General features: G+C 68.9%; 47 protein-coding genes and 1 pseudogene (2 of these 48 only partly in view). 31 read left to right on the top strand and 17 right to left on the bottom strand.

The window, feature by feature from the left end:
• Positions 1-1828, top strand: partial view of a bifunctional acetate--CoA ligase family protein/GNAT family N-acetyltransferase gene (locus WJ12_RS33480; protein ID WP_034187658.1) — the 3' portion only. Its footprint begins 530 nt before the window's first position; 1828 of the gene's 2358 nt are visible here — the last part of the coding sequence; its start codon lies off the left edge, out of view; its stop codon occupies positions 1826-1828.
• 639 nt (positions 1829-2467) lie between these two features.
• Here WJ12_RS33480 and WJ12_RS33475 read toward each other — a convergent pair.
• Together WJ12_RS33475 and WJ12_RS33470 are read right to left on the bottom strand one after the other, a co-directional pair.
• On the bottom strand, positions 2468-3019 hold the full coding sequence (locus WJ12_RS33475; RefSeq protein ID WP_034187659.1) for a hypothetical protein: 552 nt from the start codon (positions 3017-3019) through the stop codon (positions 2468-2470).
• A gap of 191 nt (positions 3020-3210) precedes the next feature.
• The gene (locus WJ12_RS33470; RefSeq protein WP_034187660.1) at positions 3211-4032 is read right to left on the bottom strand and encodes an IclR family transcriptional regulator; all 822 of its coding nucleotides are present in this window, start codon (positions 4030-4032) and stop codon (positions 3211-3213) included.
• 661 nt (positions 4033-4693) lie between these two features.
• On the opposite strand from WJ12_RS33470, the gene WJ12_RS33465 reads away from it, so the two are divergent.
• On the top strand, positions 4694-5542 hold the full coding sequence (locus WJ12_RS33465; RefSeq protein ID WP_034187661.1) for an ureidoglycolate lyase: 849 nt from the start codon (positions 4694-4696) through the stop codon (positions 5540-5542).
• Positions 5543-5634: 92 nt separating this feature from the next.
• On the opposite strand, the gene WJ12_RS33460 is transcribed toward WJ12_RS33465, so the two are convergent.
• Positions 5635-6018, bottom strand: coding sequence for a VOC family protein (locus WJ12_RS33460; protein ID WP_034187662.1), 384 nt, complete (start codon positions 6016-6018; stop codon positions 5635-5637).
• Between the two features lie 247 nt (positions 6019-6265).
• Here WJ12_RS33460 and WJ12_RS33455 point away from each other — a divergent pair, with 247 nt between their 5' ends.
• On the top strand, positions 6266-6910 hold the full coding sequence (locus tag WJ12_RS33455; RefSeq protein WP_049028345.1) for a CGNR zinc finger domain-containing protein: 645 nt from the start codon (positions 6266-6268) through the stop codon (positions 6908-6910).
• Between the two features lie 21 nt (positions 6911-6931).
• Here WJ12_RS33455 and prpR read toward each other — a convergent pair whose 3' ends face one another.
• Complete coding sequence (prpR, locus tag WJ12_RS33450) at positions 6932-8914, bottom strand: propionate catabolism operon regulatory protein PrpR (RefSeq protein ID WP_059559134.1); 1983 nt, start codon at positions 8912-8914, stop codon at positions 6932-6934.
• A gap of 170 nt (positions 8915-9084) precedes the next feature.
• On the opposite strand from prpR, the gene prpB reads away from it, so the two are divergent.
• The 7 genes from prpB (at position 9085) to WJ12_RS35645 (ending at position 16958) form a co-directional block, all read left to right on the top strand.
• Positions 9085-9978 (top strand): methylisocitrate lyase, encoded by an 894-nt coding sequence (gene prpB / locus WJ12_RS33445; RefSeq protein WP_059559132.1) that lies wholly within the window; start codon positions 9085-9087, stop codon positions 9976-9978.
• 49 nt (positions 9979-10027) lie between these two features.
• Positions 10028-11200 carry a bifunctional 2-methylcitrate synthase/citrate synthase gene (prpC, locus tag WJ12_RS33440; protein WP_059559129.1) on the top strand — a complete coding sequence of 391 codons (1173 nt, stop codon included), beginning with the start codon at positions 10028-10030 and terminating at the stop codon, positions 11198-11200.
• Between the two features lie 82 nt (positions 11201-11282).
• Positions 11283-13877 carry a Fe/S-dependent 2-methylisocitrate dehydratase AcnD gene (gene acnD, locus WJ12_RS33435; RefSeq protein WP_034187667.1) on the top strand — a complete coding sequence of 865 codons (2595 nt, stop codon included), beginning with the start codon at positions 11283-11285 and terminating at the stop codon, positions 13875-13877.
• 24 nt (positions 13878-13901) lie between these two features.
• The gene (gene prpF / locus WJ12_RS33430) at positions 13902-15092 is read left to right on the top strand and encodes a 2-methylaconitate cis-trans isomerase PrpF (protein ID WP_034187668.1); all 1191 of its coding nucleotides are present in this window, start codon (positions 13902-13904) and stop codon (positions 15090-15092) included.
• 159 nt (positions 15093-15251) lie between these two features.
• A complete protein-coding gene (locus WJ12_RS33425; protein ID WP_059559300.1) occupies positions 15252-16310 on the top strand; it encodes a CaiB/BaiF CoA transferase family protein in 1059 nt (352 codons plus the stop codon).
• 137 nt (positions 16311-16447) lie between these two features.
• Complete coding sequence (locus WJ12_RS33420) at positions 16448-16687, top strand: type II toxin-antitoxin system Phd/YefM family antitoxin (protein ID WP_059559126.1); 240 nt, start codon at positions 16448-16450, stop codon at positions 16685-16687.
• The gene (locus WJ12_RS35645) at positions 16677-16958 is read left to right on the top strand and encodes a type II toxin-antitoxin system RelE family toxin (RefSeq protein WP_082744724.1); all 282 of its coding nucleotides are present in this window, start codon (positions 16677-16679) and stop codon (positions 16956-16958) included. The genes WJ12_RS33420 and WJ12_RS35645 overlap by 11 nt, the downstream gene beginning before the upstream one ends.
• A gap of 120 nt (positions 16959-17078) precedes the next feature.
• On the opposite strand, the gene WJ12_RS33415 is transcribed toward WJ12_RS35645, so the two are convergent.
• Positions 17079-17522, bottom strand: coding sequence for a PaaI family thioesterase (locus WJ12_RS33415; RefSeq protein ID WP_034187670.1), 444 nt, complete (start codon positions 17520-17522; stop codon positions 17079-17081).
• 271 nt (positions 17523-17793) lie between these two features.
• Here WJ12_RS33415 and WJ12_RS33410 point away from each other — a divergent pair, with 271 nt between their 5' ends.
• Positions 17794-19413, top strand: a complete 1620-nt coding sequence (locus tag WJ12_RS33410) for a methyl-accepting chemotaxis protein (RefSeq protein ID WP_059559122.1) — start codon at positions 17794-17796, stop codon at positions 19411-19413.
• Here WJ12_RS33410 and WJ12_RS33405 read toward each other — a convergent pair.
• Entirely contained in the window at positions 19386-20495 is a 1110-nt protein-coding gene (locus WJ12_RS33405) for an AGE family epimerase/isomerase (RefSeq protein ID WP_059559119.1), read from the bottom strand. The two genes, WJ12_RS33410 and WJ12_RS33405, sit on opposite strands and share 28 nt — an antisense overlap.
• A gap of 115 nt (positions 20496-20610) precedes the next feature.
• Here WJ12_RS33405 and WJ12_RS33400 point away from each other — a divergent pair, with 115 nt between their 5' ends.
• The gene (locus WJ12_RS33400; RefSeq protein ID WP_034187673.1) at positions 20611-21309 is read left to right on the top strand and encodes an MgtC/SapB family protein; all 699 of its coding nucleotides are present in this window, start codon (positions 20611-20613) and stop codon (positions 21307-21309) included.
• A 346-nt stretch (positions 21310-21655) separates the two neighbouring features.
• Here the strand turns inward: WJ12_RS33400 and WJ12_RS33395 are convergent, their stop codons facing one another.
• Complete coding sequence (locus tag WJ12_RS33395) at positions 21656-25084, bottom strand: GLUG motif-containing protein (protein WP_226103992.1); 3429 nt, start codon at positions 25082-25084, stop codon at positions 21656-21658.
• 122 nt (positions 25085-25206) lie between these two features.
• On the bottom strand, positions 25207-26841 hold the full coding sequence (locus WJ12_RS33390) for a ShlB/FhaC/HecB family hemolysin secretion/activation protein (protein WP_059559113.1): 1635 nt from the start codon (positions 26839-26841) through the stop codon (positions 25207-25209).
• Between the two features lie 295 nt (positions 26842-27136).
• Here WJ12_RS33390 and WJ12_RS37230 point away from each other — a divergent pair, with 295 nt between their 5' ends.
• The 4 genes from WJ12_RS37230 (at position 27137) to WJ12_RS33375 (ending at position 29885) form a co-directional block, all read left to right on the top strand.
• Positions 27137-27583, top strand: a complete 447-nt coding sequence (locus WJ12_RS37230; RefSeq protein WP_059559110.1) for a hypothetical protein — start codon at positions 27137-27139, stop codon at positions 27581-27583.
• On the top strand, positions 27580-28941 hold the full coding sequence (locus WJ12_RS33380; protein WP_059559107.1) for a hypothetical protein: 1362 nt from the start codon (positions 27580-27582) through the stop codon (positions 28939-28941). Before WJ12_RS37230 ends, WJ12_RS33380 begins: the two co-directional genes overlap by 4 nt.
• 173 nt (positions 28942-29114) lie before the next feature.
• Entirely contained in the window at positions 29115-29270 is a 156-nt protein-coding gene (locus WJ12_RS36570) for a hypothetical protein (RefSeq protein ID WP_167361908.1), read from the top strand.
• Positions 29271-29405: 135 nt separating this feature from the next.
• Entirely contained in the window at positions 29406-29885 is a 480-nt protein-coding gene (locus WJ12_RS33375) for a GNAT family N-acetyltransferase (protein ID WP_059559104.1), read from the top strand.
• Between the two features lie 130 nt (positions 29886-30015).
• Here the strand turns inward: WJ12_RS33375 and WJ12_RS33370 are convergent, their stop codons facing one another.
• Positions 30016-33075 carry a heavy metal translocating P-type ATPase gene (locus tag WJ12_RS33370; RefSeq protein ID WP_082744723.1) on the bottom strand — a complete coding sequence of 1020 codons (3060 nt, stop codon included), beginning with the start codon at positions 33073-33075 and terminating at the stop codon, positions 30016-30018.
• Between the two features lie 343 nt (positions 33076-33418).
• Here WJ12_RS33370 and WJ12_RS33365 point away from each other — a divergent pair, with 343 nt between their 5' ends.
• Positions 33419-34855, top strand: coding sequence for a DUF1254 domain-containing protein (locus WJ12_RS33365; protein ID WP_059559101.1), 1437 nt, complete (start codon positions 33419-33421; stop codon positions 34853-34855).
• A gap of 151 nt (positions 34856-35006) precedes the next feature.
• Entirely contained in the window at positions 35007-38822 is a 3816-nt protein-coding gene (locus WJ12_RS33360) for a DUF748 domain-containing protein (RefSeq protein ID WP_059559099.1), read from the top strand.
• 56 nt (positions 38823-38878) lie between these two features.
• Here the strand turns inward: WJ12_RS33360 and WJ12_RS33355 are convergent, their stop codons facing one another.
• Positions 38879-39100: a hypothetical protein gene (locus WJ12_RS33355; RefSeq protein ID WP_034187681.1), complete on the bottom strand. Its 222-nt coding sequence runs from the start codon at positions 39098-39100 to the stop codon at positions 38879-38881.
• A 252-nt stretch (positions 39101-39352) separates the two neighbouring features.
• On the opposite strand from WJ12_RS33355, the pseudogene WJ12_RS33350 reads away from it, so the two are divergent.
• A pseudogene (locus tag WJ12_RS33350) lies at positions 39353-41030 on the top strand (alkaline phosphatase family protein).
• 97 nt (positions 41031-41127) lie between these two features.
• On the opposite strand, the gene WJ12_RS33345 reads toward WJ12_RS33350, so the two are convergent.
• On the bottom strand, positions 41128-42024 hold the full coding sequence (locus WJ12_RS33345; RefSeq protein WP_059559096.1) for a LysR substrate-binding domain-containing protein: 897 nt from the start codon (positions 42022-42024) through the stop codon (positions 41128-41130).
• A 162-nt stretch (positions 42025-42186) separates the two neighbouring features.
• On the opposite strand from WJ12_RS33345, the gene WJ12_RS33340 reads away from it, so the two are divergent.
• The 6 genes from WJ12_RS33340 (at position 42187) to WJ12_RS33315 (ending at position 46869) form a co-directional block, all read left to right on the top strand.
• Positions 42187-43038 carry an ABC transporter permease gene (locus WJ12_RS33340; RefSeq protein WP_059559093.1) on the top strand — a complete coding sequence of 284 codons (852 nt, stop codon included), beginning with the start codon at positions 42187-42189 and terminating at the stop codon, positions 43036-43038.
• Between the two features lie 7 nt (positions 43039-43045).
• Positions 43046-44089 carry an ABC transporter ATP-binding protein gene (locus WJ12_RS33335; RefSeq protein ID WP_059559091.1) on the top strand — a complete coding sequence of 348 codons (1044 nt, stop codon included), beginning with the start codon at positions 43046-43048 and terminating at the stop codon, positions 44087-44089.
• Positions 44090-44115: 26 nt separating this feature from the next.
• Positions 44116-45204 (top strand): extracellular solute-binding protein, encoded by a 1089-nt coding sequence (locus WJ12_RS33330; RefSeq protein WP_059559089.1) that lies wholly within the window; start codon positions 44116-44118, stop codon positions 45202-45204.
• Positions 45205-45214: 10 nt separating this feature from the next.
• A complete protein-coding gene (locus WJ12_RS33325; protein ID WP_059559086.1) occupies positions 45215-46045 on the top strand; it encodes an ABC transporter permease in 831 nt (276 codons plus the stop codon).
• A gap of 76 nt (positions 46046-46121) precedes the next feature.
• Entirely contained in the window at positions 46122-46577 is a 456-nt protein-coding gene (locus tag WJ12_RS33320; RefSeq protein ID WP_124608557.1) for a TIGR00725 family protein, read from the top strand.
• Positions 46578-46674: 97 nt separating this feature from the next.
• Positions 46675-46869 carry a YqaE/Pmp3 family membrane protein gene (locus tag WJ12_RS33315; protein WP_034187689.1) on the top strand — a complete coding sequence of 65 codons (195 nt, stop codon included), beginning with the start codon at positions 46675-46677 and terminating at the stop codon, positions 46867-46869.
• 18 nt (positions 46870-46887) lie between these two features.
• Here the strand turns inward: WJ12_RS33315 and WJ12_RS33310 are convergent, their stop codons facing one another.
• Positions 46888-47793: a LysR substrate-binding domain-containing protein gene (locus WJ12_RS33310; RefSeq protein ID WP_034187690.1), complete on the bottom strand. Its 906-nt coding sequence runs from the start codon at positions 47791-47793 to the stop codon at positions 46888-46890.
• A 203-nt stretch (positions 47794-47996) separates the two neighbouring features.
• Between WJ12_RS33310 and WJ12_RS33305 the strand changes: the two genes are divergently transcribed.
• Positions 47997-48572, top strand: a complete 576-nt coding sequence (locus tag WJ12_RS33305) for a hypothetical protein (RefSeq protein WP_226103991.1) — start codon at positions 47997-47999, stop codon at positions 48570-48572.
• A 79-nt stretch (positions 48573-48651) separates the two neighbouring features.
• Here WJ12_RS33305 and WJ12_RS33300 read toward each other — a convergent pair whose 3' ends face one another.
• The 3 genes from WJ12_RS33300 to WJ12_RS33290 are packed head-to-tail and all read right to left on the bottom strand — an operon-like array spanning position 48652 to position 51252.
• Positions 48652-48831, bottom strand: a complete 180-nt coding sequence (locus tag WJ12_RS33300; RefSeq protein ID WP_034187692.1) for a hypothetical protein — start codon at positions 48829-48831, stop codon at positions 48652-48654.
• A complete protein-coding gene (gene cydB, locus WJ12_RS33295; protein WP_034187693.1) occupies positions 48803-49810 on the bottom strand; it encodes a cytochrome d ubiquinol oxidase subunit II in 1008 nt (335 codons plus the stop codon). Before cydB ends, WJ12_RS33300 begins: the two co-directional genes overlap by 29 nt.
• Positions 49811-49839: 29 nt before the next feature.
• On the bottom strand, positions 49840-51252 hold the full coding sequence (locus tag WJ12_RS33290) for a cytochrome ubiquinol oxidase subunit I (protein WP_059559079.1): 1413 nt from the start codon (positions 51250-51252) through the stop codon (positions 49840-49842).
• 503 nt (positions 51253-51755) lie between these two features.
• Between WJ12_RS33290 and WJ12_RS33285 the strand changes: the two genes are divergently transcribed.
• The 3 genes from WJ12_RS33285 to ltaE all read left to right on the top strand — a co-directional run bounded on the left by WJ12_RS33285 (position 51756) and on the right by ltaE (position 53783).
• Entirely contained in the window at positions 51756-52088 is a 333-nt protein-coding gene (locus WJ12_RS33285; protein WP_049033456.1) for a hypothetical protein, read from the top strand.
• 13 nt (positions 52089-52101) lie between these two features.
• Entirely contained in the window at positions 52102-52653 is a 552-nt protein-coding gene (locus tag WJ12_RS33280; protein ID WP_059559076.1) for a YMGG-like glycine zipper-containing protein, read from the top strand.
• A gap of 116 nt (positions 52654-52769) precedes the next feature.
• Positions 52770-53783 carry a low-specificity L-threonine aldolase gene (gene ltaE / locus WJ12_RS33275; protein WP_059559074.1) on the top strand — a complete coding sequence of 338 codons (1014 nt, stop codon included), beginning with the start codon at positions 52770-52772 and terminating at the stop codon, positions 53781-53783.
• 40 nt (positions 53784-53823) lie between these two features.
• On the opposite strand, the gene WJ12_RS33270 is transcribed toward ltaE, so the two are convergent.
• On the bottom strand, positions 53824-54732 hold the full coding sequence (locus WJ12_RS33270; RefSeq protein WP_049028996.1) for an HTH-type transcriptional regulator ArgP: 909 nt from the start codon (positions 54730-54732) through the stop codon (positions 53824-53826).
• Positions 54733-55034: 302 nt separating this feature from the next.
• Here WJ12_RS33270 and WJ12_RS33265 point away from each other — a divergent pair, with 302 nt between their 5' ends.
• Entirely contained in the window at positions 55035-56105 is a 1071-nt protein-coding gene (locus WJ12_RS33265; RefSeq protein ID WP_059559073.1) for an MBL fold metallo-hydrolase, read from the top strand.
• A 121-nt stretch (positions 56106-56226) separates the two neighbouring features.
• Positions 56227-56886, top strand: a complete 660-nt coding sequence (locus WJ12_RS33260) for a glutathione S-transferase family protein (protein ID WP_034187855.1) — start codon at positions 56227-56229, stop codon at positions 56884-56886.
• Positions 56887-56989: 103 nt separating this feature from the next.
• Here the strand turns inward: WJ12_RS33260 and WJ12_RS33255 are convergent, their stop codons facing one another.
• Positions 56990-57671 carry the 3' portion of a phosphatase PAP2 family protein gene (locus WJ12_RS33255; RefSeq protein WP_034187701.1) on the bottom strand. The gene runs 11 nt beyond the window's last position, so the window shows 682 of its 693 coding nt (coding positions 12-693); its start codon lies beyond the right edge, outside the window — the gene reads right to left on this strand; it ends in the stop codon at positions 56990-56992.

The raw sequence follows: 57671 nt of genomic DNA, 5'->3' as shown, positions 1-57671 counted from the left end.
CGGCTTTTCGCATGTCGTCGCGCTCGGCAGCGAGTCCGACGTCGATGCAGGCGACGTACTCGATTATCTGGCGAGCGATCCCGGCACGCGCGCGATCCTGCTCGAACTCGATACCGTGCGCGCGGCGCGCAAGTTCATGTCGGCCGCGCGCGCGGCCGCCCGCAACAAGCCGGTCCTCGCGTTGCGCACCGGGCGTGCCGATCCCGGCGACGCACTCTATACGGCGGCGTTCCAGCGCGCGGGCATGGTGCGTGTCGATGCGCTCGACGATCTGCTCGACGAGATCGAGACGCTCGGCGTCGGCCGCGTCACCGCGCGCGGCGCGGCGACGCTCGTCACCAGCGACGCGGGTGTCGCGAAGCTGGCGGTCGATGCGGTCGCGGAAGTACGCGTCGCGCTGGCCGACTGGCCGCCGGCGGCAACCTCGGCCGTATCGGCCGCGCTGCCGCATCTGGCCGCGCCCGGCAATCCGCTGACGCTGGGCGACGATGCACGCCCCGAGCACTTTGCCGCGGCGATCCAGGCGCTTGCGCCGTTCCCGCAAACGGGCACGCTGTTCGTCGTCCATTCGACGTCCCACAGCGCGCCGGCCGATTCGGTTGCACGCACGTTGATCGACTCGCGGCAATACGCGCATCGCGGCATCCTCGCGTGTTTCTTCGGCGCGGTCGATGCGGCGACGCGCGATGCGCTGCACGCGAACGGCATTCCGGTCCATACGACACCGCAGCGGCTCGCGCGCGCGTATGCGCGTCTCGTCGACTACAACCTCGGGCGACAATTGCTGATGCAGACGCCCGAAGGCACGCCGCCGCAGCCGGCCGAATGCGTCGCGTCGGCGCAGGCGGAAGCGCGCCGGATGGTCGAAACCGGCCAGCATGAACTGGCCGGCGATGCCGCGTTGCGCTGGCTGTCCCATTTCGGCTTGCATGGCGAGCAGGCTGACGAGCCGGCGGGCAGGAAAGTCGTCGATATCACGGTCGACATGTACGACGATTCGAACTTCGGTCCGGTGTTCCGCTATGCCGTGCCGCCCGCGGACGGTGTCTCGGCGCCATTCGTCGTCTACGGCCTGCCGCCGCTGAATACCGTGCTTGCGCGTGCGGTGATGGAGCGTTCGCCGTATGCGCGCAGTACGCCCGTCGAGCCGACGCTCGACGCGGTGACGGCGTTGTCGCAGGTCGTCTGCGACGTCCGCGAAGTTGTCGCGCTGTCGGTCACGCTGCGCGTGCTGTCCGACGGCGCGCGCGTGATCGCGCCGCGCATCACGCTGGCCACGGGGCGCAGCCGGCTCGCGATCATGCCGTATCCGCGGCACCTCGAACAGACGCTCGAGTGGCGCGGCGAGACGGTGACGATCCGCCCGATCCGTCCGGAAGACGAAGCCGCGCACAACGAACTGCTCGGCGCGATGACGCCGGACGATCTGCGGATGCGTTTCTTCGGCGCGGTGCGCAGCTTCGATCATTCGCAGGTGGCGCGCATGACGCAGATCGATTACGACCGCGAGATGGCTTTCATCGTGTCGTTCACCGACGCGTCGGGGCGCGACCACACGCTCGCGGTGGTGCGCGCGGTCGCCGACCCCGACAACGAGACGGCGGAGTTCGCGATCGCGGTACGTCCCGATCAGAAGGGCAAAGGGCTCGGCAGGCTGATGATGGCCCGCATCATCGACTACGCGCGTTCGCGCGGAACCGCCTGGATGGTTGGCGAGGCACTGCGCGAGAATTCGGCGATGATCTCGCTCGCGAAGTCGTGCGGCTTCACGGTGTCGACCACGGAGGAGCCTGGCGTCGTGGGCTTCAGGATGAAGCTGCAGCCGTAGCGGTGGTCGGCTGCGTGAAGCGAGGAGGCACCGTATGCAAGTGGACGGCTCCGGCATTCACCATGTTGCGCATTCATTCACTCAGGAATGCAAAGTATTGGTATGCGCTTTCGGAAGAAGCGCCTGAATGTACCGAGCCGTTGCCAGGTCGATGCCGGCGGCGTCTGAAGGCGCTTGCCGAGCATCGCGTTGCCTGCTCCGCATGGCCTTTACGCGAGGTATTCAAGCGCTTTGCGCACCGTATGCCGGCGTCGCCAATTCGGATCGACCGTAAAGGTGAGATTTTTCGGGAGCGGCCAGTGAGCGTTTCCGGGAATGTGTGGTGAGCCGATACGGGAGCGTTCGGTGAGCCTTCCCGGGGGCGACCGGTGAGCCCTTGCGGGAGCCGCCGGTGAGCCTTTCCAGGACGTCTCGGTGAGGGCTTGCGGGAGCATCCGGTGAGGATATTCGGGAGACCTTGGTGAGCGTCTTCGGGAGCCTTCGGTGAGCGTGTTCGGGAGGTGTCGGTGAGCGCCTGCGGGAGGCTGAGGTGAGACTTTTCGGGAGCGGGTGGATGCACCGCTCCCGTGAGCGCGGCGCCGGTCAATGCGGGCGCCGCGCCGGGGTTCGGGCACGCATGAACCGTGCCCGAGGCCGCATTTACGCGGCGAGTTTCGACGCCGCGTCGTTCACCTGGTCGCGCGAAATCGCGAGTTCCTCGAGGTGCGGATCGGCATAGACGGCGCCGGTTTCGCGCTCGAGGCGGGCGATCGTCAATGCACAGCGCGCGGTGTCTTTCGGCATCGCGATGAAGCGCTTGACCGATTCGCCGGACGTGAATGCGTCGAACAGCGCGCCGCGCACGTCGTCCGGAAGCGTCTTGGTCCACTGGTACGGCTTGCCGTTGAACGTGATCGACGGCGGCAGCGTGCGTTCCTTCTTGGTCGCCGTGATGAGCCCGTAGGTGCGGGCCGCGTCGCCGATCTGCTCGGGCGAGAAGAGTTCGTCGGGTGTGATGTCGAACTGCTCGATGTAGTTTTCGATCGCCTGCATTGCGGCGGCGCGATCGTCGCGCTTCTGCTGCGCGCGCGCGACGATATCGCGCAGCTCGTCCGCTTCGTCGGGCGTGATCGTGAAGCTTGCCTGCTTCTGCTGAAGTTCGGAGAAACGCTGGAATTCTTGATCGTTCAGAAGTTTGGCCATGACATCCATCGGACACGACGGCCGCGACAACCGGCCATCGTAGTTTTTGAGAGGGCCGCTATTTTAGCGTAGCGCCGCGAGCGCACGATATGGCACCGCAAATCGTGCATCGCATATCGCGCACCGCACCGGCGTCGCGCGCAACCGGGGGGCGGTGCCGCTGCGCCGTCCCCCGGTGTGCATCGGGAAGCATCCGCGTGTCAGCAGATCTCGATGCGTCCCATCGACAGATGGGAGGCCGTGTCGCGCAACCCTTCGACGACGAGGTCGACGGACGGGGCCGCATGCGCATCGATCCGGCGCATGTACGGGCAGGTCAGCACCGCGATCGCATGGCCGGACGGCCCGAGGATCGGCGCGCTCAGGTCGGTCACGCCATAGGCCTGGCGGCTGTCCTGGCGCAGGTAGCCATCCTGCCGGATGGACTGGCACGCGTACGCGAGTTCCTGCTCGTTCAGCGGCGCCTCGCCCTTGACCTGGCGATGCTCGGCCAGCATGTGCGCGCGTTGCTCGGGGCCCTGGAACGACAGCATCACGCGTCCCGACGCCGTATCGGCGAGCCCGATGCGCGAGCCGAGCCGGACCGACACGCCCCACGGGCCGGGCCCGTCGACCTGTGCGATCACCAGCAGGTTGCCGCGATCGTAGACCGACAGGTGGCACGACTGTTCGGCCGCATCGGCGAAGCGCTGCATCGGCGGCAGGGCTTCGGCGATCAGCCGGCTCATCGGCGGATGCCGGTGCGCGAGCGCGAACAGCTTGAGGCTGAGCGTGTAGCGATCGCCGCCGGTCGAGCGCATCACGTAGCGGCGAGCGACGAGGCGTTCGAGCATCCGGTAGATCTCGCTCGCGTTGCGGCCGAGTTCCTTCGTGATTTCGGTGCGGGTGAGTCCTTCTTTCTGCTCGGACAGGAGTTCGAGAATGTCGAGCCCCTTGTCGAGCGCGGGGGCGCGATAGCGGTCGATAGCGGCCATCGATTCCCGTGCGTCGCAGCCGGGAAGCGGGTCGTTGGTTGTCTGCATTGTCAATGTGAGGTTGGGGGATTACCGTCAGTCGGTTGGCGACGCACGCTGGCCGGTTCTGCACGCGCATAGGGTGGGCCCGCGAATGGCGATGAAAGCCATCTGTTCGAGCTTAGCAATAAACATGCAGTGTGCAATGCAGCGTCTTTTTACCGATCATTACCGAACAAGAACGGATTGGCAAACGTTCTCGATGACAGGGGCACCCCGAATATCCAGTATTCATGGTCTGATGGCAGGCGATGCCGGCCAGCCCGACCGGTCGGTCGAGGGATGCGTATCCCATGCTGCGCCGCAATGTCCGCAGGCACGCCAATAGTCGGTATCCGTTGCGCGCCATTTCACGGTGCGCGGCCGATGGTACAAAGTCGGGCGGGCCAGCGACGGCGCGGCCGCGCGTGAAGCCGGCCGGCATGGTCCGGCACGCGTCGCGGGTGCCGGGCCGTCGTCGCCGATGCGCAGACCGGCGGCCGCCCGCTCGATGCGCGCCGTACTGTTCGTACGACGCCGCGATCGCTGCGCCCGCGCGACCTTCGCGCGTCGACGGCCCGCCGGGTGCGGTGTCGACGCGCGCAATCGACGATCGACAATCCGTCCGGTGCGCGGCCACGAAGGGCCGCGTCGCCGGTATCCTGTCCCATTCGACAACAGAGGTAGCACGATGAAACTGCTTCGCTATGGCCCGTCCGGCCAGGAAAAGCCCGGTATCCTCGACGCGGCCGGCCGGATTCGCGACCTGTCCGCACACGTGCCGGATCTTGCCGGCGACGTGCTGTCCGACGCGGGTCTCGCGCGGCTGCGCGCGATCGATCCGGCCACGCTGCCGCTCGTAGCCGGCGAGCCGCGCATCGGCGCGTGCGTCGGGCACGTCCGCAAGTTCATCGGCATTGGTCTGAACTATGCCGATCACGCGGCGGAAGCCGGCATGCCGGTCCCGAAGGAGCCGGTCGTGTTCGGCAAATGGACGAGTTCGATCTGCGGTCCGAACGACGGCATCGACATTCCGAAGGGTTCGGTCAAGACCGACTGGGAAGTCGAACTCGGCGTCGTGATCGGCACGACCTGCAAGGACGTCGCCGAAGCGAACGCGCTCGATTACGTCGCGGGCTATTGCGTCGTCAACGACGTGTCCGAGCGCGAATGGCAGATCGAGCGCGGTGGCCAGTGGGACAAGGGCAAGGGTTTCGACACGTTCGGCCCGATCGGCCCGTGGCTCGTCACGCGCGACGAAGTGCCCGATCCGCAGCGTCTCGACCTGTGGCTCGAAGTCGACGGCCACCGATATCAGAACGGCAACACGCGCACGATGGTGTTCACGGTCGCACAGTTGATCGCGTATCTGTCGACCTGCATGACGCTGCAGCCGGGCGACGTGATCACGACCGGCACGCCGCCGGGCGTCGGCATGGGCATCAAGCCGTCACCGGTGTTCCTGAAGGCCGGCCAGACGGTGCGCCTCGGGATCGACGGGCTCGGCGAGCAGTTGCAGCCTGCGCGCGACGCGCGGTAACCGGCGCCGGCGTGCCAACACCCGAAAGGGCCCGATTCCGCAGGATGCGGAATCGGGCCCTTCGCATTTGTCTACGGTGAATCCACGCGGCGTCACACGATGTTGTCGAGTTCGCAATGCGCTTCCAGCCGATATCCGTCGGGATCGACGACGAACGCCGCGTAATAGCCGGGACCGTAGTGTTCGCGCTTGCCCGGCCCGCCGTTGTCCTGGCCGCCGTGCGCGAGCGCGGCGCGGTAGAACGCGTCGACCTCGACCGGCGACGCGGCCTTGAACGACAGGTGCAACCCCGAGTCGGGATCGGCGACGACGGGGCGTGCCGCGTGCTGCAACCACAGCTCCGGCTCGGTCGTGCCGTACCCGATGGAACCGTCGTCGCTATACAGCCGCTTGTAGCCGAGTGCGCCGAGCGCATGGTCGTAGAAGGTGCGGCTGCGGCCGATGTGTGCAACGCCGAACGAAAGGTGATCGATCATCTGTGGCTCCTTGGACTGAAAGGGGACGTCGGTGCGGCAAACCTGCTCATAACCGCCATGCAAGCCGCTTGTAGCGGAGTGTGCCGAGCGTGCTGTCGTGGAACGTGCGGCCGTTGTGGATAACGCCATACGAAAGACGATCGATCGACTGTGACTCCCTGGACCGAGGCGGTTGTCCGTGCAGCAGACCTATTTATAACTACCATGCCGGTTATGTTAGAAAGTGCCCGGAGGCTTGTCAACCGGCATGGTGGTTAGATACGATCGCGTCATGAGCAAAACGCAACCTTCCGTCGCGACGGACTGCCTGATTCCATCGCCGCCCGAGACGCTGGGCATCGATTTCATGAACACGCTGTACTGGCGCGGCAGCGATCCGCCGACGGAAACCTTCGGCACGCTGGACGACCTGCTGGCGTGGTGCCGCGAGCACGCCGGCGTGCCGGCCGGCGTGGCGGAAGCCTGTCGTGCACGTGGGGTGGAGGAAGGCGAGCCGGCGATGCTGGCGCGTGCGCTCGCGTTGCGCGAGGCGTTGTATCGGCTCTTTCATGCGCAGGCCGAGCAGCGCGAGCCGCACGCGGACGATCTCGCGCTGCTCGGCGGCTTTCTGGCGGAAGCGTCGCCGCGCGTCGCGCTGGCGCGCATCGACGGCGGTTATGCGTGGCGGGTCGGGAGCGCGGGCGCGACGCTCGCCGGGTTGCTGAGCCCGGTGCTGTGGTCGGCGATCGACCTGCTCGGCGGCGCGCGGTTCGCGAAGGTCAAGCGCTGCGCGAACGACGCGTGCCAGTGGTTGTTCATCGACGACAGCAAGAACGGCAGCCGCCGCTGGTGCTCGATGTCGTCGTGCGGCAATCGCGCCAAGGCGTACCGCCACTATCACAAGGCCGACTGACAGACCGGCCGTCCGCCGGGCTTATTTCGCCGACAGCTTCCGCCACAGCGTCGTCTTGCTGATGCCGAGCATCGCGCACGCGCGGTCGCGGTCGCCGCCGCACGCGTTGAGCACCGCGCGGATCTCGTCGGCTTCCACGCGACGGCGGCGCGCGTGCAAGGTCTGCGCGTCGTCGGTGTCGGCCGCGTCGGGCGCCGCCGCGAACAGTTCGGGGGCGATCGTCCGCAGCGCGTCGGGATCGAGCGTGCCGCACGCGGCCGCGGGATCGTTTTCATCGGCTTCCTCGGCGAGTTCCACCGCGATCCGCTCGATCACGTTCTGCAGCTCGCGCACATTGCCGGGCCACCGGTAGCGCGCGAGCGTCGCCCCGGTCGCGTCGAGCACGCGCGCGGCGTCGCCGGCATCGCGCAGGCGTTCGGCGAGACGCGATTCGCGCCGTGCAGCCTGCACGAGCAGCGCCGCGGCGAGCGCGGGGATGTCGGCCGCGCGCTCGCGCAGCGGCGGCAGGCCGACGTTCAGGATGTTGAGCCGGTAATAGAGATCGGCGCGGAACGTGCCGGCCTCGACGGCCGCGAGCAGCGGCCGGTGCGTCGCGGCGATCACGCGCACGTCGATGCGGATCGGCTCGGTCGAGCCGAGCCGGATCACTTCGCGCTCCTGCAGCACGCGCAGCAGCCGGCTCTGCAGCGACGGCGGCATCTCGCCGATCTCGTCGAGAAACAGCGTGCCGCGATGCGCGGCCTCGAACAGGCCGGTCTTGCCGCCGCGCCGCGCGCCGGTGAACGCGCCTTCCTCGTAACCGAACAGCTCGCTCTCAAGCAGCGCTTCCGGAAACGCGCCGCAGTTGACCGCGACGAACGGGTAGCTGTGCCGCGCGGACAGCCCGTGCAGGCTCTGCGCGATCATTTCCTTGCCGGTGCCGCTTTCGCCGAGCACGAGCACGGTCGCATCGGATTTCGCATAGCGGCGCACGAGGTCGCGCACGCGCGTCATCGGCGCCGAGGCGCCGACCACGTCGTCGAGCGCGTAGCGCGCGGCGAACTGCTGCGTGGTCGGCTGCGAACGCAACGCGCGGTCGAGCCGTTCGACCGCGCGCGATTCCTGGAACGTCAGCACGCTGCCCGACGTCACGCCGCGATCGACGAGCGGCCCGCGATGCACGACGTAGCGCACGCCGCGTACGGTGGCGAGCGCGTCGCCGTCCTCGCCGCGCAGCGTGCGCAGCTCGGGCCGCAGGTCGACGAGCGCGCGGCCGACCGCCGCCGCGGGTTCGACCCCGAGCGCCGACGCGAGCCGCTCGTTGATCGCCTCGACGCGGCCGTGTGCGTCGAGCGCGACCACGCCGTCGCGCAGATGCTGCAGCAGCGTGTCGAGCCGCTGGCGGCGGAACGCCTCGGCGTGCGTCGCATACGCGACCTCGAGCGCCGTCTCGACAGCCTTGCGCACGGAGGCGTGCGAATACAGGAACACCGCGCCCATGCCGGCACTCGCCGCGAGATCGGTGACGAGGCCGGGGCCGACGATCGTCTCGATGCCGCGATCGTGCAGGTCGTGCACGCAGGCTTCCGCTTCCTGCGCGGACTGATATGACGCAAACTGCACGTCGAGGCCGTACGCGGCGACGAAGCGGCGCACTTCAGGCGGGGTGTCCCCGGCGCTGACGAGCGCGATCCGCGACGCGTCGCGCCGGGCGCGCGCGAGTGCCTGCATCACGTCGAAGCCGGTCGGCGATACCACCACCACCGGCACCGGCGCACGCGTCTTCAGGAAGCCGCCGTTCGAGCCGGCCGCGACGATCACGTCGGGCCGCGCGGCACCGGCCTCGGCGATCGCGCCGAGCGCATCCTCATACGCGCGCGTCACGATGCGCACGTCGGCGCGTTCGTCGAATTCGCCGGCGATCTCGCGAAACAGGTCGCGCAGGCGGCTGATGCCCATCGCCCAGATGCGCGGGCGCACCGTACGATCGGCCGGGCCGACGGGCTTGGTCGAGGAGAGGTCCATGACGATCGATTATGCGCGTGAGATTTCATTTTTGAAACATGAAATTGCCGAATTGAAATCGGTGGACATCGTGCCGCCCGGACCGGTTGCTTAAGAATCAGGGGGTTAGCGACGTTTCGCGCGCTGGCCCGGTCCTTGCTGTTATCAGGCATTCCATCAGGAGGCCGTTCATGAGCAATACGCATCTTCAGAGCGCCGGCGCGAAATTTCGCGCGGCAGTCGCGGCGGAACAGCCGCTGCAGGTGGTCGGCGCGATCACCGCGTACGCGGCCAAGATGGCGCAGGCCGTCGGCTTCAAGGCCGTCTACCTGTCGGGCGGCGGCGTCGCCGCGAACTCGCTCGGGATCCCCGACCTCGGCATCAGCACGATGGAAGACGTGCTGATCGACGCGAACCGGATCACCAACGCGACCGACCTGCCGCTGCTGGTTGACATCGACACGGGCTGGGGCGGCGCGTTCAACATCGCGCGCACGGTCCGCTCGTTCATCAAGGCCGGCGTCGCGGCCGTGCACCTCGAGGACCAGGTCGGCCAGAAGCGCTGCGGCCACCGCCCGGGCAAGGAAGTCGTGCCGACCGAGGAAATGGTCGATCGTGTCAAGGCCGCGGTCGATGCGCGGACCGACGACCAGTTCGTGATCATGGCGCGCACGGATGCGGCCGCCGCGGAAGGGATCGACTCGGCGATCGAGCGCGCGGTCGCGTACGTCGAAGCCGGCGCGGACATGATCTTCCCGGAAGCGATGAAGTCGCTCGACGACTACCGCCGCTTCAAGGCAGCCGTGAAGGTGCCGATCCTCGCGAACCTGACCGAGTTCGGTTCGACGCCGCTGTTCACGCTCGACGAACTGCGCGAGGCGAACGTCGACATCGCGCTGTACTGCTGCGGCGCGTATCGCGCGATGAACAAGGCCGCGCTGAATTTCTACGAAACGCTGCGCCGCGACGGCACGCAGAAGGCGGCCGTGCCGACGATGCAGACGCGCGCCGAGCTGTACGACTTCCTCGGCTATCACGAATACGAACGCAAGCTCGACGAGCTGTTCGCGCAGGGCAAGAAGTAACGCGGCCCGCCCCCCGATACAGGCATCTGGAACATTGGAGAACGGAAACATGAGCGAGACGAAAGACGCAGCAGCACCGGCCGCCGCAGGCGCATTCAAGCCGAAGAAATCGGTGGCGCTGTCGGGCGTGACGGCCGGCAACACGGCGCTGTGCACGGTCGGCAAGACCGGCAACGACCTGCACTACCGCGGCTACGACATTCTCGACGTCGCCGAATCGTGCGAATTCGAGGAAATCGCGCACCTGCTCGTGCACGGCACGCTGCCGAACCTGACCGAACTGGCTGCGTACAAGACCAAGCTGCGCGCGCTGCGCGGCCTGCCGAGCGCGCTGAAGGCGGCGCTCGAGCAGATCCCGGCGTCCGCGCACCCGATGGACGTGATGCGCACGGGCGTGTCGGTGCTGGGCACCGTGCTGCCGGAGAAGGACGACCACAACCTGCCGGGCGCGCGCGACATCGCCGACCGCCTGATGGCGTCGCTCGGCTCGATGCTGCTGTACTGGTATCACTTCTCGCACAACGGCAAGCGCATCGAGACGGAAACCGACGACGACTCGATCGGCGGCCATTTCCTGCACCTGCTGCACGGCAAGACGCCGTCGAAGCCGTGGGTCGAGGCGATGCACACGTCGCTGATCCTGTACGCGGAGCACGAATTCAACGCGTCGACGTTCACGGGCCGCGTGATCGCGGGCACGGGCTCGGACATCTACTCGGCGATCACCGGTGCGATCGGCGCACTGCGCGGGCCGAAGCACGGCGGCGCGAACGAGGTCGCGTATGACATCCAGAGCCGCTACAGCTCGCCGGACGACGCCGAAGCGGACATCCGCCGCCGCGTCGAGAACAAGGAAGTCGTGATCGGCTTCGGCCACCCGGTCTACACGATCTCCGATCCGCGCAACAAGGTGATCAAGGGCGTCGCGCACAAGCTGTCGAAGGAAGCGGGCGACCTGAAGCTGTACAACATCGCCGAGCGCCTCGAGTCGGTGATGTGGGAGGCGAAGAAGATGTTCCCGAACCTCGACTGGTTCAGCGCGGTGTCGTATCACATGATGGGCGTGCCGACCGCGATGTTCACGCCGCTGTTCGTGATCTCGCGTACGTCGGGCTGGAGCGCGCACGTCATCGAGCAACGCATCGACAACAAGATCATCCGCCCGAGCGCGAACTACACGGGCCCGGAAGACCTGCAGTTCGTGCCGATCGAGAAGCGCTGAAACACCTGCCGCGCGCGCCGATGCCCGTGATGCGGGCGGCCGGCGCGCGCGGAACGTCATACCCCGATTCCCGCCCCACATCATGAATACCGCCAACCGCAAACCCCTGCCCGGCACGTCGCTGGACTATTTCGACGCGCGTGCCGCGGTCGACGCGATCGCGCCCGGCGCCTACGACACGCTGCCGTACACGTCGCGCGTCCTTGCCGAAAACCTCGTGCGCCGCTGCGACCCGGCGATCCTCGCCGATTCGCTGAAGCAGATCATCGAGCGCAAGCGCGAACGCGACTTCCCGTGGTTCCCGGCGCGCGTGGTGTGCCACGACATCCTCGGGCAGACGGCGCTCGTCGATCTCGCCGGCCTGCGCGACGCGATCGCCGACGGCGGCGGCGACCCGGCGAAGGTGAACCCGGTCGTGCCCGTGCAGCTGATCGTCGACCACTCGCTCGCCGTCGAATGCGGCGGTTTCGATCCGGACGCGTTCGCGAAGAACCGCGCGATCGAGGATCGCCGCAACGAGGATCGCTTCCACTTCATCGAGTGGACGAAGAAGGCGTTCGAGAACGTCGACGTGATCCCGCCGGGCAACGGCATCATGCACCAGATCAACCTCGAGAAAATGTCGCCGGTGATCCAGGCGCACGACGGCGTCGCGTACCCGGACACCTGCGTCGGCACCGACAGCCACACGCCGCACGTCGACGCGCTCGGCGTGATCGCGATCGGCGTGGGCGGCCTCGAGGCCGAGAACGTGATGCTCGGCCGCGCGTCGTGGATGCGCCTGCCGGACATCGTCGGCGTCGAGCTGACCGGCAAGCGCCAGCCCGGCATCACCGCGACCGACATCGTGCTCGCGTTGACCGAGTTCCTGCGCAAGGAGAAGGTGGTCGGCGCGTACCTGGAATTCCGCGGCGAAGGGGCGGCGAGCCTCACGCTCGGCGACCGCGCGACGATCTCGAACATGGCGCCCGAATACGGCGCGACTGCCGCGATGTTCTTCATCGACGGCCAGACGACCGACTACCTGCGCCTCACCGGCCGCAGCGACGAGCAGGTCAGGCTCGTCGAGACCTACGCGAAGGCGGCCGGCCTGTGGGCCGACACGCTGGCCAACGCGCAGTACGAACGCACGCTGACGTTCGACCTGTCGAGCGTCGTGCGCAACATGGCCGGTCCGTCGAACCCGCACAAGCGGCTGCCGACGTCCGATCTGGCCGCGCGCGGGATCGCCGGCCAGTGGGAAGAGAAGCCGGGCGAGATGCCCGACGGCGCGGTGATCATCGCCGCGATCACGAGCTGCACGAACACCAGCAACCCGCGCAACGTGATCGCCGCGGCCTTGCTCGCGCGCAACGCGAACGCGAAGGGCCTCACGCGCAAGCCGTGGGTGAAGAGCTCGCTCGCGCCGGGCTCGAAGGCGGTCGAGCTGTACCTGGAAGAAGCGAACCTGCTGCCCGAACTCGAGAAGCTCGGCTTCGGCATCGTCGCGTTCGCGTGCACGACCTGCAACGGGATGTCGGGCGCGCTCGACCCGAAGATCCAGCAGGAAATCGTCGATCGCGACCTGTACGCGACGGCCGTGCTGTCCGGCAACCGCAACTTCGACGGCCGCATCCACCCATATGCGAAGCAGGCGTTCCTCGCGTCGCCGCCGCTCGTCGTCGCCTACGCGATCGCCGGCACGATCCGCTTCGACATCGAGAAGGACGTGCTCGGCCACGACCGGGACGGCAAGCCCGTCACGCTGAAGGACATCTGGCCGACCGACGAGGAGATCGATGCGATCGTCGCGTCGAGCGTGAAGCCCGAGCAGTTCCGCAAGGTCTACGAGCCGATGTTCGCGCGCAGCGCCGACGCCGGCGAGCGTGCGGCGCCGCTGTATGACTGGCGCGCGCAGAGCACGTACATCCGCCGCCCGCCGTACTGGGAAGGCGCGCTGGCCGGCGAGCGCACGTTGAAGGGCATGCGTCCGCTCGCGGTGCTCGGCGACAACATCACGACCGACCACCTGTCGCCGTCGAACGCGATCCTGCCGGACAGCGCGGCCGGCGAATACCTCGCGAAGATGGGCCTGCCGGAAGAAGACTTCAACTCGTACGCGACGCACCGGGGAGACCACCTGACCGCGCAGCGCGCGACCTTCGCGAATCCGACGCTGATCAACGAGATGGCGGTCGTCGACGGCGCGGTGAAGAAGGGCTCGCTCGCGCGCGTCGAGCCGGAAGGCAAGGTCATGCGGATGTGGGAGGCGATCGAGACGTACATGAACCGCAAGCAGCCGCTGATCGTCGTGGCCGGCGCCGACTACGGCCAGGGCTCGTCGCGCGACTGGGCCGCGAAGGGCGTGCGGCTCGCGGGCGTCGAGGCGATCGCCGCCGAAGGCTTCGAGCGGATCCACCGCACGAACCTGATCGGGATGGGCGTGCTGCCGCTCGAGTTCAAGCCGGGCACGAACCGCACGACGCTCGGCATCGACGGCACCGAGACCTTCGACGTGATCGGCGAGCGTACGCCGCGCGCCGACCTGACGCTCGTGATTCACCGCAAGAACGGCGAGCGCGTCGCGGTGCCGATGACGTGCCGGCTCGACACGGCCGAGGAAGTGTCGATCTACGAGGCGGGCGGCGTGCTGCAGCGTTTCGCGCAGGACTTCCTCGAATCGTCGCAGGCGGCCTGACGGGCGCACGGAGAGAACACAGACATGGCTCATATTCCTCAAATCAGGATTCCCGCGACCTATATCCGCGGCGGTACCAGCAAGGGCGTGTTCTTCCGGCTGCAGGACCTGCCGGACGCCGCGCAGGCGCCGGGCGCCGCGCGCGACGCACTGCTCCTGCGCGTGATCGGCAGCCCCGATCCGTACGGCAAGCAGATCGACGGGATGGGCGGCGCGACGTCGTCCACCAGCAAGACGGTGATCGTGTCGAAGAGCACGCGGCCCGGCCACGATGTCGACTACCTGTTCGGCCAGGTCGCGATCGACAAGGCGTTCGTCGACTGGACCGGCAACTGCGGCAACCTGTCGGCGGCCGTCGGCCCGTTCGCGATCAGCGGCGGGCTCGTCGATCCGGCGCGCGTGCCGCGCGACGGCGTCGCGACCGTGCGGATCTGGCAGGCGAACATCGGCAAGACGATCGTCGCGCACGTGCCGGTCACGAACGGCGCGGTGCAGGAGACGGGCGATTTCGAGCTGGACGGCGTCACGTTCCCGGCCGCCGAGGTGCAGCTCGAATTCATGGACCCGGCCGCCGAGGAAGAGGGCGCGGGCGGTTCGATGTTTCCGACCGGCAATCTCGTCGACGATCTCGCGGTGCCGGGCGTCGGCACGCTGAAGGCGACGATGATCAACGCGGGCATCCCGACGATCTTCGTCGAGGCGGAAGCGATCGGCTATACGGGCACCGAGCTGCAGGACGCGATCAACGGCGATGCGAAGGCGCTCGAGAAGTTCGAGACGATCCGCGCGCACGGCGCGCTGCGCATGGGCCTGATCGATACGCTCGACGAAATCGCGACGCGGCAGCACACGCCGAAGATCGCGTTCGTCGCGAAGCCGGCCGACTACGTCGCGTCGAGCGGCAAGCGCGTGAACGCGGGGGATGTCGACCTGCTGGTGCGCGCGATGTCGATGGGCAAGCTGCACCACGCGATGATGGGCACGGCGGCGGTCGCGATCGGCACGGCCGCGGCGATCCCCGGCACGCTCGTCAATCTGGCGGCGGGCGGCGGCGAACGCAACGCGGTGCGCTTCGGCCATCCGTCAGGCACGCTGCGCGTCGGCGCGGAGGCGCGGCTCGAGAACGGCGAGTGGACCGTCACGAAGGCGATCATGAGCCGCAGCGCGCGCGTGCTGATGGAAGGCTGGGTGCGGGTGCCGGGCGACGCGTTCTGACGCGCGCACCGGCACGCGCATGACGCGCCGCGATCCCTGCGAAGCGGAACCCGCTGCGCAGGGATTTTTCGTTTGAGGCGCGTGTGCCGGATGCAAGCCGCCGCACGAAGCACCGCGCCGGCGCAAGTGCCGACGCGCCGACCGGTACAGGAGAATCGCATGCCACTCGATACGCCGCTTTCCGGCATCCACATCGTCGAATTCGAAGGTCTCGGCCCCGGCCCGCTCGCGGGCTGGATGCTCGCCGGGATGGGCGCGCGGATCACGCTGATCGCGCGTCCGTCCGGCCGCACGAGCGCGCCGGACGCGTTGCGGGCCCGCGACGGCGATCTGCTGCGCGAAGGCAAGACGATCGTCGAACTCGACCTGAAGGCGCCGGCCGGCCGCGACGCCGCGCTCGACCTGATCGCGCGGGCCGACGCGCTGATCGAGGGGCTGCGGCCCGGCGTGATGGAGCGGCTCGGCCTCGGGCCCGACGCTTGCGCGCGCCGCAACCCGAAGCTCGTGTACGGACGGATGACCGGCTGGGGCCAGCACGGCCCGCTCGCGGCCGCGGCCGGGCACGACCTGAACTACGTCGCGCTGACGGGGCTGCTGTCGCTGTCCGCGCCGCGCGACGGCCGGCCGGGGCTGCCGCCGACCGTCGTCGGCGATGCCGGCGGCGCGCTCGGGCTCGCGTTCGGGATCGTCTGTGCGCTGCTCGACGTGCGCGGCGGCGGCCCGGGGCGCGTGGTCGACGGCGCGATCGTCGATATCGTGTCGATGCTCGGTTCGCTCGCGCTGTGGGCGCGCGCGAACGGGCAGCTCGACGGCGCGCAGCCGAGCCTCTTTCACGATGCGCCGTTCTACGACGTGTACCGCTGCGCGGACGGCGCGTGCGTGACGATCGGCGCGCTGGAGCCGCCGTTCTATGCGCTGCTGGTCGAACGGCTCGGGCTGGCCGACGTCGATCCGGCATCGCAGTACGACCGCGCGCGCTGGCCGGCGCTGAAGGCGCGTTTCGCCGACGTGTTCGCTCGCCAGCCGTCCGCACACTGGCGCGCGCTGCTCGAAGGCACCGACGCGTGTTTCGCGCCGCTGCTGAGCGTGGCCGACGCGGCCGCGCATCCGCATAACGTGGCGCGCGGGATTTATCGTACCGACGAGAGCGGGAACCTGAGGGCGCGTGTGGCGCCGCGCTTTTTGCCGCTGGCGGGGGAGGAAGCGGATCCGGCGTAGCGTGCACGTCGATCTGGCCTGGTGCGTGAAAAACCGCGGTTCGGCACGGCAGCGGTGGATTTAATTGGTGCTCGTTTAGGTGCTGAATTTGGGGCCAAATAAAGCATAATCGTTGCCTGGCTGGAGAAGGAATCGACATGCCTCACACCATGCTGGCCAGCGTGACCGCGAGCGTTTCGGCGCTGAAACGGAACCCGATGGGGACGGTCGCGGCAGGAGAGGGCTTCCCGGTCGCGATTCTGAATCACAACGAGCCTGCGTTCTATTGCATTCCGGCGAAGACGTGGGGCGAACGTCTGCAAGACATTGAAGACAATGCGTTGGCCGATTCGCGCGCCAAGGAGAGGGTCGTCAAGGTCACGCTGAATGACCTTTGAACGTGCCTTTCTCGAACCTGAATTGAGGGAGTGGAAGAAACTCGATCGCACTGGTCGCGATCGATTCAAGGCCGGGCTTGCCGAGCGGATCGAGCATCCTCGCGTTCCCTCGGCCGAACTGCATGGCCACCCGGATCGTGACAGGATCAAGCTGCGCGGCGTCGGCTACCGACTCGTCTACGAAGTACGCGATTCGGAAGTTGTCGTTCTGGTCGTCGCAGTCGGCCGGCGTGAAGGCGATGCAGTCTATCTTGCCGCGATGAAACGTTAGGTCGGGATGCGCTGTACATGTGAGCGGCGTGAGCGGTCTTGCTGCGGCGCCCGGCCATCGGGTTCGAATCCACCCACGTCGTTCGGCCTGCCGACAATCGCTTTCGCCCGTTCAGGTCGTTCAGGCCGTTTCCGCCGGGCCATCCGGCATCTTGCCGTCGCCGACGCGGTTGATCGTGCCTTGCGCGATCGCGACGAGCCGCTCGTGATCGCCGTCGATGACGAACACATGACACTGGCAGGTCGCCTGATGCCGCCCTGCGTAGACGAGCTTCGCGCGTGCGACGAGCGTGCCGTTCACGGCCGGCCGCAGGTAGTTGATCTTGTATTCGGCGGTGATCACGCGCGGGCCGAGCACGAGCGCGCCGGCGAACGTCAGCGCATTGTCCGCGAGATAGCTGATGACGCCGCCGTGCACGAAACCGTGCTGCTGCCGCAGTTCGTCGCGCACGGGCAGACACAGCGACACTTCGTTGTCGCCAATATGCATCAGCTCCGTGCCCAGCAGCATGCTGAACGGTTGCGCGCGCAATGCGCCGCGCGCGTGGTCCGTGATGTCGGTCATCGAACTTCCCTCGAAATGCGTGCCCGCTTGCGCTGAACTCTAGGAAGGGGGCTGCGGATAAGCAAGGAAATTCGTTCACGTTTCGTGCAAATTACGGCGTGACGCGACGCGATTATTGCGTCGAATACCGAAGATCTCCCCTGTTTGCGGGCGATTCCGAGGGAATGCGCGGGCAACGCGAACATTGCCGCCTTCCGCTCCTAAAGTCCGACGAAGAAATGCCGCTAATGCCGGGGCATTGCCTCATCGTCCGCTTTCCAGGAATCTCCCCATGTTCGGAAAAATCAAGCTCGCGTCGGGTCTGCTCGGCGTGTTGACCGTGTTTTGTCTCTTCCTGCTCGCGATCGAAGCGCTCGGCTTCTGGGCGCTCACGTCGACGCGCAGCGGCGTCGACGATCTGTCGAACGTCGCGATCGCGCAGGTCGACGCGGCCAGCCGGGCGACCGAGCAGTTGCTCGACGCGCGCATCAACCTGTCGCGCGCCGGTACGCGGATGGTGCGCGGCGGCCCGAAGCCGGAAGACATCATCCGCCATGCCGGCGCGTCGCTCGCGGAAGCGGACAAGGCGTTCGCCGTGCTGACGGCCGCGCAGCCGGTCGACGACACGAACCGCGCGCGCGTCGCGGCGCTCGCGGAGCGCTATCGCGCGCTGCGCGGCGCGCTGGGCGAACTCGTGCAGTTCCTCGACGCGGACAACATCCAGGCGTTCCTCGACCAGCCGACGCAAGGCATCCAGGACGCCTATATCGCCGAGCTGCACCGCTTCACCGACTATGGCGGCGCATCGAGCCGCGCGGCGCTCGACACGATCGACGGCGGCATGCTGTGGTTCAAGTCGGTCGGCATCGTGCTGCTGGTGGCGATGCTCGCGGCGAGCGCCGCGATCTACGCGGCCGCGCGGCGCGCGGTCGTCGCGCCGCTGGAGGACGCCGGCCGCCATTTCGAACGGATCGCGCAGGGCCGGCTCGACGAAACCGTGCGCGCGGGCGGCGTGTTCGAGATCGACCGGATGCTGCGCAGCCTTGCCGCGATGCAGACGAGCATCGCAAGCACCGTGCGCACGGTGCGCCACGCGTCCGACGCGATCCACCTTGGCGCGGGCGAGATCGCGGGCGGCAACGCCGACCTGTCGGCGCGCACGGGCACGCAGGCTGCGTCGCTCGAGGAAACCGCCGCGAGCATGGAGGAGCTGACCGCGACCGTCCGGCAGAACACCGACAGCGCCCGCGCGGCGAGCGCGCTGGCCGACGCGGCGCTCGAGGCGACGAGCCACGGCGGCGGCGTGGTCGACAGCGTGATCGACCGGATGCGCGGCATCGCGCAAAGCTCCGGGCGGATCGCGGAGATCATTTCGGTGATCGACGGCATCGCATTCCAGACCAACATCCTCGCGCTGAACGCGGCGGTCGAGGCCGCGCGGGCCGGCGAACAGGGGCGCGGCTTCGCGGTGGTCGCGGGCGAGGTGCGCTCGCTCGCGCAGCGCAGCGCGCAATCGGCGAAGGAGATCAAGGCGCTGATCGAGGATTCGGTTGCGCAGATCAACGGCGGCGCGGAACTCGTCGAGCGCGCCGGCGACGCGATGCGGACGGTGTCGGCGTCGATCACGCGCGTCGTGCAGACGATGTCGGAGATCACGGCCGCGTCGGTCGAGCAGAGCGTCGGGATCGAGCAGGTGAACCAGGCCGTCACGCAGATGGATCAGCTTACGCAGCAGAACGCGGCGCTGGTCGAGGAAGTCGCGGCGGCGGCGGCGTCGCTGAACGACCAGACCGCGCACCTGATGCAGGCCGTGTCGGTGTTCGAACTGGGTGACGGACGCGCCGCCCGCGGCGAACGCGCGGCGCCGTCGTTCGCCGGGACGGGTTACGAGCCGGCCGGCAGCGCCGCGTAGGCGGTGGCGAGGTGGTAGGGCGTCGTCGACGGCATGTCGGCGCGCGACACCTGCCCGTCCGCCGTCTTGCACTCGAACCAGCCGCGCGGATGCAGGAACCGCGCGGCGAACCGCTCGATCTGCCGCGCCAGCGGCGCGGAGGCCGGCGTGCCGCCGTGCGTCGCGAGCGCGCGCAGGTATTCGGTCTGCGCCCAGATCCGCTGTGTGCCGTCGACGCACGCGCCTTGCGCGTCGAGCGCCGCGCGGACGCCGCCCGTTTGCGGATCGACGCCGTATTGTTCCGCGAACGCGAACGCGCGCGACAGCGCGGCGGGGAGCCCGGTCTGCGCGAGCCGCGCGCCGGCCGCATCGACCAGATAGAACCACTCGAATTGATGGCCGGGCTCGAAGCGGTTCTCGGCCGCGCCCAGCGGCAGCTCGGCCACGCAGCCGGTCGCCGCGTCGACGAACGTGCGCTCGACGGCCTGCGCGGTGCGCAACAACGCATCGTCGAACGCCGCGTCGCCGAATGCATCGGCGGCCGCGAGCCATGCTTCGGTCAGGTGCATCAGCGGATTCTGCAGCGTACCGCTGCCGGATGACGAGAAATCGGCGTGGCGCGCCGCATCGAGCAGTGCGTCGCCGGGGCGCGGGGCGAAGCGATCCTGGATCAGCGCGGCCGTCTCCGCGGCCACCGTGCGCGCGTCGGCGTCGCCCGAAGCCGCATGCCATGCGGCGCACGCAAACACGACGAACGCGTGCGTATAGAGATCCTTGGTCGTATCGAGCGGCGCGCCGCGCGCATCGACGCTGTAGATCCAGCCGCCGTGGCGCGCGTCGCGAAAGCGGCGGCACAGCGCGTCGAACAGCGTGGCCGCGTGCGCGGTGTCGCCGGCCTGCGCGAACACGAACAGTTGCCGAGCGCACGCCATTGCGCGATAACGGGTGACGGGCAGCGGCGCGTGGGTGGCCGGATCGACGGCCTCGAACGGCAGCTGCAATGACGGGTCGAACCCTGAACCTCGCCAGATCGGCAAGACGACGTGCGCGAAATGGTGGCGCAGCTGGGCGGCCTGGGCGGATGCGGAGTCGGAAACGGGCATGGCGGGGTTGAGCGCTTGGATCGAAACGTGTCGGCACGGCCCGGAGGATCGGCGCGGCCGGGGCCAAGGATAAAACATTCCGCGCGGCCGGCACCAAAAAAAGGAGAGAAATCGGATGCTCAGCAACCTGGAACTCGTGATGCGGCTCGTTCTCGCGGCGGCGCTCGGCAGCGTCATCGGCTTCGAGCGCGAGCGCCTGTCGTGGGCGGCGGGCTTGCGTACGCACATGCTGGTGTGCGTCGGCTCGACGCTGATCATGATCGTGTCGGCGTTCGGTTTTGCCGATGTGCTCGGCAGCAGCGACCACATCATGCTCGACCCGTCGCGGATCGCCGCGCAGGTCGTGTCGGGCATCGGCTTCCTCGGCGCGGGCTCGATCCTGCTGCGCGGCGAGATCGTGCGCGGGCTGACGACGGCCGCGAGCCTGTGGTCGGTCGCCGCGATCGGTCTCGCGGTGGGCGGCGGGCTCTACGTCGCGTCGATTTCGGCGACGATCATCATCCTGATCATCCTGGCCGGCATCAAGCCGCTGGAGCGGCGCTACTTCACGGTGCGCCAGCGGCGCCAGCTCGCGCTGACGGTCGTGAGCGGCACGCTGACGTTCGACTCGCTGCATGCGGCGCTCGGCCCGGACAGTGCGCGCGTGAAGCAGTTCATCGTGCAGCGTGCCGACGACACGGGCGAGCACGACGAGGTGCGCATCGCGCTGGCGCGGGTGTCGGAACTCGAGTACCGGGCGATCTGCGACAAGCTGCGCGGGCTGAAGGGGGTGACGCGTTTCGAAGAAGGCAACGGATTGTCGGGCGACGAATAGGCCGAAGCGGTTGCGGGGCTGGCGACGATGGCCGATCACGGATTCCGTTCGACGACCGGTTGCGCGTCCGTGGCCCCCAACTCCTTTCCATGACCGACGCTTCGTAACGGGCCACGCGGTTCCGATGAACTGCGGCGCGCGGAACAACGCGACGCTCGATCAATGCCGCGTGTCGCTGCCGGGATCGGACTCGCACAACGTCGACACGGTAATGTGGTCGATGGCGAGACACGCGAACGGATGGCCGGCGATGTGCGACCGCCCTTGCCCGGGCGGCCTGGATGCATGGCGGGCGTCGGACCTGCCTGTCTGGCTGGCGAGGCCCGACGCCCGCGCGCGTTCCCGCTTAGTCTTCCACGCGACCGCCGCCGATGTTGACCGCGACCTTCGGCGAACCGGCGGCGTCGCCCGTCGCCGTGTTGCCCGACAGCAAGGAAGCGTTGAAGCCGGCAAACGCACCGTATCTGCCGGCTTCGGTGGAGACGACGCGGCTGCTGGTCGTCGATCCCTTCACCACGCCGAAGTTGCCGCCGACGAGGCCGCCCACCCATGCGCCGCGCCCGCCATGGACCGCACCGCTCGAGGACGAGGCCGTGATGAACCCGGCGTTGTTGCCGACGAGGCCGCCGACGAAGTGTCCGCCCGAACCCTTGACGGTGCCCGACGCATGCGAGTTGTCGACTGAACCCATGAGCGAGCCGACGAGACCGCCGATGTCGCTCATCGGCCCCCCCTCGACGTCACCCGATGCCGAGGACGAGCGGATGTTGCCCTTTTCGTTCGCGCCGACGAGACCTCCCACCGTGCTGCCGGCGCCGGCTTTGACGTTACCGCTGGCTTTCGTGCCCTCGATGTTGCCCCGGTTGAGGCCGACGAGACCGCCCACGTTGCTGGCGGCCAGGGCCGTGACGTTGCCGGACGCCGCCGACGCGTTGATCACGCCGATGCTGAGGCCGGCCAGGCCGCCGGCCGTGCTCGCGTTGCCGGCCGAGACATTGCCCGACGCCTTCGAGGTGGCGATTCGGCCGTTGTTGATGCCGACGAGACCGCCTGCCGTGCTGTCGTTACCGACCAGCACCGCGCCTTCGGCTTCGGATGCCTCGATGGAACCGTCGTTCAGCCCGACGAGCCCGCCTGCCGTCGATGCGTAGCCGGCCGTAACGCTGCCGCGTGCCGACGCGTTGCGGATGAGGCCGTTCTTGTTGTGCGCGACGAGGCCGCCGACCAGGCTTTCATTGCCGGCCTTGACATTGCCGCTTGCCTTGACGTTCTGCAGCAGACCGGTGTTCAGGCCGATGAGGCCGCCCGCCATGCTCGACGCGCCCGCTGTCACGTTGCCCTTGGCCTCGGCATTGGCGACCTGGCCGGCGTTCGAGCCGATCAGGCCGGCCGCCTTGCTCAGTGCGCCTGCCGATACGTTGCCGCTGGCCGTCGACGACGAAATCTCGCCTTCGTTGACGCCGACCAGGCCGCCGGCGATGCTGATATCGCCGACCGTCACCGTGCCGGTTGCCTGCGTTTCGTCGATGCGGCCCGCGTTGCCGCCGACGAGGCCGCCGGCCACCGCGTTGGAACCGGCCGTCACGCTGGACGACGACGACGAGTGGCGGATGACGCCGCCGAAGTCGTTGACGCCGACGAGGCCGCCCAGCATCGCCAAAGGACCGTTGCCGGTCACGCTGCCGGCGCTCGACGAATTCAGGATGAGGCCGTTGTTATAGCCGGCGAGGCCGCCGGTCGCCCCGTCCCGTGCGACTGTCACGCGCATGTTCGCATGGCTGTCGGTGATCTCGCCGCCCTCCGAGAACTTGCGATTGGCACCGACGAGGCCGCCGGCATAATAGGTCGATTGATCGGCGTCGAGACGGCCGGCCACGGTCGCGCCGTCGATCCGGCCGTTGATGTTGGCGCCGACCAGGCCGCCGGCTTCCGTCACGCCCCGAGCCGTGACCGTGATGTCCGTGGCCTTCACGTTCGAGATCGTGCCGAAGTTATAGCCGACCAGCGACCCGATCGATTCATTGCGCGCCGACGACGTCGCGCGGATGCCGTGCAGCGCGAGGTTGCCGATCCAGCCCATGTTGGAGCCGAACAGGCCGACGTTGGGGCCGTTGGGATTGCTGATGGCGAGTCGGCTGATCGAGTTGCCGAGGCCGTCGAATACGCCGACGAAGGCGCTGCCGTTGTCGATGGTGATGAAGTTCGCTCCGGCGCCGTCGATCGCATTGCCGAGCACATAGTTGCCGGCCATGTTCGACGCGATGTTGCGCAGATCGGCGAGGGTGTGCACCACCTTGTAGTCCTGGCCGTTCGCGCGATACGACGAATACGGGCCCGACAGCGTGACCACGGCCCGGGCATTCGCGAGCACGTGGCCGTTGCGCGAATTCAGTTCGAGATGCGCGTTGCGGCCGGTGAGCTTGACGGCATTGTTCAGGCGGATCCGGTCGCCCGCATTGAGCGTCAGGCGCGCGTTCGCGCCGGTCGCCGACAGCGTGTCGCGCAGGTCGACGTTGGCCTTGCGCGACGTCAGCGTCAGCGCGTTGTCGCTCGTCCACGACACCGGGGCGCCGACCGTCAAATCGCCTTGCGTGTTCGCCAGCTCGATGCTGGTGGTGTCGAGATTGCGCGACAGCGTATCCGTGTCGATCGAGCGCCCGCTGATGTTCGGACCGTTCACGCCGGCGTTCGCCGCTTCGATCGTCCACGTGCCGGCCGTGCTGCCCGAACGCGTGTCGACGCGCGTAGCGGCAGCGACATCCACACGCTCGCCGCGCGTCACGACCGCCCCCACCGGCGCGCCGTTATCCGCCGCGCTCGCGTCGAGCTTGCCGCCGACCTTGACCGTGCCGCCGTCGAGCGTGATCCGGCCGCCGCGACCGGACAGGCCGCGCGCCTCGATCACGCCGGTATTGTTGACCACCGCGCCGAGCAGATCGCCGGCCGCGCGTGCGTTCATCAGCACTGCGCCGCCGTCGGCCTTCAGCAGGCCGCCGTTGTTGACCTGCGCGTCGACGGCGCCGCGTTCGACCTGCAGGTTCAACAGCCCGTTGCCGTCGAAGTTGACGTTGAAGGCTTCGCCGGCGCCGAGTGCGACGCTGCCGAGCTTGGCCTGGATCACGCCCCGGTTCGACACGCGCGCGCCGAGCAGCGCGACGCTGCCGCCCTCCGCGGCGGTGAGGGTGCCTTCGTTGACGACGGAGGCGCCCGAGGTGCCGGCGAAGCGATAGCGGCCTGCGAGGAAGTCGGCATCGGACAGGTTCTGGGTCGACGCGACCAGGCCGCCGACGTTGACCTGCGCGCCGCTGCCGAACATCACGCCGTTCGGGTTGACCAGGAACACCTTGCCGTTGGCGTCGATGGCGCCGTGGATCTGGCTGCCCTGGTTGCCGAGCACGCGGTTCAGCGCGATCGACTGGCTGCCGGGCTGATGGAACGACACGCGCTCGCCGTGATCGACGCTGAAGTCTTGCCAGTTGGTGACGAGCTTGTCGGTGTGCTGATTGATCGACATCGAGCGGCCATCGTTCGAGCGGCTGATGTCGGCCTTCCCGTTGGCGACGGATTCGCCGCTGGGCAACGCGAACGCGGGCAGCGCGGCAAAGCCGAGCAGCGATACGGCGGCGACGGCCGCGCGCTTGCCGCTGCCGGTCTTGCCGCGGCGGCGCGCGGTTTCCCCGACCGCGGCCCAGCTGCGCCGGACCGGGTTCCATACCAGGGCATAGGTCTTGTTCATCGTTATTGTTTCCTCAAGGTTGGGTCGATTCGCCGACATCGACGGGCATGCGTGACGAATCGATACGGGCAGGGCGGGAATGAGCGCCCCGTCGTGTCGCGGACAGCGAAGCTGTCTGCGGTTGCCGTCCGGCCAGGGCCGGACGGGCAGTCGGCGGCCGCTCAGAAATACTGCGCGGCCTGCAGCCACACGCTCGGCGCGCGCGTGACCGTCTGGATCGAGTCGGCTGCGCCGAGCGGCCACGCGGCCGTGACGCCGAGTTGGCGGCCCGCGCCATACCAGTTCAGGCTGAGCCCCGTGCCCGACAACTGCAGCGTGTTGAGTTCGTTGCGCCAACGCTGCTTGTTGAACTGGACGCGCCCGGTATCCAGGAACGCGCCGAGTTGCCAGCCCGGGGCAGCGAGATAACGCAGCTCGACGCTCGCCTGCCAGCCCTGGTCGCCGCTGCCGGCGCCGAGCCCATACGCGCGCACGCCGTACGGGCCGCCGAGGCTGAATTTTTCCGACGCGTCGAGGTTGCGCGACGCGAGTTGCGCGCTGAACTGCGTGTAGAGCTGGAATGGCGCCCCGAGAGACTGCAGACGCAGTGCGTTGAGGTTCAGTTTCGCGAACGGGCCGTGCGTCTTCGCGAACGCATTCGCCTCGAAGGGATCGTTGCCGCGCAGCCGCCCGATGCCGAGCGTCATCGAGAACGCATTGCGGCCGCCGCCGAAGCGATCGTCGTCGCTGTTGCCGCTCAAACCGAACGACCACAGGCCGACGTTCTTGTCGCTGAGGGTGTCGAAACTGCCGTAGTACTCGTGGAGGTTCTTGTTCTCGTAGGACACCTGGGCGTCGAGGCGCGCGCGCCAGCCGCGCAGCAGCGGCTGGATCACGAACGCGCTCTGCACGTTCGCGCTGCCGCGATAGTCGAGCGCGCGGAAATCCCCGCCGAGCCGATAGGTCATGTCGGAATAGGCGACGCCGATCCGGGTCGACGCGGGGCCTACCGGCACCTGATAGGCGGCACGGTAGTAGCGCTGCCGGGTCTGACTGGTGAGGCCGCGCAACGACAGTTGATCGCCGAGCCGTAGCGGCGCGTTGACGTCGAGGATGCCGGTGGCCCGATAGCGGCCGGTGAGCGGATCGCCGAAGTTGTCGAGTTCGAGCGAGCCGGTGGCGAAGCGGGCGCGCTGCGCCGTGACGGCGAGATCGGTCGTGCCGGGTTCGGCGCCCGCGCGCAGCGTGCCTTTCGCATCGACCCCCGGCAACTCGTCGAGCAGGGTCAGGGCACGCTCGAGATCCGCGCCGCGTACCGCGTCGCCGGGCCGCAGCGCGCCGAGCGGCTGGCGCAGCACGCCGTCGAGCACGCGCGAATCGTTATCCAGTTCGATCTTCCCGTAGCGGCCTTCGACCATCGCGATGCGGACGACACCATCATCGATGTCCTGACGCGGCAGATAGGCGCGCGCCAGCACGTAGCCGCGGGCGCGATACCAGGCGGTGACGCGGTCCGCGGCGGCGCGCAGTTCGTCGAAGCCGAGGTCGCGGCCGACGAGATCGGCGAGCAGCGCCTGAAGCTGCGCATCGTCGGCGAGCCGGTTGCCGTCGAACGCGAACGCGCGCACCGGCACGCGCGGGCCGTCGGCCGAGTCGGGCGCGCGGCTGTCGCCGTCAGCCGACGGTGGAAGCACGATGTCGGGTGTGACGGGGGCCGGCAGCGCAGGGCGTGTCGTTTCGACGTCGCGCAGTGATTGTCCGGCTTGCGGGACCTGCGCGTGGGCGAGGCCCGGGAGCGCGAGGGCAACGGCGAGCACCTGCGCGAGCGCGCTGGTTGTCGATGCGGCGGCGCGGCGGGTGCCGCGAGGCGGCGAATGCGCGTGGCCGTCCGGCGGGCGCGCGTTGCCGGCCGCCTGGCGTTCTCTGGCGTGAGTGACGGCGGTGGCCGGATCGTACGGGCTGCTGACAGGGAAAATTTCCGACCTCGGGCGATTGGGTTTGGGACTCGGCTCGGCTGGCGAATCGGTTGGTTCGAGCGTCGACGGATGTTATGAAACGTTCGTGCCGGTGAAAATTGAACGAGTACGAGAGGCGGTGGGTTGTTGATCTGTCTTGTCGGATTTTGCGAAGGCAGGTGACAAACGCGAGCGTGCGCGGGTGGCGATGACGTGGGCTCTCGCGATCTTGACGGCGATCCCGATCGCGTACGGATGGGATCAAGTCGATCGAATGGCTGGCCACCCCAAGTACCGCGACGGCTTCGTGAGCGACTGTCCGACCGGTCAGATCGAGTGCGAGCCGTTCATCGTGGAGCCTGCCGACGGCACGGGGGAGCATGACCCGGTGCGCATCGCGCTGGCGCGGGTGTCGGCACTCGCATACGCGGCGATCTGCGACGAGTTGCGCGCGTGGCCGGGTGTCGCGCGCCTCGACGGCGGACACGGCCGGTCGGGCGATGAATACCGTGAATCGGCTGCGGGGCGTGCGACAATGGCCGATCACCGATTCCGTTCGACATCCGGGTCCGCGCCTGTGGGCCCCGCTATCCGATTTCCATGACCGAATCCGTTTCCACGCCTCGCCCCCGTTCCCGTTCCACCCGTTCGTCGGCCCGTTCCCGCCAGCGCTCGGCCGCTGCCGCAGGCAGCACGTCCGCCCGGGCGACGGCACGATCCGGCAGTGCGCCGGCCGGCGACGTGCCGCGGGACGAACGGACGCTCGACCTGTTCGGCGATCCGGTGCTCGAGCCGGGCGAGCGCATGCCGGTTGCGGCGCGCGATGACGCGATCGGGGAAGCCGATGCGGCCGGTGCCGACGACGGGCGACAGGCCACGCTGGACGGGTTCATCGCGCCGGAGCCCGAGATTGCGGCCGGACACGCGGCAGCCGAAGGCGCGGCGCAGCCGGAAGGCGGGGGCGCGGCCGAGAGTATGTCGACACCTGAAGGCGGTTTGGCTGCGAACGTCGACGGTCCATCCGCCGATGGCGGCGCCATGAAGTCAGCCGATTTGCCTGCCGCCGACAGTGTTGCGACGACGGCCGAGGTCTTTACGGCCGACGGCGCCGAGAAGGCGGCGGCCACGCTGCAAGCGGCCGATGGCGCCGCGGCGAAGGCAGCCGAATCGCCAGCGGCAGAGGCTGAAGCCGCGAAGCCGGCCGCTGAGGCTGTGGCCGTCAAATCCCGTGAGGGGAAATTTTCCGGCGAGGCCGTGAAGGAGCGCCGCCCGTCGTCGGGCGGCAAGCGTCGGGCGGCTGCCGGTGCGAGCGAAGCGGCGGCGAAACAATCCGCGCCGGCTGCGACGCGCGTCGACGCGGCGCCGGAAGCGGCTGAAGCGAACCGCTCGCCGGACATCGCCACCGCGCCTGTCGCGTCACCGATGCCGGTAGAGGCTGCCGAGCCGGCAAGCATCACGAATTCGGCGACAGCCAAGGAGGCTGCCGCGCAGCCCGACGTTCCGCAGCCGCCCGTCACGCAGCCGGTGGCCTCCGTTGCGTCCTTCGTCACGAAGCCGTCGTCGGAGCGCGCGCACCCGGCCGCGCCGGCCTTCGATCCGGATACGCACCTGCGCCCGCTGACCGACCGGCTCGCCGTGCTGCAGTCCGACGTGGACGGCGTGACCCGCGCGGCCGATCGCGAGATGCGTCGCGTCAACCGTCTGCTGCTGGCACTGGCCGTCGTCGTGTTGGCGGGACTCGTCGCGCTGGTGATGCAGACGCGGCAGATCGCGCACCTGAAGCAGGACGCGGCCGCGAAGCAGCAGCGGATCGATCGACTCGCGGCCGACCTGTCGACGCAGCAGGCGACGCTGATGACGCTCGAGGAACACCACGAAGCGCTCCTGTCGCAAGTCGACCGGCTGCAGCGCACGGCGAACCGCGAGGCGGCGGTTGCCAAGCGAACCCGTCGAACGCGTTAATTACTCCGACCCTATCCTGCGGCCCTTACGGGGCAAGGATTACCGTTTCGCGCCGACGATTCGCTGTCGCGCGCGTGCGGCAAACTGATGCGGCCCGCTGGCAGAGTTCAGGGAAAACCCTTAGAATGGAGTCAATCTAAGGGAAAACCCTAGCCATCTGTCAGGAGTCTCAAATGAGCTTCATCTTCGCCCTGCTGCAAAAGATCGACGACCTGTTCGTGTCCCCGCACCTGCCGCTCGACGCCGAATATTCGTATGCCGCGCGTCGCGCCGAAGCCGAGCGCGTGCGTCGTGCGCACCTCGTGCCGATCGTCCTGTATCGTCGCTGATTCGCTGATTCGCTGATTCGCTGATTCGGCGCGGCGTCCGCCGCACCTGTCCGCCCGTTTTCCACCGCCGCATCGCGCGCCGGTGCGACTGTCCCGCTACACTGGAAGTCCGATTCCGTTCACGGCGACGGGGCCATGCTGCAGATGCGGCCGATGACGGCCGGCGAATTCCACGCGTACCGCACGCGCGCCATCGACGGCTACGCGCGCGATCTCGTGTCCTCCGGACAAAATGCTGTCGAAGATGCGGCCGAGCGTGCGCGCGCCTGCTTCGATACGCTGCTGCCGGACGGCCTGCTGACCGCCGGCCAGACCCTCGTCATGCTCATCGACGGCGCCAGCGGCGACGCGGTGGGCGACCTCTGGTACGCGATCGTCCCCGAAGGGCCGAACCGCACGCTGTTCATCTACGACCTCGACATTGTCCCGTCCCGGCGCCGCCAGGGCTGGGCCACGCGCGCGCTCGATGCGCTCGATGCCGAGGCGCGCCGGTATGGTGTCACCGAGATCGGGTTGTCGGTGTTCAATCACAACACGGCGGCGCGTGCGCTATATCGTGCGTGCGGCTTCGCGCCGATCACCACGACGTTGATCAAGCCGGTCGTGTCGGACTGAATCCGCCGACCGGCCCGTCCTGCCGATCCGGGGCGCCGCAACCGGCATATGCCGGCTACCCTCCCGACCCTTCCGGCTGGACGATCGCCGAACGGCCATTCTGCCGTCCGGCCATCGCCCCCCGCACGCATCAGCGTGCGCGGCCTTTCCATCTCCGCAGCAGCAATGCGTTGGTCACGACGCTGACGCTGGAAAACGCCATCGCCGCGCCCGCGATCACCGGGTTCAGCCAGCCGAGCGCCGCGAGCGGCACGCCGACCAGGTTGTAGACGAACGCCCAGAACAGGTTCTGCTGGATCTTCCGGTACGTACGTTTCGAGATGTCGATCGCGTCGGCGACGAGCGCCGGATCGCCGCGCATCAGCGTGATGCCGGCCGTGTGCATCGCGACGTCCGTGCCGGTCGCCATCGCAATGCCGACATCGGCCGCGGCGAGCGCGGGCGCATCGTTGATCCCGTCGCCGACCATTGCGACGATGCCGTCGTGCGTGCGCTTCAGCTCGGCGACGACGCGTGCCTTGTCGTCGGGCAGCACCTGCGCATGCACTTCGCCGATGCCGAGCGCCGCCGCGACGGCCGCCGCGCTGCCGCGGTTGTCGCCGGTCACGAGCACGCTCGCGACGCCGCGCGCCGACAGCGCCGCGATCGCGTCGCGGGCGCCCGGCTTCACGGTGTCGCCGAATGCGATCAGCGCGAGCAGTGCGCGCGGCGCATCGGCACGCATCAGCCACGAGATCGTGTTGCCTGCGCGTTCGAGTTCGGCCGCGCGCGCGCCGAGCTCGGGCGGCACCGCGATGCCGAGTTCGTCGCGCCAGCGCGTGCTGCCGAGCGCGAGCCGCTGCCCGCCGACGCGCGCTTCCACGCCGCGTCCGGCCACCGCGCGGGCATCGGTCGCGACGGCCGGCGGCGTCGTGTCGCCGCGCGCGGCAACGCCCGCATCGTGTGCGGCGACCACGGCACGCGCGAGCGGGTGGTCGCTCTGGCGCTGCACCGCCGCCGCGAGCGCGAGCGCTTCGTCGCGCGGCACGCCGACGGCGTCGAACGCCGTCACGGACGGCTTGCCTTCGGTCAGCGTGCCGGTCTTGTCGAAGGCGATCACGGTCGTGCGCTGCGCGAGTTCGAGCGCCTGCGCGTCCTTGATCAGCACGCCGTGCCGGGCCGCGACGCCCGTGCCGGCCATGATCGCGGCGGGCGTCGCGAGGCCGAGCGCGCACGGGCAGGCGATCACGAGCACCGCGACCGCGTTGAGGATCGCGGTTTCCGTCCCGGCGCCGGCGATCAGCCAGCCGACCAGCGTCAGCACGGCGATGCCGAGGATCGCCGGCACGAACACTTCGCTGACGCGATCGACGAGCCGCTGGATCGGCGCCTTCTCGGCCTGCGCGGATTCGACGAGGCGGATGATGCGGGCAAGCGTCGTTTCCGCGCCGATCGCGGTGGTTGCGACGACGAGCGCGCCTTCGCCGTTGATCGAGCCGGCCGTAACGGGGTCGCCGTCGTCCTTCGGCACGGGCAGGCTTTCGCCGGTGATCAGCGATTCGTCGATGTGCGAGCGGCCCGACACGATCCGGCCGTCGACGGGCACGCGCTCGCCCGGCCGGATGCTGACCTGCGTGCCGACGCGCACCTGCGCCAGCGGCACGTCGCGTTCGACACCGTGCTCGACGACGCGCGCACGGTCGGGCCGCAGCGCGTTCAGCGCGCGGATCGCCTCGGTGGTCTGGCGCTTCGCGCGCGATTCGAGCCATTTGCCGAAGCGCACGAGCGTGACGATCACGGCCGATGCCTCGAAATACAGATGGCCGGGATGCGCGGGATCGCGCAGCAGCATCCACAGGCTCAAGCCATAGGCGGCCGACGTGCCGAGCGCGACGAGCAGGTCCATGTTGCCGGTGCGCGCCTTCACCGCGTGCCAGGCCGCGCGGTAGAAGCGCGCGCCGAAGCCGAACTGGACGATCGATGCGAGCACGAGCTGGAGCCAGCCCGGCAACATCAGATCGATGCCGAACGGCGCGACGAGCATCGGCGCGATGAGCGGCGCGCTCAGCACGGCGGACCCGATCACGAGGTTGCGTTCGCGGATGGCTTCGCGGCGCTTGCGTGCATCGGCATCCTGCGCGGGGCGGGCCGGTTGCGCGTCGGCGCCGGTCGGTGCGCCGGCCGACGGCGCGGCGACGAGCGATGCCTGGTAGCCGGCCGTGGTGACCGCCGCGATCAGCGTGGCAGCGTCGAGTGCGCCGGCGCCGTGCACCGATGCGCGCTCGGTCGCGAGATTGACGGACGCGCGCGCGACGCCCGGGACGGCGGCCAGCGCCTTTTCGACGCGGCCGGCGCACGACGCGCAGGTCATGCCGCCGATCTCGAGTTCGAGGTCGGCGGAGGCGGGCGAGGCTGCGGCCGGCGCGGCGGCGGCGACCGGCGTCGCGCCATAGCCGGCCTGCTTCACGGCGTCCGCCAGTTGCGATGCCGAAACGCCCGCCGCCGCGTCGACGGTGGCACGTTCGGTCGCGAGGTTGACCGACGCGCGCGTGACGCCGGGCACGTTGGCCAGCGCCTTTTCGACGCGCGACACGCACGACGCGCAGGTCATCCCGTCGATATCGAGTTCGATGCTGGCAGGCGTGGCGGGGGCGGCGCTCGGAATGGCGATATCGGGCGCCGTCGGCGTCGCGCCATAACCGGCCCGCTTCACGGCAGCCGCCAGTTGCGACGCGGAGACGCCCGCCGATGCGTCGACGGTGGCACGTTCGGTCGCGAGGTTGACCGACGCGCGCGTGACGCCCGGCACGTTGGCCAGTGCCTTTTCGACGCGCGACACGCACGACGCGCAGGTCATTCCATCGATATCGAGTTCGATCGTGGCCGCCGGGGCACGCGCCGTCGCGGCCGCGGACGGCGTGTCGTCATGCAACCCGTGAGCCGCGTGCGTCGTCGCGCCGGCTTCGAGCGCCGCGTCGCGCACCGCCGCACGGTAGCCGGCCTCGCCGATTGCGTCGACGAGCCGGCCGGGCTCGACCGTGTCCTGCGCGGTCACCGTCGCCGTGTGCGTGTCGAGATCGACTACCGCATCGACGACGCCCGGCACGGCGGCCAGCGCGCGCTGCACGCGGCCCGTGCAGCCGCCGCAATGCATGCCGTCGACGCTCAGTTCGATCGTTTGCAGCGCCGCGGAGGCAAGTGGTTCAGTCATGTCGGATTCCCCAGAAACGCGGTTCGTGCCGCGAATGATTCCAGTATCAACATTCCCATGATGGCAAGGTCAAGCGTCTGCGACGGTCTCATCCATCATTTGAATGGGGGTTGGATCACTCCGAGCCAGCGCCGCCCGTGCCGATCGCGCTCGAACTACCGCCCGCCCCGTTATTCGGCATATTGGGGGATGCCCTTAGGCGCTATGATACCGGCCTGACATCAGCGCCCACCGTTGCGAAACGTTGCAAAACGGCATCCGGGCAGGCTGGGGTGCCTTGCATTCGCCGTTCGCGAGACGAACAAGGCGTTGACTCAAAAGAACGATATTCGGCCAGTAATCGATGATTGAAAACCTGCAGGAATCAGTTTCGCTGCGGCGCGCGTGCGCGTCGCTGGCCATGGCGGTGGTGCTCGCGGGGTGCGCGTCGCAACCGGACGCGATCCAGCGGAAAACCGGCTGGATGCGCGCCGAAGTCGCCGACTCCTATGTCTATGCGTATCCGCTCGTGCTGATGGACGTCGCGAAGGAAGCGGCGACGGGCGGTGACGGTGCGCAACCGGGGCAGGCGCCGCTCAACACGCTGCGCCACGCACAGGCGCTGCCGCCCGTCGGCGCGGTCAATCCGCCGCTGCCGGGCGTCGACACGCTCGATTCGACCGGCTGGCTCGACGTCGCCGCCGAACCCGTGATCGTCACGCTGCCCGATACCCGCGGCCGCTACTGGGACGCGCGCGCACTGGACATGTGGACGAACGTGTTGTGGTCGTCGTCGAGCGTCGCGGCGCGGGGTGCCCACGGCGGCGCGCGGGCGCAAACGATTGCCTTCGCCGCGAAGGACTGGCAGGGCACGCTGCCGAAGGGCGCGCTGCGGGTCGACGTGCCGTCCGCCAACGCATGGCTCGAAGTGCGGCTGCAGACGAGCGGCGGGCGCGACCTGACGAACGTGAAGAAACTGCAGCGCGCGATTCGCGTGGTGCCGCTGTCTGTTTACACGGGTGCCGCGCGCGGCGCGTCGGTCGCGGTCCATGCGGGCAGCGCGCCGGCCGAAGCGGTGAGCGGCGGCACGCCGGCCGAGCAGGTGGCCGCGCTCGACCCGAAGGCGTTCTTCACGCGCTTCGCGCAGGCGCTGCAGGACAACCCGGCGCCGGCCGACGACGCGCATGCGCAAGAACTCCTCGGGGACATCGGCGTGACGGCCGGCTATCCGGTGCTGTGGACGGGCGACCGCCTCACGGCCGCGACGGCCGGCGTGGCCGAGGCGCGCGCGCGGCTCGTGACGCCGCCGTCGAACCTGCTGAACGCGAACGGCTGGAGCTGGATCGGCGATACGGCCGGCAAGTACGGTCAGGACTACGCGCTGCGCGCCTATGCGGCCTACACGCAGTTCGGCACCGCGACGCGCGACGACGAGACGCTCGCGGTCGTCCGCGTCGACAGCGACGGCCATGCGCTGAACGGCGCGAACCGCTACGTGCTGCATTTCGCTCCGGGTGCGCTGCCGCCGGTGCGCGCATTCTGGACGCTCACGCCCTATACGACGAGCGGCGCGCTGCCCGACGTCGGGTCGGCGCGCCGCTCGCTCGGCGATCGCGACCGGCTGCGCCGCAACCACGACGGCTCGATCGACATCGTCGTATCGGCGTCGCCGGGCGCCGCGCATGCGGGCAACTGGCTGCCGGCGCCGCGCACCGATTTCGCGCTCGCGTTGCGCCTGTACGCACCGAAGCCGCAGGCAAGCGACGGCACGTGGATGCCGCCCGTCGTCGTCCGGAAATGAACGGTTGACCGCCGCGGTTGTCCGACCCGCGGGCGCGGCGGCCGCATCCGACCCTCGTACCGTCATCACCTGAGCCTATACTTTCGGGATAGCGTGCGCGGCCGCCCGGTTGTCCGGCGCGGCCCGGCATCCATTCCCGAGGCATTCAAGCATGGCAAGCGCAGACAAAGAAACCGTACCCTCGACCCTCCATGCCCTCGGTGGCATTGCACGCTCGCGCCGGACCCGGCGTATCGGCATCGGCGTGCTGATCTTCCTCGTATTGTTCGGACTGCTCGGGTTCTTCGCGGCGCCGCCGCTGATCCGCCACGTCGCCGAACAGCAACTGAGCAAGCAGCTCGACCGGCCGGCCACGATCCGGCGCATCGCACTGAACCCGTACACGCTGAACCTCGAGGCCGACGGCATCCACCTCGGCGAGCGCGGCGGCCAGGGCGACTTCATCGACATCGGCAAGCTCGTCGTGAGGCCGTCGTGGTCGTCGCTGTTCCGCGGCGCGCCGATCGTCAACGAAATCCGGCTCGATTCGCCGCGCTTTCACGTCGTCCGCTACGACGCGCAGCGCTTCAACTTCACCGACCTGATCGAGAAGTTCTCCTCCGGGTCGTCGCCGAAGCCCGACAGCAAGCCGACGCAGTTTTCGGTGTCGAACATCCAGGTCAACGACGGCCGGATCGACTTCGACGACCGCCTGCTGAATGAGAAGCACGTGGTCGACAACTGGACGCTCGGAATCCCGTATATCGCGACGCTGGCCTCGAAGACCGACATCTTCGTCGAGCCGAAGCTGCGCGCGCGCTTCGACGGCAGCCCGATCTCGATCGACGGCAAGACCAAGCCGTTCGCGCAGTCGCGCGAATCGGAGGTCGCGCTGAAGTTCGATCGCCTCGACGTGCCGAAGCTGATCTCGTACGTGCCGGCGAAGCTGCCGGTGGCCGTGACGAGCGGCCTGCTGAGCAGCAACCTCACGGTCAATTTCGTGATGAGCGGCGAGACGCCCGCGCTGCGCGTGTCGGGCACCGTCGACCTGAACGACGCGAAGGTGACGGACCTCGCGTCCGCGCCGCTGTTCGCCGCGCGCGGCGTCCACGTCGCGGCGGCCAGCCTCGAGCCGCTTCGCAACGCGATGCACTTCGACGAGATCAGGATCGACCAGCCGGTGGTCGACCTGTCGCGCGACAAGCAGGGTGTGCTGAACGTCGAGAAGCTCGCCGCGCAGCCGGCCGCCGCGCCGAAGGCCGAAGCCGGCAAGCCGGCCGCGTCGGGCGCTGCCGCCGCTTCCGGTGCCGCGGTCGCCGCGGCCAGCGGCGCGAAGGCCGACACCGCCGCCGCCGCCGCGAAGGAAGCGCCGCCGCTCGACCTGACGATCCGTCATTTCGCGATCGACGGCGGCACGGTCAACGTCGACGACCGCGTGCCGGCGACGCCGACCGCGATCTCGCTGACGAAGCTCGCCGCGACGCTCGACGGCTTCTCGCTGCTGGGCAAGACGCCCGCGAAATACACGGTGTCGACGTCGCTGTCGCGCGGTGGCGACCTGACGGCCGAAGGCGCGTTCAGTCTCGCGGCGAAGCAGGCCGACACGAAGCTGACGGTCGCCGCGCTCGCGCTGCCGGCGCTGCAGCCGTACCTCGGCGAGGCGACGCGCGCGCGCGTGCTCGACGGCACGCTCGGCGCGACCGTCAACGCGAAGACCGACTGGGGCAAGACGCCGCTCGCGGCGGAAGTCGCCGACAGCTCGGTCAGCCTGAAAACGCTGAAGATTGCCGCACCCGACAACAAGGCGGCCGCGATCGTGCTGCCCGACGCGAGCGCGAAGATCGCGAAGGTCGACGTTGCCGCGCGCACCGTGGAGATCGCGAGCGTCGACGCGAGCGGGCTGGCACTCGACGTGAAGCGCCTGAAGGACGGCAAGATCGACCTCGCGGCGCTGGCCGAACCCGCGCAGGCGGCCGTGCCGAAGCGCACGGTCGCGCGCAAGGCCGCGGCCGCCGCGCCGACGTGGCACTACCGGATCGACGCGCTGAACGTGAAGGATGCGTCCGCGAACTTCACCGACCTGTCGACGCCGCGCCCGGTGAAGCTGGCGATCAAGCCGCTGGAGCTGTCGGTGCAGAAGCTGAGCGACGACATGACGAAACCGCTGCCCGTGCAGCTGAAGGCGACGCTGAACCGCAAGGGTTCGCTGAACGTGACGGGCGACGTGACCGCGCAGCCGCTCAAGCTCGGCCTGAAGATCAACGGCAACCGGCTGGATGCGGCCGCGTTCGAGCCGTACTTCGGCAGCGCGCTGAACGCGACGATCGCGAGCGCGCTGCTCAACGCGCAGGGCAACCTGACGTTCGCGCAGGTGAAGGACACGCCGCGCGCGACCTATCGCGGCGACGTCGCGCTGGTCGACGTGCGGATGCTCGACAAGGCGACGTCCGACCCGTTCGCGGGCTGGCGCTCGCTCGCGCTGTCGAACCTGAAGGCGAACTACGACGAGAAGGGCACCGATGTCGACGCCGCGCGCGTGACGTTCTCGAACTTCTACGGCCGCGTGCTGCTCGATGCGCAGGGGCGGCTGAACCTGAAGGACGTGGTCGCGAAGGAGACGGGCCCGGCGCAGTCGCTCACGCGCGACGCGAGCAAGGGCGAACCGGTGCCGCTGTCGCCGGGCGTGACGCCGCCCGCCGCCGCGCAGGCCGCATCGGCTGCCGCCGCCCGGCAGGCGTCCGCGCCGGCCGCCGCGTCGGCGACGGTGGTCGTGAAGGCCGCACCGCAGCCGCAGAACCCGGTGCGGATGCACTTCGGCCAGCTCGTGCTGCAGGACGGCCGCGTGACCTACACGGACAACTTCATCAAGCCGAACTACACGGCGAACCTCGTCGCGATCAAGGGCACGGTCGGCGCGTTCGGCACGGATTCGACGACGTCCGCGCCGGTCGACGTGGCCGCGAACCTCGCGGGCAACGGGCCGATCTCGATCAAGGGGTCGGTGAACCCGCTGATCGAGAAGCCGGCGCTCGACCTGACGGCCACCGCGCACGACATCGAGCTGACCAACCTGACGCCGTACTCGGCGAAATACGCCGGTTATCCGATCACGAAGGGCAAGCTCAACGTCGACCTGCATTACCAGCTCGCGAACGACCAGCTGTCGGCGAACAACCACATCTTCATCGACCAGCTGACGTTCGGCGACCGCGTCGAGAACGACACCGCGACGAAGCTGCCGGTGAAGCTCGCGATTTCGCTGCTGAAGAACACGCGCGGCCAGATCGACGTGAACCTGCCGGTGTCAGGGTCGCTGTCGAATCCGGAATTCAGCGTCGGCGGGCTGATCTGGCACGCGGTGCTGAACCTGATCGCGAAGGCCGTCACGTCGCCGTTCACGCTGCTCGCGAACGCGTTCGGCGGCGGCGGCGAGGATCTCGGTTACGTCGAATTCGCGCCGGGCTCGTACGAGCTGACCGACGCGCAGCAGAAGAAGCTCGACACCGTCGTGAAGATGCTGACCGAGAAGTCGTCGATCCGGCTCGACCTGATCGGCCGCGTCGATCCCGCGCAGGACACGCCGGGGCTGCGCGACGCGTACGTCGAGCGTCTGGTGCGCCAGCAGAAGCTGAAGGACGTGGTCGGCCAGGGCGAGAGCATCGATCCGATGTCGGTGAAGGTCGACAAGGCCGAATACTCGAAGTACCTGACGCGCGCGTACAAGGCCGCCGACTTCAAGAAGCCGCGCAACCTGGTCGGGCTGCAGAAGACGCTGCCCGATGCGGACATGAAGCAGGCGCTGGCCGATCACGCGCCGGCCGACGACAACGCGCTGCGTGCGCTCGCGCAGCAGCGCGCGCAGGCCGTGCGCCAGTACCTCGACGGGAAGATCGACTCGAGCCGCGTGTTCGTCGTCGCGCCGAAGCTCGACGCGAAGGGCATCTCGGACAAGGGCGCGACGACCCGCGTCGACTTCGGGCTGCAGTAAGCCTTGCCGCGATCAGCTGCCGCGCCCGCACCGGTCGGGCGCGGCGGCTTTTTTTGTCAGCGCGCGGCGATCGCCGGTTCGCGCTTGTCCAGTTCCTTCCTCGCGGCCAGCGGCAGACGCGCGTCGTCCCACTGCGTCAGCCATTCGACTTCCTTCGCGGTGAACACCTGTCCGTAGTTGCGCAACGCGTACTGCAGCGCGTCGACGACGTGGTGGCGAATGATTTCGGGGGTGCGTGCATCGTCCAGCACGAACCGGAGAGCTTCCAGGGTCGACATACTCGTGCTCCGGGTCAGGGAAAACCCTTTATCACACACCAATAGTCGCGGGCCAAGCCGAAAAAAAATCCGGCCGCACGGGTCGGCGCACGCAAGGGCCGCGTATTGCGACCGATTCTTGTCATTTGCGATTGGTTACGTTTGACAGAGAACAGAAAGCCTCGCTTCATGCGACCGCCGCACGATCCGGCGATATTTTGCGCGCCGGATGGCAAGTCGTGCAGTTCAAACGTCAATCGATGAGGTGGGGTGATGATTTCCAGGTTCGTCAAGCAACGAAACATGGCGGTGATGGTGGCGGGCGCGCTGACGCTCGCAAGCGCGGGCGCGCATGCGGCGCAGCAGGACGGCGACAGCCAGGGCGAGGGCAACGGCCATGCGGGCCGCGTCGTGAAGCACGTGCTGCTGCTGAGCGTCGACGGTCTGCACGAGCAGGATCTCGCGCGCTGCATCGGCGCGAATACGTGCCCGAACATCGCGGTGCTCGCGAAGTAGCGGCGTGACGTACGCGAACGCCTATACGCCGGGCCTGTCGGATTCGTTCCCGGGCCTCGCGGCGCTCGTGACGGGCGGCTCGCCGAAGACGGCCGGCCTGTTCTACGACGTGTCGTATGACCGCAACCTGTATGCGCCGAGCGATACGACATGCTCGGGTAAACAGGGCTGGAACGTCGTGTTCGACGAAACGACCGGCATCGACGCGATCGACGGCGGCAAGCTCGTGCACCTCGACGGCGGCGGCGCGTTCAACCCGCAGGCGATTCCGCACGCGCGCGTGAACGGCCGGTGCGTGCCCGTTTATCCGCACAACTACGTGAAGACCAACACGGTGTTCGAAGCCGTGAAGGCCGGCGTGCCGAACGCGCGCACCGCGTGGGCCGACAAGCACGCGTGGGGCTACGACTGGCTGAACGGCCCGTCGGGCACCGGCGTCGACGACCTGATGCGCACCGAGATCAACTCGATCGACCCGGCGACGAACACCGACTACACGGATGTCTACTCGCACACCGCGCGCTTCGACAACCTGCACGTGCAGGCGCTGGTCAACCAGATCGAAGGCCGCGACTCGACCGGCACGAAGAGCGCGCCGGTGCCGACGCTGTTCGGCGCGAACTTCCAGACGCTCAGCGTCGCGCAGAAGTCGCCGGTCGCGAAGGGCGGCGGCTATCTCGATGCCGACTTCACGCCGAACGGGCAGGTCGCGAACGCGATCACGTACGTCGACAACGCGATCGGCCGTATCGTCGCGGCGCTGAAACAGGCCAACCTGTACACGTCGACGGCCGTGATCGTCACGTCGAAGCACGGCCAGTCGCCGGCCGATCACACGAAGCTCGTGAAGAACGGCGACACGCTGACGAAGCTGCTCGAAACCAACAACTACCTCGACCCGAACGGCAACTTCGGCCAGAACAGCACGACGACGGGCAACCTGAACGACGGTTCCGGCCTGGTCGGCACGGGCTTCGTGCAGACCGACGACGTCGGCCTGATCTGGCTGCGCGACCGCAGCCAGCGCACGGCCGTGGTCGAGACGCTGAAGGCGAACCTGGGTTGCAACGCGCCGGGGATCTGCGCGGACGGTGCGCAGGCGTCCATCCTGTACGGCGCGGCGCTGGCCGATCGCTTCGGCGATCCGGCCAACGGCCGCACGCCGGACATCATCGTCCAGCCGAATCCGGGCGTGATCTACACGTCGAGCACGAAGAAGGACGAGGAGCACGGCGGCAACGCGCCGGACGACAGCCACCTCGGCCTGCTCGTGTCGTATCCGGGCGTCCATCGCGCGCGCACCGTGAACGATCTCGTGGGCACGAAGCAGGTCGCGCCGACGATCCTCGCGCTGCTCGGCGCCGACCCGCGCCTGCTGCATGCGGTCGTGGCCGAGAACACACGCGTGCTGCCGGGGCTCGGTATCGGGCGTTGACGCGGCAGGCCGGATGCCGCCGCCGGGCGGCGTCCGGTGCAGCGCGCGTGGCCGGGCGGCGGCGCGCGCCGCTCGTTGTCGGGGCGACGTGGGGCGCCTACGCGCGCCAGGCTTCGTCCAGCATCCAGTCCCTGAACCGTCTCAACGCATCGCTCGTGTCGAGGCGCTCCGGCGCGTAACAGAGGTAATGCCCCTGCGCGTCGACGTCGACCGGTGCGTCGAACGGCTCGACCAGCGTGCCCGCCGCGAGATTGTCGAGAATCAGGAAACGCGGCACGAGGGCCATCCCGAGCCCGGCCTGCGCGGCCTGGATCAGCACCGAATACTGCTCGAAGCGCGGGCCGGCCAGTGCGTTCATCTGCGACGCGCGATGACGCTCCGCCCACGCGGACCACGCGATTTCGGCCTGTTCGTGCACGAGGCGCGGTGCGGCGACCGCATCGGCGGGCGTATGCAGCGCATGCCGGGCGGCGAATTCGCGCGAGCAGACGGGCACGAAGGTGCGTCCACCCAGATAGTCGCTGCGCACCCCTTCCCATCCGCCGTCGCCATAGCGGATCGCCGCGTCGAGTCCGAACGGGAACACGTCGCCGGGCGCGAGATGGCGGCGAAAGCTCAGCGTGACGCCCGGCGCGGCGGCGAGAAAGCGCGTGAGGCGCGGCAGCAGCCACTTGGTCGTGAACGTCGGCACGCTCGCGATCGTCAACAGGTCGCTGTTCTCGCGCGCGCTCAGCAGCTCGATCGACGCGTTGCCGATTTCGCGCAACGGGCCGACGACGCGTGCGTGATACACCTGGCCCGCCCGTGTGAGCGCGAGGCCGCGCCCCTCGCGCACGAACAGCTTCACGCCGAACAGCGCTTCGAGGTTCGCGATCTGCCGGCTGACCGCGCTCGGCGTCAGGCCCAGTTCGCGGGCCGCGTAGGAGAAGTTCAGGTACTTCGCGGACGCGGCGAATGCATGCAGCTCCGCCACGTTCGGATACAGGTGCTTCATGGCGGGCTGTTCCGTCCTTGCACAAGTCGATGCGCGCTTTTTACGTTTTTTTCATGACGATGCCATGTCGAAACCGCACACTGCGCCGGCTTCGACAACGCAAGCGGGCCTCGCCCGGCGGGCGTCGCACGAAGTTTTCCCCGATCGTCAGCGAGTGTGCTCATGCATCCGTCAACCGCCCCGGCATTGGCCGACGGTGTTCCGATTCGTCGTAACAGAACAGCGCATCCGCGTGTCGGCCGCCTGCTGCTGCAGGCGCTGCTCGCGGTGTTCGCGCTCTACCTGCTGCTGCCGATCGCGTTGCTGCTGATCGGCTCGGTGGGCGCATCGTGGACGAACACGTTGCTGCCCTCGGGTGTCACCGGGCACTGGTTTGCCGACCTGGCCGCGAACCGGAGCTTCACCCGCGCGTTCGGCGTGAGTTTCATGGTGGCGCTGGCGTGCTGCGCGCTCAACGCGGTGATCGGCCTGCCGCTCGCGTACGCGCTGCATCATCGCGCGCAGGCCGGCGGCGGGTTCGCGACGCGCGTCGTGATGCTGATGCCGGTCGCCGTGCCGGCGCTGACGCTCGGTTTCGGCTACATCGCGATCTTCAGCGGCGATACGCTGCCGTGGCTCGGCACGCTGCCGCTGATGATCGCGGCGCACGCGGTGCTGACGTTGCCGTATCTGCTGCAGACGCTGCTCGGCGACCTGCGCCACCTCGGCCTCGCGCGGCTCGAGGCTTGCGCGGCGACGCTCGGCGCGCCGCCGTTGCGCCAGTTCGTCACGATCGTGCTGCCGAACCTGCGGCACAGCCTGTTTTCCGGCCTCGTGATGGTGGCGGCGCTGTCGATCGGCGAATTCCAGATCTCGAACCTGATCGCCGGCTTTCGCTACCGGAATTATCCGATCGTGCTGCTGCAGGCGTTCTACGGCGCGACCGGGATGGCATGCGCGGCCACCGTCGTGCTGCTCGTGCTCGCGGTGCTCGCGACGCTCGTGTCCGTCGGCACCGTGCAACGTCTGAAGTGAGTCATCCATGAGTCTCGAATTCGAACACGTCAGTTTCCAGTATCCGGGCGCCCGCCATGGCGTCGTCGACGTCACGTTGTCCGCCGCGCAGGGCGAACTGCTCGCGGTGATGGGGCGCAGCGGCTCCGGCAAATCCACGCTGCTGAGGCTCGCGGCCGGGCTGCTCGACGGCTGGCGCGGCCGCATCGCGATCGGCGGCGCCGACGTGGCCGGCGTGCCCGTGTGGCGTCGCGAAGTGGGGATGGTGTTCCAGCATTACGCGCTGTTCCCGAACCTGTCGGTCGTCGACAACGTCGCGTACGGGCTGCGCATGCGCGGCGTGGCGGCCGACCTGCGGCGCCGGCGCGCGCTCGACATGCTCGAGCGGGTCGGGCTGGCGGCCCATGCGACGCGCGGCGTCGCGATGCTGTCCGGCGGCCAGCAGCAGCGCGTCGCGCTCGCGCGGGCGCTCGTGATCGAGCCGAAGCTGTTGCTGCTCGACGAGCCGCTGGCGGCGCTCGATGCCGGCATCCGCCACCAACTGCGCGACGAGATCCGCGCGCTGCAGCGCGCATGCGGCGCGACGACGCTCTTCGTCACGCACGACCAGGACGAAGCGCTGAGCATGGCCGACCGCGTCGCGATCGTCGACGGCGGCCGCGTGCTCCAGGCCGGCACGCCGCGCGACCTGTACGAACGCCCGGCCACCGCGCAGGTCGCGCGCTTCGTCGGGCATTCGACGCTGCTGCGCGGGCAGGTGCGCGCGCACGGCGAGATCGACGTGCGTTTCGCGACCCTGCGTGCGGAAACGGGTGCGCATCGGCCGGGCGACGCGATCGCGGTGCTCGTGCGGCCCGAGCACGTGCAGGCCGATCCGCCGGCGCACAGCACGAATCGCATCGAAGGCCGCCGCGGCGACGTGCGGTACTTCGGCGCGACGCAGCGCTACGACTTCATTCCGGACGGCTCGGCCGACGTGCTGCTGTGCGAAGGGCGCGAGCCGGCCGTGCGCAGCATCGCGCTCGACCCGCGCCATCTGCTCGTGCTGCCGGCAGCGCCGGACTCGCACTGATTCCTTTCGTTTAACGGAGATTCACGATGATTGCAGGCTCCCCTCTTGTGAAAGCCATGCGCGCCCGCGTGCTGGCGCTGTGTGCGCTCGCGGCGCTCTCTTGCGCGGCGGCGCAGGCCGCGCCGCTGTACCCGGGCGAAGACGCGCTGTACGCGAAGGCGGCCGACGAAGGGCTCGTCGTGTCGTTCGACACCGGCCCCGAATGGGCGAACTGGAAGGCGCTGTTCGCCGAATTCCGCAAGCGCTATCCGAAGGTCGAGATCACGTACAACGACATCGGCTCGGCCGCGACCGTCGTCGCGCTCGACAAGTCGCGCCGCCGCCCGCAGGCCGACACCGCGTACTACTTCGCGGCGTCGGCGCTCGATGCGGCCGGCAAGGATGTCGTCGCGCCGTTCCGGCCGGTCAATTTCGACAAGCTGCCGGGCGTGTTCCGCGCGACCGACGGCCGCTGGTTCGCCGTGCATTCGCTGAACATCGCGTTCCTCGTCAACCGGAAGCTCGTCAAGAACGTGCCGCAGCGCTGGTCCGACCTGCTGAAGCCCGAGTACCGCAACGCGGTGGTCTATCTCGATCCGCGCTCCACGGGGCAGGGCCAGGTCGCGGTGTTCGCGGCCGCGTATGCGAACGGCGGCAGCGTCGAGAACCCGAAGCCGGGCGCGGACTTCTTCGGCAAGCTGAAGCAGGCCGGCAACGTGCTGCGCGTCGAGGGCACGACGCCGTACGCGAAGTTCGTGAAGGGCGAGATCCCGATCCTGATCGGCTACGAGAACGACGGACTCAAGGCGAAGTACGCGGACGGCATGGGCGACGCGGCCGACATCGTGATTCCGCAGGACGGCAGCGTGTCGGCGCCCTATGCGATGAGTCTCGTGAAGAACGGCCCGAACCCGTCGGCCGCGCAGCTCTGGCTCAACCTGGTGATGAGCGACGTCGGGCAGGCGCTGTTCGCGCAAGGCTACGTGCGCCCGGCGGTGCCCGGCACGCCGGTCGCGCCGGAGGTCGCGGCGAAGCTGCCGAACGCGCCGCAGGTGCGCCCGCTCGACGTCGCGAAGGCGGCGGCCCGCAAGGCCGAGGTCGACCAGCTCTGGTCGCAGGCCACGCTCGGCCAGTAAGGGGCACGGAATGCAGGCCTCCTTACCGGCGCGCGGCGTGCTGCGCCGCTTCGGCGCGCTGCCCGCCGCGGCCTTGCTCGCGGTGTGCTTCGTGCTGCCGCTGGCCGCGCTGGTCGGCGCCGCGTTCGACGGCGGCGGCCGTGCGTTCGCGGCGGTGTGGCGCGATCCGCTCGTCGCCGACGCGATCGCGCGCTCGCTCGCGCTGGCGATGAGCGCCGGCACGCTGTCGGTCGGCGTCGGCGTGCCGGTCGCGTTCGCGCTGGCCGGGCAGTCGCCGGCCCGCCGCCATTGGTCGCTCGCGCTGCTCGGCGTGCCGCTCGCGTTCTCCGGGCTGGTGATCGCGTACGGCTTCATCCTCGCGTTCGGCCGCGCGGGCTTCGTGACCACGCTGCTGGCCGCGCTGGGCGCCGATCCGACCGTGGTCGGCGGCGCGATCTACACGATGCCGGGGCTCGCGTTCGCCTACGCGTACTACCTGATTCCGCGCGTCGCGCTGATGATCTACCCGGCGCTCGCGAATCTCGACCGGCGGCCGCTCGACGCCGCGCTGACGCTCGGCGCGCGGCCGTGGCGCGCGTGGCTCGACGTCGCGTGGCGCGAGCTGTGGCCGTCCGTCGCGTCCGCCTGGTGCCTCGTCACCGCGATCGCGCTCGGCACCTACGGCACGGCGATCGCGCTGGCCGGCACGCAGATCAACATCCTGCCGCTGCTGATGTACCTGAAGCTGTCGGACGGGCAAACCGATTTTTCGCAGGCAGCCGTGCTGTCGATCGTGCTGACGGCCATCTGTACCTGCGTTCTGGCACTGGGAGAAGGCCTTGTTCGCCAACGACGTCATTGAATGCGCGTGGTCCGAACCGGCGCGCGACGCGCTCGCGCGGCTGGCGCAGCGGCAACGCGGCGCGCGCCGGCACCGGATGCCGGCGGGCCTGATCGGCCCGCGCGACGCGACCGACGAGCAGATGCGCGTCGCGGAACGGATCGCGCACGCGGTGGCGTCGACGGGCGTGGCGCTCGTCGGCGGCGGCAAGCAGGGCGTGATGGAGGCCGCCGCGCGCGGCGCGCATGCGGCCGGCGGCTGCGCGATCGGGCTGTTGCCCGAGGACGATGCGACGCTGGCGAATCCCTACCTGAGCGTCGCGCTGCCGACCGGGCTCGGCATCACGCGCAATGCGCTGGTCGCGCGTGCGTCGCTGTGCCTGATCGCAGTCGGCGGCGGGCTCGGCACGCTGTCCGAAATCGCGCTCGGGTTGCAGTGGGGCAAGCCGGTATTCACGATCTGCGGTGCGCCGCAGGTAGCGGGCGTCGAGTGCTTCGACGAAGCGGACGCGCTCGTCGCGCGCGTCGCGCAGTGGCTGGCGGATTCGGCGTAGCGCCGATGGGGCGCCGGGCACGGGCTTGAAATGACGGGCGCCACCCGTCATATTGGCTGCGCATCACCCGTTCAACGACGCACCGAGAGGATCGTTCATGCGCCTTCTGCTTGCCCTGCTGCTGCCGTGGTTCCAGTTTTTCACGATCGGCCGCCCGATCGCCGGGATCATCTGCCTGGTCCTGCAAATCACGATCATCGGCTGGCTGCCGGCCGCGATCTGGTCGGTGTATGCGTTGAGTCAGTACAAGACCGACCGCAAGATCGACGCGGCGTTGCGCGAGCGGCGGTGACGCGGGCATCGCCGTCCGTTACCGCGGCGGCGGGCCGTCCAGTTCCTCGGCTCGGGCGAACAGCCAGTCGACGAACGTGCGCAGCGCCGGATCGCCGTCGTTGCGATACAGGCAATGAAACGGCGGCCCTTCCAGGTGCACTTCCGGAAACAGGGCAACCAGCCGGCCGCTCGCGAGCGCGTCGCGCACCACGGCGCGTGGCGCGAGGCACACGCCGAGCCCGCTCGCGGCCGCCTGGATCAACAGGAAGAACTCGCGATAGAACGGCCCGCGCAGCGTTTCGGTGACGTCCGTGCCGGCCTGGTGGAACCAGTATTGCCACGCTTGCGGCAGCCCGGCGTAGTGGAGCAGCGGCGCGTTGCGCAGGTCCGCCGGCACGCGCGCCCGTTCGAGCACCGGATGGCCGGGCGCACACACGGGGAGCGCGACGTTCGCGAGCAGCGGGCGCGACACGAAGCCCTTGCGGCGGAGCTCCGGCGTGTACCGGCGGATCACGATGTCGCACGTTTCGTCGATCTGGTCGCGCTCGGCATCGGCGTTCGTGACGAGTTGTACGTCGATATCGGGATGCGCGGCCTGGAACGCGGCCAGTTGCGTCAGCAACCATCCATGCGCGAACGACACCGAGGCATTGACCCGGATCGCATGGCCGCCGACGGGCTCGAACATCTGCCCGGTCGCCTGCGCGAGCCGGCCGAGGCAGCTCGCGACGTCGACGAGGTAATGCCGCGCGCGCGGCGTGAGCCGCAGCGAACGCCCGTCGCGTTCGAACAGCTTCTGTCCGAAGAACGATTCGAGCACGCGGATCTGCTGCGCGATCGCGCTCTGGGTCACGTTCAGTTCCTCGGCGGCGAGGGTGAGGCTCTGCAGGCGGCCGGCGGCTTCGAAGCTGCGCAGCGCGTTCAGGGGCGGCAATCGGCGCATCGTGAGATCGCGAAGAAAAGCTACACAGTGAGTCTGAAAATGTCGTTTGTCGCGGCTGTGGCGCGTCCCTAAGATGACGCCGACAGGAGAAAACCGCGATGACGATCATAGCGCCCCCCGATTGCCGATCAACAGGAATTCGCCGCCTTCTCGACCGCCGCACGGCGCGGCGCGCGGTGCGCCGCGTGGCGGCGGTGCCGCCGGTGCGCGGTCGCGGTGTGCTGGCGCTCGCCTGCGCCGGGCTGCTGGCCGGGTGCGCGGCGAAGCCGCAAAACGAACGTCAGATCGGCAGCGGCGGATCGTTGGTGCGCTACAGCGCCAGCCAGACCGAAGTCGACCTGACGGACAGCGAACAGCAGACGCTGCGCATGATGAGCGATCGTCGTTATGCGGGGGCGACGCAGGCGCGCACGCTCGACGCGGCGGCGGCCGTGCTGCGCGCGCAGGGCTATGCGCCGGTGACGGTCGACCGCGATATGGGGCTGATCGAAGGCGGCCGCAGCGACACGCTGGTTCCGAAGTGGCGGCAACTGCTGCGCGGCGCGCTGAAGGCGAGGATCGGCGGCTTGCCGGCCAAACCGGATCACGAGCGCGTGGCCGCCGTCGTCGCGGTTCGCGTGACGCCGGCGCGCGACGCGATCGTGCGCGCGCGTTTCGACCGCACGGTATGGGACAGCAACGGCGATTCGCGGATGAAGACCGTCGTCGAGCCCGATTACTACCGGGCCTTCTTCAGCGCGATGGACAAGGCGATGTGCACGACGTCGTGCGAGCGGTGACCGGCTCGAAGCCGCGACCGCCAACGACAACGAAAAAACGGCCGCCCCGACCGTCGTTCGACCGGGGCGGCCGCCTGGCTTACTTCACGGCGAACAGCGTCAGGTTCATGAAGATCTTGAACGCATAACCGAGCGTGACGGCGCCGATCACGCCGCCCGCCCACAGCACGACGAACCACATCCAGCCGCGCATCCGCGGCCGTGGCGCCTCGGGCGGGCGATCGGCGGAATCAGTGGTGGTAGTAATGCTGGTCTTCATGGCGCACCTTGCCTCGGAATACCCAGTAACCCATCGTCGTGTAGGCGATGATGATCGGGAGGATAACCGCTGCGCCGACCAGCGTGAAGGTCTGGCTCGAACGCGGCGCCGCCGCTTCCCAGATCGTCATCGTCTGAGGAATCGCATACGGGAACAGCGTGACGAGCAGGCCGACATAGCCGAGCAGCACCAGCGCCAGCGCGAGCACGAACGGCGTCATGTCGTGCCGGTCGCGTACCGCGCGGCGCATCCACACCGCGCATCCGGCGACCAGGAACGGCACCGGCAGCAGGCGCCAGAACAGCCCCGAGTCGAACCAGCGCTGCGCGATGGCCGGATCCTGCAGCGGCGTCCACAGGCTGACGACCGCGATGAAGCCGAGCAGCACGACGGTCAGCGGCCACACGACGCGATGCAGGCGGCGCTGCAGGTCGCCTTCGGTCTTCGCGACGAGCCAGCAGCAGCCGAGCAGCGCATAGGTGACGATCAGGCCGAGGCCCGTCAGCAGGCTGAACGGCGTGAGCCAGTCGAACGCGTCGCCGGCGAACACGCCGTCCTTCACGTTGATGCCCTGCAGGAACGCGCCGAGCGCGATGCCCTGGAACAGCGTCGCGCCGGCCGAGCCGCCGATGAACGCGAGATCCCACAGCTGCTTCGTGCGGCGCGCCTTCGCGCGGATCTCGAACGACACGCCGCGAAAGATCAGGCACACCAGCATGAAGATCAGCGGCAGGTACAGCGCGGACAGCACGGTCGAATAGACGATCGGGAACACCGCGAACAGCCCCGCGCCGCCGAGCACGAGCCACGTCTCGTTGCCGTCCCATACGGGGGCGACCGTGTTCATCATCAGGTCGCGTTCCTTCTCGTCCGGGAAGAACGGGAAGACGATGCCGATGCCGAGGTCGAAGCCGTCGAGCACGACGTACATGAAGAGCCCCAATGCGATGATCGCGGCCCAGATTACGGTGACGTCCATAGATTTTCTCGTATGCGGATGGGGTGGGCTCAGACGGTCTCGATCAGCTCGTCGACGGCCGACATCGGGCGGCGCGCGGTGTGATCGGGGCGCGTGTCGGGCGTGTCGTCGTGCTTCACGTCGGGCAGTGCGGGGCCGGCCTTCATCAGCTTGAGCATGTAGTACACGCCGGTGCCGAACACGAGGAAGTACACGATCACGAACGTCATCATCGACAGGCTGACCTGCTGCACCGACAGCGGCGACACGGCCTGCGCGGTACGCATCACGCCGTACACGACCCACGGCTGGCGGCCCGCTTCGGTCGTCACCCAGCCCGCGAGCAGCGACACGAAACCGGTCGGGCCCATCACGAGCGCGAAGCGCTGGAACCCCTTCGATTCATACAGGCGGCCGCGGCGGCGCAGGAGCCAAGCGAGCGCCGCGAGGCCGATCATCGCGAAGCCGAGGCCGACCATGATCCGGAAGCTCCAGAACACGACCGTCGAGTTCGGGCGGTCTTCCGGCGGGAACTCCTTCAGCCCGCGGATTTCGCCGTCCCAGCTGTGCGTGAGGATCAGGCTGCCGAGGTGCGGCACCTGCACCGCGTAGCGCGTCGTTTCCGCCTTCATGTCCGGGATGCCGAACAGGTTGAGCGCCGTGCCGCCCTTTTCGGTTTCCCACAGCCCTTCGATCGCGGCGATCTTCGCGGGCTGGTGCTTCAGCGTGTTGATGCCGTGCTGGTCGCCGATCACGGCCTGCAGCGGCGCGAGCACGAGCAGCAGCCACAGCGCCATCGAGAACATCTTCTTCACGCCCTTGTCGCGGCGCCCCTTCAGCAGGTGCCACGCGCCCGTCGCGGCCACCACCAGCGCCGCGACGATGAACGCGGCGATCGCCATGTGGAACAGGCGGTACGGGAACGACGGATTGAAGATGATCGCGAACCAGTCGGTCGGCACGACGCGGCCGTCGACGATCTCGAAGCCCTGCGGCGTCTGCATCCAGCTGTTCGACGCGAGGATCCAGAACGTCGAGATCAGCGTGCCGATCGCGACCATCAGCGTCGCGCCGAAGTGCGCGCGCGGGCTCACGCGGTTCCAGCCGAACAGCATGATGCCGAGGAAGCCGGCTTCCAGGAAGAACGCGGTCATGACCTCGTACATCAGCAGCGGCCCGGTGACGGCGCCGGCGAAGCTCGAGAAGCCCGACCAGTTCGTGCCGAACTGGTAGCTCATCACGACGCCGGAGACGACGCCCATTCCGAACGCGACCGCGAAGATCTTCGACCAGAACAGACAGAGGGTCTTGTAGTACTGCTTGCCGGTCTTGAGCCAGCGGTATTCGAGCACGGCGATGAAGCTGGCGAGGCCGATGCTCAGTGCCGGAAAGACGATGTGAAAGGAGACGGTGAACGCGAATTGCAGGCGGGCCAGATCGAGGGCCGAAAGTGCGGTGTCCATACCAGATGACCGAAGCTGACGATACCCGCCGGCGGGTGCCGGCGGACCCCGGCGGACAGGCGTCGGGGTTGGCTGGAGTATGCGTCGCGATGTTGCACCGCGAAATGCGCCAACTCGTCGCAGATGTCCAGCCCGCCGCGCGCGATGTCGGGATAAATCGTTGATTCGTATCAAGAAGCCTGTTCGCGGTGCGCACGACCATGGCGTGGCGGTCTGACGCACGTGCGTCAATATGGCGCGCCGCGTCATCGGAACGGGTTCGATCGTCCGGAAACGGCGCGGCGGGCAGCCCGTGCGCGGCGCGCGAGGCAGCCGATCCGTTTCGGCGCGTTAGCGCGTAATGCACGCGGCCGTGGCGGCGGGGCGGTGCCGGGAGCGGCTGTCACACGGGTAACGCCGCGCAACATTGGCGCGGCCGGCCGTAATGGATGCCGGATCGCGCGCGGCGTAGCGTTTCGGGTGTCGGGTTCGTATCGGCGAACCGGCCTGCTGGAGAACGTGACGTGAATGGATTGAAGCTCGCGCTGGGCGCGGCAGCCGCGGTGGCGCTCGCGACGGGCGGCGTCGCGCATGCCGCCCGGGTCGGGGTCTATGTCGGCCCCGGCTTCGGCTACCCGTATTACTACCCTGTCGTCCCCGCGCCTTACTACTACCCGCCGCCCGTCGTCGCGGTACCGGTCGATCCGCCGCCGCCGCCCGAATATGTCGAGAAGGGCCAGCCGCAGGACAACGGCGACGCGAACCTCTGGTATTACTGCGACGCGTCGAAGCACTACTACCCGTATGTGAAGACCTGCAAGTCGGGCTGGCGATCGGTGCCGGCGCGGCCGCAGTGACGGAGGCGCGACGATGACATCCGCATTTCGATTCTTGCGCGTGCCGGCCGCGCTGGCGCTGGCCGGCTGCCTCGGCGCATGCGCGTACCTGCCGACCGGGCCGAGCGTGATGGCGCTGCCGGGCACCGGCAAGTCGTTCGACCAGTTCCGCGCCGATGACGGCAGTTGCCGCCAGTACGCGTTCGAGCAATCGGGCGGCGTGAGCGCCGGGCAGGCGTCGACCGCCAGCGCGGTCGGCAGCGCCGCCGTCGGCACCGCGCTCGGCGCGGCGGCCGGCGCCGCGTTCAACGGCGGCACCGGTGCGGCCGTGGGCGCCGGCGCGGGACTGCTCGCGGGCAGTGTCGTCGGCGCGGGCGCCGCGCAGGGCTCGGCCTACGACGTCCAGCGCCGCTACGACTACGCGTATCTGCAATGCATGTACGCAACGGGCAATCGCGTGCCGGTGCCGGGCGGAATGAGCGGCGGCAGTGGCGGCGGGTATGGCGGCGGCGGATACGGCGGCGCGCCGCGCGCGGCGCCGCCGATGCCGCCGGCCGGCGTCCAGCCGCCGCCGCCGCGATACTGACCATGCGATTGCCGCTCGACGGGCGGCACGCGCTGCGTGAATTGCGTACACTCTGAGTCTCGTTTCGGCAGGGCCGGACGCAGCGATGCCGGCCCGCGTTTACTCAGGGCATAGCGATGATCGATTTACGCAGCGATACCGTGACACGTCCGAGCCAGGCAATGCTGGCCGCCATGACTGCCGCCGAGACCGGCGACGACGTGTGGGGCGACGACCCGACCGTGCTGCGCCTGCAGGCGGTGACGGCCGAGCGCGCGGGCAAGGAAGCCGGCCTGTTCTTCCCGAGCGGCACGCAGAGCAACCTGGCCGCGCTGATGTCGCATTGCGAGCGGGGCGACGAGTACATCGTCGGCCAGCTCGCGCACACCTACAAGTACGAAGGCGGCGGCGCGGCCGTGCTCGGCAGCATCCAGCCGCAGCCGATCGAGAATGCGCCGGACGGCACGCTGCCGCTCGCGAAGATCGCCGCGGCGATCAAGCCGCTCGACAATCACTTTGCCCGCACGCGCCTGCTCGCGCTCGAGAACACGATCGGCGGCCAGGTGTTGCCGGACGGTTATGTGCAGGAAGCCGTCGCGTTCGCGCGCAGCCGCGGGCTGTCCGCGCACCTCGACGGCGCGCGCGTGTGCAACGCGGCCGTCGCGTCGGGGCGCCCGATCGCCGAGCTGTGCGCGCCGTTCGACACCGTGTCGATCTGCTTCTCGAAAGGGCTCGGCGCGCCGGTCGGCTCGGTGCTGGTCGGCAGCCGTGCGCTGATCGAACGTGCGCAGCGCTGGCGCAAGGTGCTGGGCGGCGGGATGCGGCAGTCGGGCATTCTCGCGGCGGCGTGCCTGTATGCGCTCGACCACAACGTCGAGCGGCTCGCGGACGATCACGCGAATGCCGCGCATCTCGCGGCAGGCCTCGCGCGCATCGACGCGGTGAAGGTGCTGTCGCATGCGACGAACATGGTGTTCGCGCAATTTCCCGAAGCCGATTGCGCGCCGCTCGAGGCGTGGCTCAAGGCGCGCGGGATTCTCACGCAGATGTTGTATGCGTCGCGCTTCGTCACGCACTGCGACGTGTCGCGCGCGGATATCGATACCTTCCTCGGCGCGGTCAGCGACTACTTCTCGCAGCGGCGCGCGTAACGGCCGCGAGCCGGCTTCGTCGCCAGCGCGCCGCCTCAGGTCATGTCGGCAGCGGCGCGAGCAATCGGCGCGCCGCTTCGACGACGCGCGCCGACAGCGACGCCATCGTCGGCGACTGCACGGTCCACGCGTGCCAGTACAGCGTGACATCGGTCGGATGCGCGGGCGCGAGATCGACGAGCCCTTGCGCATCGAGCGGCGTCGCGCCGATCAGCGGCTCCGGCACCATCGCGTAGCCGAGCCCGTGCCGCACCGCCGCGAAGTGCGAGTGGGTGCCGGGCACGTAGTGGCACGGGTACGCGCCGTCCGGCAGCCCGAACTTTTCCTTCAGGAACGACGACTGCAGCGTGTCGCGCCGTGAATACGCGACGACGGGCGCCTTGCGCGCGCTCGTGCGGTTCAGCCCGCGCGGGAACCAGCGCACCGCGAACGCGGCGGCCGCGAGCAGCCGGTAGCGCATCGTGCCGAGCGGCGTCGCGATGCAGCCGCGCATCGGCTTCGGTTCGGTCGTCACGCAGCCGACCGCCATCCCGCTTTCGAGCAGCGCGAACGTATGGTCCTGATCCTCGACGATCAGCTCGAACAGGATGCGCTCGCCCGCGAGCACGGATGTCAGCGCGGGCAGGAACCACGTGCCGAGGCTGTCGGAATTCAGCGCGATCGTCACCGAGATCGGCGATTCGCGCTCGGTCGCGAGCGTGCTTTGCAGGTCGGCCTGCAGCAGCGCGACGCGGCGCAGATGCTGCAGCACGCGCTGGCCGGCCACCGTCGGTCGGCATGGCCGCGTGCGCAGCACGAGCGGCGTGCCGAGGCTGGCTTCCAGCGCGCGGACCCGCTGCGTGACGGCGGACGCGGTCACGTGCAGGCGCACGGCCGCCTGCTCGAAGCTGCCGGTGTCGGCGACGGCCAGCAGCGCGGCGGCCTGCTTCGGATCGATCGTCATCGACATGTCGGTGGCATTCCTGTGAACTGTGACGAAAACAGGCCGTAGTGTAAGGCAGTGCGCGCAACCATCCGGGCGTGGCGAATCGTCCCGGCGTGTGCGATTCGTCTTCGGAATCGGTCGCCGCGCACCGTACCCCGGCGGCGCATGCATTTTGATCTACGCTGTAGGGAGGGCGAAACGCAACGCGCGCGATGCCGCTCGCGCGACGGCGATGTCATCATGCCGACGCCGGTGCCGGACGACGATGTGCGGCACGCAGGCCCGCCCCCACCTCACCGAAGCACCGGCGACGGAGAACCCGAGCGATGATCTTCCGGCAACTTTTCGATCCGCAATCGTCGACTTACACGTATCTGCTCGCCGACCGCGCGTCGCGCGAAGCGCTGCTGATCGACCCGGTGTTCGAGCAGGTGCGCCGCGACGCGGCGCTGCTCGACGAACTCGGGCTGCGGCTCGTCGCGACCGTCGACACGCACGTGCATGCCGATCACGTGACAGGCGCGTGGCTGCTGAAACAGCGCACGGGCAGTGCGATCGCGATCTCGGCCGCGAGCGGCGCGCAGGGCGCCGACCGCTACCTGAACGACGGCGACCGCTGTGCGTTCGGCGCGCGTTACCTGACCGTGCGCGCGACGCCCGGCCACACGAGCGGCTGCATCAGCCTCGTGCTCGACGACGAATCGATGGCGTTCACCGGCGATTGCCTGCTGATCCGCGGCACCGGCCGCACCGACTTCCAGCAGGGCGACCCGCGCGCGCTGTATCGCGCGGTGCACGGCCGGCTCTTCACGCTGCCGGCCGCCTGCCTGCTCTATCCGGCGCACGACTATCGCGGGCTCACCGTGACGAGCGTCGGCGAGGAGCGGCGTTTCAATCCGCGCCTCGGCGGCGACCTCAGCGAGGACGATTTCGCGGGCTACATGCGCAACCTCGGGCTCGCGCACCCGCGCCAGATCGACGTCGCGGTGCCGGCGAACCTCCAATGCGGGGTCGCCGCGAACGCGCCCGATGCCCAGGCGGCGCCCGATTGGGCACCCCTCGTCTATACGTTCGCCGGGTTCTGGGAGATCGATCCGCAGTGGCTCGAGGATCATCTGCCGGCCGTGCAGGTCGTCGACGTGCGCGAGCCGGACGAATTCACGGGCCCGCTCGGCCACCTGCCCGGCGCGATGCCGATTCCGCTCGGCGAACTGGCCGCACGCGCCGGCGAGATCGCGCGCGACCGGCCGGTCGTGACCGTGTGCCGGGCCGGCGGGCGCTCCGCGCAGGCCACCGTGATCCTGTTGAAGGCCGGCTTCGACGCGGTCGCGAATCTCGGTGGCGGGATGCTGCGCTGGCGCGCCGAGGGGCGCGTCGTGATGGACGGCCGGTCGTAGCGATCCGAAGCCGAAAAAAATGCCGGACCGATGTCGAAACGGCCCGGCGCCGTTCGTCGTCCAGGTATCCGACCACGTGGCGCCGCACGACGCGGCGCCCACCACCCAGAGAGGCCGCGCGATGATGCCGACGCTTTACGCCCATCCCTTTTCGTCCTACTGCCAGAAGGTGCTGACCGCGCTGTACGAGAACGGCACGCCGTTCGAGTATCGCCTGCTCGCGCACGACGATCCGAAGCCGATGCAGGAACTGACCGCGCTGTGGCCGCTGAAGCGCTTTCCGGTGCTGGTCGAGGCGGGCCGCACGGTGATCGAGGCGTCGATCATCATCGAGTATCTCGGCCTGAACCATCCGGGCCCCGTGCGCCTCTTGCCCGACGATCCGCACGCCGCGCTCGAGGTGCGGATGATGGATCGCTTCTTCGACAACTACGTGTCGACGCCGCAGCAGAAGGTCGTGCACGACGCGTTGCGCCGGGAAGGCGAACGCGATGCACGCGGCGTCGCCGATGCGCGCGCGATGCTCGATACGTCGTATGCGTGGCTGGACCAGAAGATGGCCGATCGCGAATGGGCGGCCGGCGATCATTTCAGCCTCGCCGATTGCGGCGCGGCGCCGTTCCTGTTCTACGCGGACTGGACGCACCGGATCGATCCGCGGTTCGCGAACGTGATCGCGTACCGCAAGCGTCTGCTCGCGCGGCCGTCGTTTGCGCGGGCGGTCGACGAGGCGCGGCCGTTTCGCGCGTTCTTCCCGCTCGGCGCGCCCGATCGCGACTGACGTGCGCGGCCGGCGCGCGGCGCGCCGCTGCCGCGCAGGGCCGGCAGCGCATGCCGGGGCGACGGAACGACAGCAGCAGGGGCAGCATCGCGGCACCGGCCCGTCACATCGTCTGCGTGACCGACTGCGCGAGCGTCAGCAGTTCGTCGAACTGCGTGATCAACTCGAAGCACAGCAGGAACGCGAGCGTATAGGCCGGCGCGGGGAAGCGCCGGATCGTCTCCAGCACCTGCGGCGCGAAGCGCGACCGGATCGCGTCGCGCGTCAGCAGCCACGCGATCGCGATGCCGATCGCGGCGCCCGCGATCAGGTCGGTCGGGTAGTGGAAGCCGAGATACGCGCGCGGCAGGCAGATGAAGACGACCGAATACAGCAGCGCGACGATGCCGATGCGGCGCGCGATGATGAAGATACCGGTCGCGATCGCCATCCACAGCATCGCGTGATCGCTCGGAAACGAACTCCATGCCTGCAGCGTCGCCGCGCGCAGTCCGGCCGACGGGAAGTGCAGGTGGAGATCGGGGTTGTAGATCGGCCGCACGCGGAACGGCAGCACCTGGGCGAGCACCCGGCCGATCGCGAGCGCGACGAGCCCGCTCGCGATCGTCGCGACGACCAGCTCGCGTTGCCGGTCGCGGTTCGGGCCTGGCTGGAACCACAGCCAGCACAGCACGGGAATGAGCACGAAGCCCTTGAACGTGTACAGGCCGGCAATCACGCGAATCGCGTGATTCATCAGCGGGCCGAACGTCACGTGGGTGAGGAAGATCTGGATCGAGGTGTCG

Origin of the sequence: Burkholderia seminalis (assembly GCF_001718535.1) — a bacterium.
GTDB lineage: Bacteria > Pseudomonadota > Gammaproteobacteria > Burkholderiales > Burkholderiaceae > Burkholderia > Burkholderia seminalis.
Note: the sequence above shows the minus strand (reverse complement) of the source record. Positions and strands in the feature narration are given on the sequence as shown.

Coding starts and splice junctions, on each gene's coding strand:
- WJ12_RS33475 (WP_034187659.1), bottom strand. CDS start 3,019: ATGGATGTCATGGCCAAACTTCTGAACGATCAAGAATTCCAGCGTTTC.
- WJ12_RS33470 (WP_034187660.1), bottom strand. CDS start 4,032: ATGCAGACAACCAACGACCCGCTTCCCGGCTGCGACGCACGGGAATCG.
- WJ12_RS33465 (WP_034187661.1), top strand. CDS start 4,694: ATGAAACTGCTTCGCTATGGCCCGTCCGGCCAGGAAAAGCCCGGTATC.
- WJ12_RS33460 (WP_034187662.1), bottom strand. CDS start 6,018: ATGATCGATCACCTTTCGTTCGGCGTTGCACACATCGGCCGCAGCCGC.
- WJ12_RS33455 (WP_049028345.1), top strand. CDS start 6,266: ATGGTGGTTAGATACGATCGCGTCATGAGCAAAACGCAACCTTCCGTC.
- prpR (WP_059559134.1), bottom strand. CDS start 8,914: ATGGACCTCTCCTCGACCAAGCCCGTCGGCCCGGCCGATCGTACGGTG.
- prpB (WP_059559132.1), top strand. CDS start 9,085: ATGAGCAATACGCATCTTCAGAGCGCCGGCGCGAAATTTCGCGCGGCA.
- prpC (WP_059559129.1), top strand. CDS start 10,028: ATGAGCGAGACGAAAGACGCAGCAGCACCGGCCGCCGCAGGCGCATTC.
- acnD (WP_034187667.1), top strand. CDS start 11,283: ATGAATACCGCCAACCGCAAACCCCTGCCCGGCACGTCGCTGGACTAT.
- prpF (WP_034187668.1), top strand. CDS start 13,902: ATGGCTCATATTCCTCAAATCAGGATTCCCGCGACCTATATCCGCGGC.
- WJ12_RS33425 (WP_059559300.1), top strand. CDS start 15,252: ATGCCACTCGATACGCCGCTTTCCGGCATCCACATCGTCGAATTCGAA.
- WJ12_RS33420 (WP_059559126.1), top strand. CDS start 16,448: ATGCCTCACACCATGCTGGCCAGCGTGACCGCGAGCGTTTCGGCGCTG.
- WJ12_RS35645 (WP_082744724.1), top strand. CDS start 16,677: ATGACCTTTGAACGTGCCTTTCTCGAACCTGAATTGAGGGAGTGGAAG.
- WJ12_RS33415 (WP_034187670.1), bottom strand. CDS start 17,522: ATGACCGACATCACGGACCACGCGCGCGGCGCATTGCGCGCGCAACCG.
- WJ12_RS33410 (WP_059559122.1), top strand. CDS start 17,794: ATGTTCGGAAAAATCAAGCTCGCGTCGGGTCTGCTCGGCGTGTTGACC.
- WJ12_RS33405 (WP_059559119.1), bottom strand. CDS start 20,495: ATGCCCGTTTCCGACTCCGCATCCGCCCAGGCCGCCCAGCTGCGCCAC.
- WJ12_RS33400 (WP_034187673.1), top strand. CDS start 20,611: ATGCTCAGCAACCTGGAACTCGTGATGCGGCTCGTTCTCGCGGCGGCG.
- WJ12_RS33395 (WP_226103992.1), bottom strand. CDS start 25,084: ATGTCGGCGAATCGACCCAACCTTGAGGAAACAATAACGATGAACAAG.
- WJ12_RS33380 (WP_059559107.1), top strand. CDS start 27,580: ATGACCGAATCCGTTTCCACGCCTCGCCCCCGTTCCCGTTCCACCCGT.
- WJ12_RS36570 (WP_167361908.1), top strand. CDS start 29,115: ATGAGCTTCATCTTCGCCCTGCTGCAAAAGATCGACGACCTGTTCGTG.
- WJ12_RS33375 (WP_059559104.1), top strand. CDS start 29,406: ATGCTGCAGATGCGGCCGATGACGGCCGGCGAATTCCACGCGTACCGC.
- WJ12_RS33370 (WP_082744723.1), bottom strand. CDS start 33,075: ATGACTGAACCACTTGCCTCCGCGGCGCTGCAAACGATCGAACTGAGC.
- WJ12_RS33365 (WP_059559101.1), top strand. CDS start 33,419: ATGATTGAAAACCTGCAGGAATCAGTTTCGCTGCGGCGCGCGTGCGCG.
- WJ12_RS33360 (WP_059559099.1), top strand. CDS start 35,007: ATGGCAAGCGCAGACAAAGAAACCGTACCCTCGACCCTCCATGCCCTC.
- WJ12_RS33355 (WP_034187681.1), bottom strand. CDS start 39,100: ATGTCGACCCTGGAAGCTCTCCGGTTCGTGCTGGACGATGCACGCACC.
- WJ12_RS33345 (WP_059559096.1), bottom strand. CDS start 42,024: ATGAAGCACCTGTATCCGAACGTGGCGGAGCTGCATGCATTCGCCGCG.
- WJ12_RS33340 (WP_059559093.1), top strand. CDS start 42,187: ATGCATCCGTCAACCGCCCCGGCATTGGCCGACGGTGTTCCGATTCGT.
- WJ12_RS33335 (WP_059559091.1), top strand. CDS start 43,046: ATGAGTCTCGAATTCGAACACGTCAGTTTCCAGTATCCGGGCGCCCGC.
- WJ12_RS33330 (WP_059559089.1), top strand. CDS start 44,116: ATGATTGCAGGCTCCCCTCTTGTGAAAGCCATGCGCGCCCGCGTGCTG.
- WJ12_RS33325 (WP_059559086.1), top strand. CDS start 45,215: ATGCAGGCCTCCTTACCGGCGCGCGGCGTGCTGCGCCGCTTCGGCGCG.
- WJ12_RS33320 (WP_124608557.1), top strand. CDS start 46,122: ATGCCGGCGGGCCTGATCGGCCCGCGCGACGCGACCGACGAGCAGATG.
- WJ12_RS33315 (WP_034187689.1), top strand. CDS start 46,675: ATGCGCCTTCTGCTTGCCCTGCTGCTGCCGTGGTTCCAGTTTTTCACG.
- WJ12_RS33310 (WP_034187690.1), bottom strand. CDS start 47,793: ATGCGCCGATTGCCGCCCCTGAACGCGCTGCGCAGCTTCGAAGCCGCC.
- WJ12_RS33300 (WP_034187692.1), bottom strand. CDS start 48,831: ATGAAGACCAGCATTACTACCACCACTGATTCCGCCGATCGCCCGCCC.
- cydB (WP_034187693.1), bottom strand. CDS start 49,810: ATGGACGTCACCGTAATCTGGGCCGCGATCATCGCATTGGGGCTCTTC.
- WJ12_RS33290 (WP_059559079.1), bottom strand. CDS start 51,252: ATGGACACCGCACTTTCGGCCCTCGATCTGGCCCGCCTGCAATTCGCG.
- WJ12_RS33280 (WP_059559076.1), top strand. CDS start 52,102: ATGACATCCGCATTTCGATTCTTGCGCGTGCCGGCCGCGCTGGCGCTG.
- ltaE (WP_059559074.1), top strand. CDS start 52,770: ATGATCGATTTACGCAGCGATACCGTGACACGTCCGAGCCAGGCAATG.
- WJ12_RS33270 (WP_049028996.1), bottom strand. CDS start 54,732: ATGTCGATGACGATCGATCCGAAGCAGGCCGCCGCGCTGCTGGCCGTC.
- WJ12_RS33265 (WP_059559073.1), top strand. CDS start 55,035: ATGATCTTCCGGCAACTTTTCGATCCGCAATCGTCGACTTACACGTAT.
- WJ12_RS33260 (WP_034187855.1), top strand. CDS start 56,227: ATGATGCCGACGCTTTACGCCCATCCCTTTTCGTCCTACTGCCAGAAG.